Here is a 45,342-nt window from a genome sequence, read left to right as displayed (position 1 = left end):
GGGGAGCGCGTCGGGGGCGAGCGCGCCGCCGCAGACCGGGCAGGCGAGGGCGGGCAGCACCGTCGATCCGGGTCGGGCGGCCGGATCGAACGCGCTCACTCCGCGCCGGGCGCGCGCGCCCGCATGGCGGTGACCGCCGCGTTCAGCGTCGCGATGGTCGGCACCGCGAACAGCGCCCCGGCGAGCCCGGCCACCTCGAGCCCGGTCGCGACTCCGAGCACCACGGCGAGCGGATGCACCTTCACGGCGGTCCCGAGGATGAGCGGCTGCAGCACGTGCCCCTCGAGCAGGTGCACCAGGATCACGACGCCGACCATCACCAGCGCGGCGACGGGCCCGCTGAACAGCAGAGCGACCAGTGCGGCGAGCGCACCGGTCACGATCGCGCCGAGGATCGGGACGAACGAGCCGAGGAACACCACGATCGCGATCGGCACGACGAGCGGCAGCTGCAGCGCGAGCGCGCCGATGCCGATGCCGACGGCGTTGATCCCGGCGACGCCGAGCTGCGCGATCACGAACTGGCTGAGGGTCCGCCAGCCGGCGGCGCCGCCGCGCTCCATCGCGGGGCGCGCGCGGCGGGGGAGGAGGCGGAGGAACCAGTGCCAGATCCGGCGGCCGTCGAGGAGCAGGAAGATCAGCGAGAACAGGGTGAGGAGGGTTCCGGCGAAGACCTCGGCCAGCTGGGAGCCGACGGCGAGGGCCCCGGACGCGATCGTCGACGCCTGCGCGTCGGCCCAGTCGACCGCGCGCTGCGCCCAGTCCGAGAGCTGGACGTCCGAGAACGACAGCGGCGGGCTCCGCAGCCACGCCTCGACGCCGTCGACCGCGTCGAGAGCGCGCTGCCCCACTCCGCTGAAGCCGGAGCGCGACTGCACGATCACCAGCCCGACGAGGCCGGTCAGCAGGAGGAGCATCAGGACGATCGAGACCAGGACCGCGAGCGGGCGGGGGAGCCGCAGGCGCTCGAGCCGGTTCCGCAGCGGGGTGAGGAGCGCGGTGAGCAGCAGCGCGATCAGCACCGGCACGACGATCACGGGCAGCAGCGAGACGAGGCGCACGAGGAGGTAGAGGAGCCCGGCGACGGCGAGGAAGCGCCACGACCAGGCGGCGGCGATCCGCATCCCGGTCGAGACGTCGCCCGAGGCGTCGTCCGGCGAGTCCGAGGGGGCCGGAGCCGTGACCGCAGCCGGGGGAGCGGCGGCCGCAGGCGGACTCGCCGCCGTGCCGTGCCGCTCGTCGCGCGCTCGCCGTCCCCGCATGACCCCTCCGATCCTCTCGCAGTGTACGGCGGAGCGGCCGTCCGGGACCGGGAGGGAGCCCGGGGGCGCCCCGCCTGGAGGGATCCGGGCGCCGGATGTGCCGGCAGCGGCTCGTCCGGAGGGCGGAACGCGCCGGATCGCGCCGTCTCCGCCCCGTTCCCCGTCTCGGCCGCGGGAGGCCGGTCCGCGCCGGTAGCGTTGTGCGGGTCGATGCCGAGCGAGGAGGGCGACGGATGCTGGAGGCGGTTCTCGCGATCGCCGCGTGGTGCGCGGGCGCGGTGCTCGTCGTCAGCGGCGCCCTGAAGCTCGGCCGCACGGAGCGGTTCCGGGCGAGCCTCGAGGCGCTCGGGGTCCCCCTCCTCCTCCGGCGCCGCGGCTGGTTCGCGGCCGCCTTCCCCGTCGTCGAGATCGCGCTGGGCGCCGCGGTGGTGCTGGCGCCCGCTCCGGCGCACCGTGCCGCCCTCGTGCCGGTGGCGCTCCTCGACGCCGTGTTCCTCGTCGTCGCCGTCCGCGCGGTCCGCGCGACGGAGGACGTCGACTGCGAGTGCTTCGGCGGGCTGGGCTCGGCACGGATGACCGGACACACCGTCGCGAGGAACGCGGTGCTGCTCGCGCTCGCGGTCGCCGGGGCCCTCGGCGGGCTCGCTCCGGCCGCGCTGCTCGGCGGCGGCGGTGCCTCGGCGGCGGCGTCCGGGCTCGCCGCCGCTCTCGCCGCGGTCTCGCTCGTGCTGGTGCGCGACCGCCGTGCGGCGTCGACGGCCGCTCGCGTCCGGGCGGCCGCCCGCCTGTCCGCAGCCGACAGGGAGTCCGCGCCGGGGCGCGCGCCCGAGGGCGACCTCTCGGCCGCCGACCTCGCGTTCGTCACAGTGGCCGGCGAGCTCCTGACGCTCGAGGAGCTGTCCCGCCCGGCGACGCACCTCGTCTTCTTCTCGCCCTCGTGCGCCGCCTGCCACGCGCTCGTCGAGCGCTTCCGCTGGTGGCCCCACGGCCTGCGCCCGGGCGAGGAGCTGCTGCCCGTCCTCCTCGGCAGCCGCGAGGACTTCGCGGTGCACGCCGTCTACGGGCCGCTCGTCGACCACGCCCTCTACGATCCGGAGGGCCGCGTCGCCGCCGCCCTCGGCCGAGCGGGGACGCCGGGCCACGTGCTGCTCACGCCCGAGCGTCCGCTCGGCGACGGCTGGACCTCGGGAGCCGCGTCGATCGAGGCACGCGTGCTCCGGCCCGGATTCCTCGCCGAGCTGCAGGCGGCCGGCCCGGACCCGGCTCCGGCGGCCGGCGGCGCGGTACCGGCGGGGTGACGACGGCCGGCGGGCGGAGCGGTGCCGCCGGGCTGTCGACGACCGACCGACGGCGGCCGGGCTCAGCGGCGCTCGAACTCGCCGGACATCGAGCCGTGCACGGGGTGGGCGGGATCGTCACCCACGGCGCGGGCGGGATCGTCGATCTCCACGGCGCGGGACGGGGGCTCCTCGTCGCTCGCGTCGAGGCCGAAGCCGTCCTCGAGCAGCTCCTGGGCGATGCGGCTCGACAGGCCGCTCCTCTCGCCCGGTCCGGGGTCGCTCTCCGGGTCGACGGGGGCGGCGAACGCCTGCTCGAGTCCGGACGCCGGCATCCCGGCGTCGTCGATCGAGTCGGCTCGCCCGTCGAAGGGTCCTCGTGCAGGTCTCGGCATGCGCCCGAGCGTAGAGGACGGGCCCCCGGAGGTCGACGCTCCGTCGCGCACTGCCGGGCCGCCCGCGCGCCGGGTCAGTCGTGCAGCGACCAGGAGTGGGGAGCGACCTGGACGCCGCCGACGGTCGCCGTCTCGTCGGCGATGTTCAGCGCGAGCCGCGCGGTGCGTCCCTCCGGGCCCTCCGCCACGAGCATCACGGCGGTGTTGGAGAGGTCGACCGTGCGGGTGCTCGCGCCGACCAGCCACGGGTTCCGTCGGCGGAACGCGACGACCTCCTGGTGGGCCCGGTAGGCCTCCCCGCCCGGCCACTCGGCGGGCTCGGCCGGGAACTCCGGGCGGATCGCGTCGTCGCCGCCGATCCGCTCCTCCTTGACGCCGCGCAGGCCCCGCTCGTCGCCGGAGTAGATGCTCGGCACGCCGGCGACGAAGCCGAGGATCGCCGTGGCGTGGCCGTGGTGGCGCTCGTCGCTGACGGCGCTGGCGATCCGGGTCACGTCGTGGTTGCCGACGAAGGTCAGGGGCAGGAACTCGCGGACGAAGTCGTCGTGGCGCTTCAGGGACCAGGCCAGCTCGAAGAGGTTCGCCTCCTCGAGGGAGTTGCGGACGGCCTTCCAGAGCTCGTACTGCGTGACCGAGTCGAGCCCCGACTCCCGCACGTAGCCGGTGTAGTCGCCGTGGATGACCTCGCCGACGAACCACGCGTCGGGGAAGCGCTGCCGCACCGGGTCGATCGCCGCGTGCCAGGCCGCCGGCGCGACCGCGTACGCCGCGTCGAGCCGCCAGCCGTCGATGCCCCGCTCGAGCCAGTGCGCGAGCACGGAGGACACGTGCTCCGCGACCTCGGGGTTCCCGTTGTCGAGCTCGACCAGGGCGTCGTGCCCCTCGAACACGTCGACGCGGAGGCCGTCGACCTCCTGCGACCGCTCGCTGCGGGAGAAGCGCGCCGCCTCGGGGGAGCCCTCGCCGGCCGCGACGGCGGCACGCCACCAGGGGTGCTCCCGTCCCACGTGGTTGAAGACCCCGTCGAGCAGCACCCGGATCCCGCGCTCGCGGCACGCGGCGATCAGCGCGTCGAGGTCTGCCTCGTCGCCGAGGCGGGGATCGACCCGGAAGTGGTCGACCGTGTCGTAGCCGTGGGTGGAGGAGGCGAAGACCGGCCCCAGCAGCAGCCCGTTGCAGCCCAGCGCCAGCAGGTCGTCGAGCCAGGGGAGCAGGGCGCGGAGGCGGTGCTGCGGCTCGTCGTCCGGGCCCGGACCCTCCGAGGCGCTCGCCTCGGCGCCCGTGAAGCCGAGCGGGTAGACGTGCCACCAGATCGCCGTCGAGATCCAACCGTCCGTCTGAGCCATCGTGGCCGTCCTCTCGGCCCGCTCGGGCGCGGGCCGCCGTCACTGTAGCGAGGCGGGCTGGACCGGAGCCGCGCCCGCTCACGAGCCGGGCCGCAGGGCGGCGATCCAGGCCAGCACGGCGAGGCCCGCCCGCACGGAGGCGGGTGCCGTGACGGTGCAGACGAGCAGCGCGAGAGCCGCGCAGGCGAGCCCGGCCACCGCGCTCCTCCGCTCGCCCGCCCACCGCAGCGCCCGCACGGACGCGATCACCGCGGCGACCGCCACGGCGACGGCGGGGAGGGCCCAGAGCGGATGCACGGAGGACGCGAGCGCGAGCAGGCCCAGCGCGAGCGCGGCGAGGCCGGGCTCGTACGGCCGGCGAGCGGGAGGGTGCCGCCGGGGCGGCCGGGGGAGGGCCGCGTCGGCCGGAGCGGATGGAGGGAGGAGTGCCGTCGTCGTCATGAGCCGATCCTCGTCAGGCGGCGGACTCTGCGGAGTGGCGATCGGCGGATCGGTGGACGAGAGGCGCCGAGCGCCTCCTGTGGAGGGACCGACCGGCGCGATCGGCGTCGTTCCGGGCGTCTCGAGGCCGGAATCGCCGGAGATCCGGGGCGGGGCTGGTAGGTTACCGACGGTCCGACCGGTTGAGGACGTCCGTCCCCGGCCGAGGACGATCCATCGAAACCAGCTGTTCCGACAGCGAGAACGTCCTGGGAGGACACTCCATGGCTGACAAGTCGCTCAACCGCACCGAGCTCGTCGCGAAGATCGCCGCCGACTCCGGCCAGAGCCAGGCCGCCGTCAACGGCGTCCTCGACTCGCTCTTCACCACCCTCGCCGACTCCGTGTCGAACGACGTGAAGGTCACCATCCCCGGCTGGATCGCCGTCGAGCGCACCTCCCGCGCCGCGCGCACCGGCCGCAACCCGCAGACCGGCGAGACCATCCAGATCGCCGCCGGCCACTCGGTCAAGGTCTCCGCGGGCACCAAGCTCAAGGCCGCCGCGAAGTAGTCGCGCCCTCCGACACGGCCCCGGCACTGCGCCGGGGCCGTCGTCGTCCGCGGACGCGGCTGCCGATCAGCCGCGGAACGTAGGCTGGACCGGTGAATCGAACCGTCCGGATCGTCGGCCCTGCGCTCGTGCTCGTCGCCGCAGCGCTCGTCGCCCTCCTCGCGGCCCTGGCCTTCGGCGGGGGAGCCGCGGCTCCGCTGCTGAACGATCCCGGCCCCGTGGTCCGCTACGGCCTCCCGATCGCCAAGCTGGCCGTCAATCTCGGCGCCGCGGGGATGATCGGCTCGCTCGTGCTGACGCTGTTCGCGCTGAGCCCCCGCGCCGCTGCCGCCCGCGACGCCCGATCCTCGTCCCGCGCCTCGACCGCTCACGCCTCCTCGCGCGCCGGTCAGTCCTCCTCGCGCGCCGGTCAGTCCTCCTCGCGCGGCGGCCAGTCCTCCTCCCGCGCCGGATCGACGCGCACCGCGGTCGCCCCCGCGAGCCCCGCGCCCGCCGAGGCCGCGCCCGAGCCGCGCACCGAGTTCTCGATCGCCCTCGACGTCGCCGCCGCCAGCGCCGCCTTCTTCGCCGCGGCCAGCGCGGTGACCGGGTTCCTCACCTTCCTCAACGTCACGCAGACGCCCCTGAGCCTCGACCGCGACTTCGGCACCAAGCTCAGCTACTTCATCGGCAGCATCGAGGTCGGCCAGGCCTGGCTCATCACGACGCTGCTCGCGGCCGTCGTCACCGTCCTCTGCTTCGCCGTCCGCAACCAGACCGCGCTCGTCTTCGTCACGGGCCTGGCCCTGCTCACGCTGCTGCCGATGGCGCAGCAGGGGCACTCGGCGGGAGCGAGCGGGCACGACGCCGCCGTCACAGCGCTGGGCCTGCACCTCGTCTTCGCGGCGATCTGGCTGGGCGGCCTCATCACCGTCATCGCCCTGCGGCCCCTGCTCGGCGGCTCCCGCCTGCTGCCCGTGATCGAGCGCTACTCCAGCCTCGCGCTCGTGAGCTTCGTCGTGGTCGCGGCGTCCGGCTACGTCAGCGCCGAGCTCCGGCTCGCCACCCTCGACAACCTGCTGACCGGCTACGGGATCCTCGTGCTGGTCAAGGTCGCGGCGCTGGTCGCGCTGGGCCTGTTCGGCGTGCTGCAGCGCCGCTATCTCATCGAGCGGATGCGGAAGGCCGGCGGTGTCGGCGGCCGCAGCTTCTGGTGGCTGGTCGGCGCCGAGATCGCCTTCATGGGGATCGCCTCCGGAGTCGCCGCGGCGCTCGCGCGCACCGCGACCCCGGTCGACCAGATCGCCGCCAGCCAGCTCACGGATCCGACCCCGGCTCAGCTGCTGACGGGCGAGCCCCTGCCGCCGCCCGCGAGCGCGATGAACTTCCTCACGCTCTGGAACATCGACCTGGTCTGGCTCCTGGTCTGCTCCTTCGCCATCGCGTTCTACGTCGCCGGAGTGGTGCGCCTGCACCGCCGGGGTGACCGCTGGCCCCTGCACCGCACGATCCTCTGGATCGCGGGCATGCTCCTCCTGGCCTACATCACGAACGGCGGGGTGAACGCATACGAGAAGTACCTGTTCAGCGCCCACATGCTCTCGCACATGGTCCTCACCATGGCGGTGCCGCTGCTGCTCGTCCCGGCGGCACCGGTCACGCTCATCGCCCGCGCCGCCGCCCGCCGCACCGACGGCTCCCGCGGTGCCCGCGAGTGGGTGCTGCTCGCCGTGCACTCGCGCTTCGCCACCGCGATCTCGCACCCGATCGTCGCCGCGCTGCTGTTCGTCGGGTCGCTCTGGGGCTTCTACTACTCCCCGCTGTTCCGCTGGGCCACCACGGACCACATCGGCCACGAGTGGATGATCGTCCACTTCCTGATCACCGGCTACCTCTTCGTCAGCGTCCTGATCGGAGTGGACCCGAGCGTGCACCGCGTGCCCTACGCGATGCGCCTCCTGCTGCTGCTGGGCACCATGGCGTTCCACGCCTTCTTCGGCCTCGCACTGATGACGGGGGAGGGGCTGCTCCTCGCCGACTGGTACGGAGCGATGGGCTGGGGCACCTCCGCGCTCGCCGATCAGCAGGCGGCCGGCGGCATCGCGTGGAGCATCGGCGAGATCCCCACCCTCGCGCTCGCGATCGTCGTCGCGATGATGTGGAGCCGCTCCGACGCCCGCGAGACCAAGCGCCGCGACCGCCAGGCCGACCGCACCGGAGAGGCCGAGCTCACGGCCTACAACGACCGCCTGGCCGCCCTCCAGAAGCGCGGCTGATCCGCGCCGGGCCCCGGGGTCCCGGCGGCCCGCGGGTACAGTGGAGCGGTGACTCAGCCGACCCTCTCCGACGAGCAGCAGCGGGTCTTCGACCTCATCGAGAACACGCGCGAGCACCTGTTCGTCACGGGTCGCGCGGGCACGGGCAAGTCCACCCTGCTCAACCACCTGAGCTGGAACACCGACAAGCAGATCGTCATCTGCGCCCCCACCGGCGTCGCGGCGCTGAACGTCGGCGGCCAGACCATCCACTCGCTCTTCCGACTGCCGATCGGCGTCATCGCCGACTCCGACCTCGACCAGCCGCCCGAGCTGCGCAAGCTCCTCAACACCATCGACACGCTCGTCATCGACGAGATCTCCATGGTCAACGCCGACCTGCTCGACGGGATCGACCGCAGCCTCCGGCAGGCGCGGCAGCGCCGCTCCGAGCCGTTCGGGGGCGTGCAGGTCGTCCTCTTCGGCGACCCGTTCCAGCTCGCACCCGTGCCCGGCGATCCGGAGGAGCGCGCCTACTTCGCCGACCGCTACCGCTCGCTGTGGTTCTTCGACGCCCTCGTCTGGCAGGAGGCGCCGCTGCGGATCGTCGAGCTCGGCCGGATCCACCGGCAGAGCGACGAGCGCTTCAAGTGGATGCTCAACGCGGTCCGCTTCGGCATGGTGACGAAGGAGATCGCCGACGTGCTGAACGCGGCGGGCGCGCGGACGCCTCCGGCCGACGACGCGATCACGCTCGCGACCCGCAACGACACGGTCAACCGCATCAACCAGGCGGCGCTCGCGCGGCTGAAGGGCCCGCTGAAGACCGCGTCGGCCGAGATCAGCGGCGACTTCGGCGGGCGCGCCTATCCGGCGGACCAGAACCTCGAGCTCAAGATCGGCGCGCACGTGATGTTCCTGCGCAACGACTCCGAGCAGCGCTGGGTGAACGGCACGATCGGCCGTGTGACGAAGGTCGCGGGAACGGTGTGGGTCGAGGTGGACGGCGAGGTCCACGAGGTCGAGCCCGCGACCTGGGAGCGCTACCGCTACTCCTACTCCGCCGCGACGAAGAAGCTCACCCGCGAGATCGTCGCCGAGTTCGCACAGTTCCCGCTCCGCCTGGCGTGGGCGGTCACGATCCACAAGTCGCAGGGCAAGACCTACGACTCCGCCGTGGTCGACCTCGGGCAGCGCGCCTTCGCCCCCGGGCAGACCTACGTGGCGCTCAGCCGCATCACGAGCCTCGAGGGGCTCTACCTGACGCGGCCGCTCCGGCCGAGCGACATCATCGTCGACAAGGACGTGCTGCGCTTCATGTCCGAACGGCGAGCCGAGCCGGCCGCCGTCGCGGAGGCGTCCGCGGACTGACGCCCCGCGGAGGACGTGGGAGCAGGGGCCTCAGGCCGCCGCGCAGGTCCGGGCGAGATCGCGGAACAGCTCCGTCGTCAGCCGGTACGCCTCCGCGACCTCCGCGATGACCCGCTCGCGCTCCTCCTCGTCCCAGCCCGCGGCGTCGAGCTGCTCGCGATAGGTGGCGCGGAAGGCCGACGGTGCGGCGATCTCGCCGAAGAGGAAGAAGCCGACGCCGTTGGTCTCGAAGCCGAACCGCCGCTGCAGCAGCCCGCGGACGATCGCGCAGCCGGAGAGGTCGCCGAGGTAGCGCGTGTAGTGGTGGGCGACGAAGCCGCCGCTCCAGCCCGAGGCCACGGTGCGGATCCGGTCGACGTAGGCGCTGGTCGAGGGCAGCGGGCGGATGCGCTCCCGCCAGTCCTCGCCGACGAGGAAGCGCAGGTCCTCCGCGATCGCGGGGAGCCGGGTGAGCTTGGCCGAGAGGAAGGGCTCCGCGACGGGATCGCCGGCCATGTCCTCCGCCACGGCCTCGAGGGCCTCGTAGACGAAGTAGTGCTGCGAGATGAGCGCGATGTAGTCGTCGCGGCTGCCGGAGCCGGTCATCAGCGAGGTCATGAAGGCGGCGCCCTCGTCGTCCGCGCCGGACTGCCCGATGCGCAGGCGCAGGGCCTCGGAGAACGGGATGACGTTCGACACGGTGGCCTCCCTCGGCGACTGAGGTCTGCCTTACCTTAGCCGAGCGGGGCCGCCGGGACCAGAGGGCGTCAGTGCCCGTGTCCGCGGTCGACGACGGAGTGCATCATCCCGCCCATGTCGCCCGAGCCGCCCGAGGAGGCGGCCATGGCGGGGGTGGCGAGGGCGGAGACGGTGAGCGCGCCGGCCAGGAGTCCGACGAGAGCTCGCGACGGCGAGACGGCCTTCTCCTCGACGCGCGGAGAGCGGAGCGAGACGGCCACCACGGCGACCGCGATCAGCTGGAGGGCCGCGGCGGCCAGCGCGGGGAGGGGCTCGGCGAGTGCGCCGAGGGCCAGAGCGAGGGCGAACGCCGCCAGGGAGGCGACCGCGACGACCAGCGCGGAGCGCGGCACGACGATCCGGCCGCGCGCCAGGACGAGGACCGCCCAGAGGATCTCGACGGCACCGAGCACTCCGATCACCGGGGCCTGCACGCCCTCGCCGCCGGCGGCGAGCGAGAGATGGACGAGCCCGGCGCCGAGTCCGGCGAAAGCGGCGTTGCAGCGGGCCACGGTGGTCATGGCGGCTCCTTCGCTGGATCGGGGAAGAAGAGGAGGCCCCGGATCGACACACCGCATCGTGTCGTCCGGGGCCGTTCAGTCCGTCCGCCGCGGAAAACGGCGGGCCCACGGCGGACGGAGTAGAGGGGGGCGGCGGGTGCCGCCCGGGTCAGGCGGTCGCGGCGGTGCGCGTCCTCGCCGTCTTCTCGGTGCCGAGTCCGACTCCCAGGAGCACCAGCGCGCTGGCCAGGTGCAGGAAGTGGTCGGCGGTGTTCAGCGCCAGCACGTTCAGGGCGGTGTCGACCAGGAAGAAGCCGACGATGCCGAGCAGCAGGTACACCGCTCCGACGGTCACGTTGACGGTCTTCGCCGCGGCGACGGTCGACAGGCCCGCGATCAGCAGCGCGCCTCCGATGAGCAGGTGGGCGATGTTGTGCAGCGGGTTCACCTCGAAGATGCCGAGCAGGAGCCCGCCTTCGGTCGAGAGGAACTGCACGCCTCCGGTCACGACGAAGCCGAGGAGCCCGACGACGACGTAGACGGCTCCGAAGAGAGTCGCCAGCAGTCGATTGGGGGATCTGCGCATGGTCTCTTACCTCCTTCGAGCAGCGCCTCTGCGCTGTACTCCCTCTCTTCGTAACCCGGCGCCTGCCGGTTTGGGAACGGGGTGGACTCCGCCGGTCACGGTCAGGACACGAATCGCGATCGCGCGCTCAGCGGCCCTCTCCGGCCCGACGGAGCCCCCGTACAGTGGTGCCGTTCGCAGACGACGGGGGAGTCGCACGGCATGGGATCTCGCAGACGGACGCGGACGGGGCTGCTCGTCGTCCCGGTCCTCGTGCTCGCACTGGCCGGCTGCACGCCCGCCGCCGCCTCGCGCGTGGCGGAGGCGCCCGCGCAGGCGGCGTCGGAGGAGCTCGCTTCCGCCCTGTCGGGGTTCCTCGACGAGACGGTCGGCGTCGCCGGCGCGACCGGAGCGGTCGCCGGGGTCTGGTCGCCGTGGGGCGGCAGCTGGGAGGGCGCGGTCGGCTGGGAGTCGGACGAGCGCACCACCGCCCTCACCACCGACGCGCACCTGCGGCTCGGCACCGGCGGCACCGAGGCGATGACCTGCGACGTGGTCCTCGCCCTCGCCGACTCCGGCCGGGTCGACCTCGACGCCGACGTCGGCGAGACGCTGCGCTCCCTGCCCGGCATCGACGGGCTCACCCTGCGCGAGCTCTGCGCGCACACCTCCGGCCTGGCCGACTTCCGCTCGGCGCTCTGGCCGACCGTGCTCCAGAACCCCCCGCGGCAGTGGCCGACGCTCGAGCTGCTCGCCGCGGCCCAGGTGCGCGGTGCCTCGGCCGAGCCCGGAGCGGCGTGGTCCGACTCCGCCACCGGTCCGCTGCTCGCCGGCATCGTCGCCGCGCAGGTGACCGGTCGGAGCATCGGGGAGCTCTACGACCAGTACGTGGTGCCGCGGTACGGGCTGCGGAGCACGGAGCTGCCCGGCGCCTCCGAGGTCGACCTGCCCGCTCCGTCCCCCCGCGGCTATGCGGTCGCGCTCGACCCGGCGACCGGGGAGAAGCGCTGCGACGTGCGCCTCGACGTCACCGCCGCGTCCCCGTCCGCCCTCGGCGCCGCCGGCGGAGCACTGACCGATCTGGAGGACCTCCGGCGGCTGGCGACGGGTCTCGCGGCCGATCCCGCGGACGACGCCATGTGGCGGGACCCGGTCGTCCAGGGCCAGGGCCGCGCCGACTACCTCCGCGCCGGGCTCGGCGGGCACGAGGCGGGACCCCTCCGCGGCTTCTCGGGCCTCGCGCCCGGCTTCGTCACCGCGGCGTACTCCGACCCGGTCTCGGGCCTGACCGTGGCCGTCTCGATCAACAGCTCGACGCCCGGCGGGGACTTCGCCGCGACGGTCGCCCGCACCCTGGCCGCCATCGCGGTCGAGCAGGGAGCCGCGGCGGGAGCCGAGGGCCTGCCCCAGCTCCCGTGGACGGCCGACGGCGAGCGCGGCGCCGTGCAGGGGACCCCGACGCGCTGCTGATCCGGCGGCGCCCTACTCTGGTGCCATGCCGATCACTCCCGACACCAAGGACTGGACCTGGGTCCTCGAGCGCCCGTGCCTCGAATGCGGTTTCGACGCCTCGCTCGTCGACGCCGACGAGGTCGCCGAGCTCATCCGCGAGAACGCCGCCGCCTGGCCCTACGTGCTCGACCGCGACGACGCGGCGGGCCGGCCCGACGACGAGACCTGGTCGCCGCTCGAGTACGCCGCGCACGTGCGTGACGTGCACCGCATCTACCGCACCCGTGTGCAGCTGATGCTCGCCGGCGACGACCCGCTCTACCCCAACTGGGACCAGGACGTCACCGCCGTGGAGGAGCGCTACGACCAGCAGGACCCCGCGACGGTCGGCCGCGAGCTGGTCGAGGCGGCTGAGCGCATCGCCGAGGTGTTCGACTCCGTCGCCGGTGCCCAGTGGCAGCGCCGAGGCCGCCGCAGCGACGGCGCGGCGTTCACGGTCGACACGATCGCCCGCTACTACCTGCACGACGTCCAGCACCACCTGCACGACGTGCAGGGCTGAGCTCAGGTGTCGATGAGCTGGGGATTGAGGAACGAGAGCGTCCGCGCGTAGGCGAGCGCCGCGGAGGCGGGGCTGACCGCGTCGCGCAGGTTGCCGTTCGCGAAGTGACGCTGCGTGTCCGGGTAGGTGTGCGCCGTGACCGGCGTCCCCGACTCCTTCAGCCGCCCGACGAACGACTCCGGGTCGTCGCCCGCGGGCCACTCGTCGCTCTGCGCGTAGTGCAGGAGGGTGGGGCACGGGACCAGCACGTGCTCCTCCCCACCGAGGGTGGCGTAGTACGCGACCACCGCGTCCACGAGCCCGGTGCCCGCGGCGAGCAGCCCGAGGCGGCCGCCGAAGCCGAAGCCGATGACGGCGCTGCGCGGCGCCCCGGCCGCGACTCCGGTGCCGACCGCCTCGGCGACGGCGGCGAGGGTGCGGTCCTGCGCGGCCATCGCGGCGAGGTCGCGCGCGTCCTCCGGGGCGAGCGTGGCCCAGCCGTCGTAGAGGTCGGGCACGAGCACGTGGTAGCCGTGCTTCGCCACGGCCTCGGCGAACGGCTCCAGCCACGGCAGGCGCCCGAACACGTCGTGCAGCACGACCACCACGGGCCGGCCGGGGTGCCCGTACTCGAGGGCGACGCCCGGCGACGGGATCTGGACGAGCTCTGTCACCCCTCCACCCTGCCCTCTGCGTCCCGCGATCCCGCGCGCTGCCGCGGATCCGCCCGGCGTGTCGCGTCGAAACGCCGCGCGGGCGCCTCACCGCTCCGCGCGGCCGTGCGGCTTCAGCGGCAGGACGACCTGCTCGCGCAAGTGCTCGTAGACGACCGAGGTGCGCACGTCGGCGACCTCGCGGCGCTGCGTCAGCTCGTCGATGACGAAGGCGTAGAGGTCCTGGTTGTCGCGGACGGCGACGTGGATGATGAAGTCCTCCGAGCCGGAGGTGACGAACACGCCGACCGTCTCGTCGAGGCCGGCGACCCAGTCGCGGAAGGCCTCGATGATCTCGCGCGACGGCGGACGGATGCGGACCGCGATCAGCGCCTGCACGCCGCGCCCGAGGGCCGCGAAGTCGAGAGTGAGCGTCGCGCCGGTGATCACGCCGCGGCGCCGGAGGCTCCTCGTGCGGTCGAGGGCGGTGGTCGGCGAGACGTGCACGGCGGCTGCGAGGTCACGGTTCGTGATCCGTGCCTCCGACTGCAGGACCTGCAGGATCCGGACGTCGAGTTCGTCGAGTGCCGCTCCTGGGCCGTTCTGCTGGTCGTTCATACGGAGATCCTGCCGAAGGGGAGCCCTCCTGCCTACTGTTCGTGACGTCACTGCGCACGAACCGAGGAGCATCATGACCATCCCCGCCCCCGACGCCGTCGGCTTCCACCCCGACGAGATCGACACCGCCGCGCCCACCCGCTCGGCCCGCCTCAAGTGGGTGGTCGTCGTCGACGAGTCCCTCCCCGCTGGCCGCGCCGTGAACGCCGCGATCTGCGTGGGCGCCGCGACGGCCGCGCACGTCGCGGGGCTGCTCGGACCGAGCCCCGCCGACGCGTCCGGATCGCTGCATCCCGGTCTGCCGTGGGCCGGCTGCACGGTCCTCGCCGCCGACGCGGCGACCCTGCTCGCGATCCGCGCGAAGGCCGAGGCGCACGACGGGACGTTCGTCGCCGACATGCCCGCGTCGGCGCAGGCCACCCGGGTGTACGACGAGTACCGGGAGGCGGTGGCGGCGAGCGGCTCCGACGAGCTGCAGTACCTCGCGGTCAGCCTGGTGGGGCCGAGGAACCGGATCGACAGGATCGTCGGGCGGCTGCCGCTGCTGGGCTGACGGACACCGCGGGGCTGCCGGACGCCGCTGCAGCGCCGGAGGAGGAGCCGCTCGCATCGGGCCGGAGGATCGGCCGCAGACGAGGGGAGGAGGAGAGCGAGTGACGGGAATCGAACCCGCGCCATCTGCTTGGGAAGCAGAAGTTCTACCATTGAACTACACTCGCGCGGCGCCGCTCGGGCGCACCAGGACATCGTAGCAAGGCCCGGAGCCGGCCCACGCCCCGGGGTCGCACCACGCCCTAGGATCGCAGCGTGCTCCTCTCCGACCGCGACATCTCGCTCGAACTCGCCTCCGGCCGCGTGGGGCTCGCCCCGCACGATCCGTCGATGCTGCAGCCGTCGTCCGTCGATGTGCGCCTCGACCGCTTCTTCCGGCTGTTCGACAACCACCGCTACCCGTACATCGATCCGGCCGAGGACCAACCCGAGCTGACCCGCCTGGTCGAGACGCCGCAGGGCGAGCCGTTCATCCTCCACCCGGGAGAGTTCGTGCTCGGCTCGACCTACGAGGAGGTGTCGCTGCCGGACGACATCGCGGCGCGCCTCGAGGGCAAGAGCTCGCTCGGACGGCTCGGACTGCTGACCCACTCGACCGCCGGGTTCATCGATCCGGGCTTCACCGGCCACGTCACCCTCGAGCTCAGCAACGTCGCGACGCTCCCCATCACGCTCTGGCCGGGGATGAAGATCGGCCAGATGTGCTTCTTCCGCCTCAGCTCGCCCGCCGAGAAGCCCTACGGCTCGGCGGAGTACAGCTCGCGGTACCAGGGCCAGCGCGGTCCGACCGCGTCGCGGTCGGCGCTCAACTTCCACCGCACGGACGTCTACACCGACTGACTCCGGCGCAGGGATCAGGGCGCGGGGGTCAGCCCAGCAGGCGGGGGAGCTGCAGCACGAGCCAGGGGGAGAACGCCCAGGGGGTCGAGCGGACGGCGGCGAGCGTCGCCTCGGCGTCGACCCACTCGTAGTCCATGACCTCGTCGAGGCGCGGATCGAGGGCGTCGCGGCTCGACAGCGTCGCCGTGTAGACGGGGCAGATCTCGTTCTCGACGACGCCGGACGCGTCGACCGCGCGGTAGCGGAAGTCCGGCAGGGCGACCTCCAGCGTGGCCAGCCGGGCGCCGAGCTCGCGCTCGGCCCGGCGGACGACGGCGTCCTCGATCCGCTCGCCCGGGGCGGGGTGCCCGCAGAAGGAGTTGGTCCAGACGCCCGGCCAGGTGCGCTTCTCGAGTGCGCGGCGGGTCACCAGAAGCGCGCCGTCCGGGGAGAAGACGTGGCAGGAGAACGCGAGGTGCAGGGGAGTGGCCGTGTCGTGCACGGTCGCCTTGTCGGCGACCCCCACGGCGTTCCCGGCCTCGTCGAGGAGGACCACCTGCTCGATCCGGTCCGTCTGCACAGTGGCGGCTGGCGAAGTCATACCCGCAAGTCAAGCACGCCGCAACACATCAGCCGGCTTATCGTCCTGGTTCTCCCCTTTGTTAGCCTTCCCACGTGGATACGCGCGACCCCGTGGTTCTGTCCCGGTTGAGGCAGGAGCACGTCGATGCCGTCCTGGACAGGTTCTTCTCGTTGGCGAGGTCCCGGGCGGTGCGTCTCGGACCCCGCTACCTGACCCTGTGGCAGACGCTGGAGGCCAACACCCGCGGCGGCAAGCGCTTCCGCCCGCTGATGGTGATCTCCGCGTACGAGGCCCACGGCGGCCAGGATCCGGAGGCCGCTGCCCATCTCGGCGCGGCGTTCGAGCTGCTGCACACCGCGCTGATCGTGCACGACGACGTGATCGACCGCGACTTCGTGCGCCGCGGCGGCCCGAACGTCTCGGGCAGCTACCGCGACGAGGCGACGACCGCGGGCCTCTCCATCCCGATCGCCGAGCACCGCGGGACCTCGGTGGCCGTGATCGCCGGGGACCTCGCCCTCACCGGCGCCCACCGCCTCGTCGAGGGCGTCGGCGCCTCCGACGGCGTGCGGGCCCGCCTGCTCACCCTGCTCGACGAGGCCGTCTTCGCCTCCGCCGCGGGCGAGCTGGCCGATGTGGACTTCTCCCTCATGCCGGGCATGCCCTCGGTCGACGAGGTGCTCGAGATGGAGCGCCTCAAGACGGCCGTCTACTCGTTCGAGGCGCCGCTGCAGGCCGGAGCGATCCTCGCGGGGGCCTCGGACGCCGCGGTGGACGCGCTCGGCGAGTTCGGCCGCTGGATCGGCATCGCCTATCAGATCGTCGACGACCTGCTCGGGGTCTTCGGCTCGGAGGGGCAGACCGGCAAGACCACGCTGGGCGACCTCCGCGAGGGCAAGCGCACCGTCCTCATCGCCCACGCGGCCGGCACGGACTGCTGGCCCGACATCGAGGCGCTGATCGGCGACGAGCACCTCGCGCCCGAGACCGCGGAGAAGGTGCGCGGCATCCTCGAGGAGTGCGGCGCCCGCAGCTACGCCGAGGGGCTCGCGAACCAGTTCGCCGATCGCGCCTGGGCGGCTCTGGAGACGCCCGCGGTGTCGGAGGCCTTCCGCAACGAGGTCCGCCCGCTCGTGGCCAGCGTGGTCGGGCGCACCCGATGAGCGCTGTCCGCCACGCGCGGATGCGCGCGACGATGCGCTCCGCCCGGCCGAGCCCCCGTACGGTGGCACGATGAGCCGCCAGAGCGAACTGTACGACCGCGTCGCGCACGAGTCGTCCGCGCAGGTGATCCGCCGCTACTCCACCTCCTTCGGGCTGGCCACTCGCCTGCTCGCGCCGGGCGTCCGCGAGCGGGTGGAGGACGTCTACGCCCTCGTGCGCGTCGCCGACGAGATCGTCGACGGCGTCGCCGCGGAGGCCCGTCTCGACCGGGCCGCGGTGGAGGAGTCCCTCGACGCCTTCGAGGCCGAGACCGAGCGCGCGCTCGCCTCCGGCTACAGCTCCAACCTCGTGATCCACGCCTTCGCGCGGACCGCGCGGGCGACCGGATTCGGCACCGAGCTCACCCGGCCGTTCTTCGCGTCGATGCGCGCCGACCTCCGCGAGACCGAGCACACCCCCGAGTCCTTCGAGGCCTACGTCTACGGCTCCGCCGAGGTCGTCGGGCTGATGTGCCTGCACGTGTTCCTCGCGGCGCCGGACGCGGGGCTCGTCTCCGAGGCCGCCCGCGCGCGGCTCGTGGCCGGAGCGCGCCGCCTGGGCGCCGCGTTCCAGAAGGTCAACTTCCTCCGCGATCTCGCCGCCGACGTCGACGGTCTCGGCCGCAGCTACTTCCCCGGAGTCGACCCGCGGGCGTTCTCCGAGCGCGACAAGGCCTCGCTGCTCGCCGACCTCGACGACGATCTCGCCGAAGCCGCCGCCATCGTGCCCGAGCTCCCGCGCTCGAGCCGGCGCGCGGTCCTGCTCGCCCACTCCCTCTTCGCCGCCCTGGCCGACCGGATCCGCGCGACGCCCGCCGAGGAGCTCCTCCGCGCCCGCGTCAGCGTGCCCACGGCCGCCAAGGCGGCGCTCGCGGCGAAGGCGGCCGTGTCGACGCTGGGCCCGCGCCTGGGCCCCGGCCCCGTCCGCGCGACCCGCTCGAGGACCGGCCCGCACCGCGCCGTCGTCATCGGCGGGGGGATCGGCGGACTCGCCTCCGCCGCGCTGCTCGCGCGCGACGGCTACGACGTGACCCTCCTGGAGGCGCGCGAGGCCGTCGGCGGCCGCGCCGGCTCGTGGGAGCACGAGGGCTTCCGCTTCGACACCGGTCCCTCCTGGTATCTGATGCCCGAGGTGTTCGACCACTTCTTCCGCCTGATGGGCACCAGCGCCGAGGAGCGCCTCGACCTCGTCACGCTCGACCCCGGCTACCGGGTCTACAGCGAGGGCGTCGACGAGCCGATCGACGTGCTCGCCGACCTCGAGTCGAACCTCGCGCTCTTCGAGAGCATCGAGCCCGGAGCGGGCGAGCGGATGCGCGCGTACCTCGACTCCGCGCGCGACACCTACGAGATGGCCAAGCGCCGCTTCCTCTACACGAGCTTCTCGTCCTTCCTCCCGCTGCTGCGCCGCGACGTGCTCAGCCGGACCGGGAGGCTCGGCCGCCTGCTGCTCACTCCGCTCGACACGTTCGCGGCGACGGCGGTCACCGACAACCGGCTGCGCCAGATCCTCGGCTACCCGGCCGTCTTCCTCGGCTCCTCGCCGTTCGCCGCGCCGAGCATGTACCACCTGATGAGCCACCTCGACCTCGCCGACGGCGTGCTTTACCCGATGGGCGGATTCACGAAGCTGATCGAGGCGGTCGCCGACGTCGCCGAGGAGGCCGGCGTCACCGTCCGCACGTCCTCGCCCGCGACGCGGATCCTCACCGCCCGCTCGCCCCGCGGCCGACGCCGCGGCGCCGAGGTCGTCGGAGTCGAGTTCACGGGCCCCGACGGCACGGAGCGGATCCCCGCCGACCTGGTCGTCAACGCCTCCGACCTCTTCACCACCGAGCAGTCGCTCCTCCCCGAGGAGCTGCGGACCTACCCGCCCGCCTACTGGGAGAAGCGCGAGCCCGGCCCGAGCGCCGTCCTCGTCCTCCTGGGCGTGCGCGGGGAGCTGCCCGAGCTCGAGCACCACACCCTGCTCTTCACGAAGGACTGGCGCGACAACTTCGACAAGATCTTCGGCGAGCACCCGACCGTCCCCGATCCCGCGTCGATCTACGTCTGCCGCCCGAGCGCGACCGACGCGAGCACGGCTCCGGAGGGGCACGAGAACCTGTTCGTGCTCGTGCCGATCCCGGCCGACACCTCGATCGGCCACGGCGGAGTCGACGGCGCGGGCGACGCGCGCGTCGAGGCCATCGCCGACCAGGCCATCGCGCAGATCGCGTCCTGGACCGGCGCGGCCGACCTGGCCGAGCGGATCGTCGTCCGCCGCACCATCGGCCCGGCCGACTTCGAGAGCGACCTCGGCGCCTGGCGCGGCTCGATGCTCGGACCGGCCCACGTCCTCTCGCAGAGCGCCTTCTTCCGCGCCGGGAACGTCAGCAGGCACGTCGACGGCCTGCTCTTCGCCGGCAGCTCCACGATCCCCGGCATCGGCCTGCCGATGTGCATCATCAGCGCCGAGGTCATGCTCAAGCGCGTGCGCGGCGACGTGTCGACCGAGCCGCTGCCCGTGCGGGTGGCGCCGTCCGCTCCGGTCGCGCCCGTCGCCGTGGGGGAGTAGGCGTGGGGATCCTCTACCTGCTCGCGCTCCTCGTCTCGATCACCGGGATGATCGTGCTCGACCGCCGCTTCCGGCTGTTCTTCTGGGCGGACGCGCTACGCGCGGCGATCGTGCTGCCCGTGGGAGTCGCGTTCTTCCTGGTCTGGGACCTCGTGGGGATCGGCCTGGGCGTCTTCTTCCGCGGAGAGACCTCCTACATGACCGGCCTCCAGATCGCGCCGGAGCTCCCGGTCGAGGAGGTCCTCTTCCTCACCCTGCTCTGCTACCTGACGATGGATGTGCACGGCTTCCTCTCGCAGCGCGTCTCCCGGCGAGCGGAGGCGCGCGCGTGACCTACCTCCTCCTCAACGCCGTGTTCCTCGCGGCGGTGCTGGTGCTGCTGCTGTTCGCGCTGCGCCGACGCGTCCTGCGCCTGCCCGCCGTCCTCGGCACCCTCGCCGTGCTGCTGGTGATGACCGCCGTGTTCGACAACATCATGATCGGAGTGGGCCTGCTGGTCGCCTACGACGACGACCTGATCTCGGGCATCCGGATCGGTGTCGCTCCGATCGAGGACTTCGCCTACGCGATCGCCGCGGCCCTCGCCCTCCCGGCGCTCTGGGTGCTCCTGCCCTCGCGTCGTCGGAGCGAGCCGTGAACCGGCTGCGCGCGCTGTTCGTCTCGAGCCGCCCGCTGAGCTGGGTCAACACCGCCTACCCGTTCGCGGCGGCGTACCTGCTGACCACCCGCGAGATCGACCTCGCCTTCGTGCTCGGCACGATCTACTTCCTCATCCCCTACAACCTCGCGATGTACGGGATCAACGACGTCTTCGACTACGAGTCCGACCTGCGGAACCCCCGCAAGGGCGGCGTCGAGGGCGCCGTGCTCGACCGGAGCGAGCACCGCGCGACGCTGATCGCGGCGGTGGCCACGAACGTGCCGTTCCTGGTGGCGCTCGTGCTGCTCGGGTCACCGGTCTCGTGGCTGGTCCTCGCGATCAGCGTCTTCGCCGTGGTCGCCTACAGTGCGCCGGGGCTCCGCTTCAAGGAGCGCCCGTTCGTCGACTCGCTGACCTCGGCGACCCACTTCGTCAGCCCGGCCGTCTACGGGATCGCCCTCGCGGGCACCGTGGTCACCGGACCTCTGGTGGCGCTGCTCGTGGCGTTCTTCCTCTGGGGGATCGCGAGCCACGCCTTCGGCGCGGTGCAGGACATCCTGGCCGACCGCGCGGGCGGCATCGGCTCGATCGCGACCGTGATCGGAGCGAAGGCGACCACGCGCTTCGCCATCGCCGCCTACGTCGCGAGCGGCCTGCTCCTGCTCCTGCTGCCCTGGCCGGGGACCCTCGCGGCGATCCTCGCGGTGCCGTACGCGGTGAGCATCTGGCCGTACCGGTCGCTCGAGGACGCCGAGGCGGAGCGGGCGAACGCGGGCTGGAAGCGCTTCCTCGCGCTGAACTTCCTGACCGGCTTCCTCGTCACGCTCCTGCTGATCGTGTTCTGGATCGCCACGGTCTGATGTGCGGCCGGCGGCGCGCGGCGAGGGGCCTCGCCAGCGTCTCCGCGGTCCGGGCCTCGTCAGTCCCGGCGGGCGGGCGGAGCGAGCCGCGGCTCCGGCACGACGGGGGAGGTGGCCGGCGGGCGGCGCACCGGCAGGAGCAGCACCAGCCCCACGGCGAGGACGAGGACGAGCCCGAGGATGCCCCAGTACTGCACGTTCGCCTCGCCGCTGCCCGAGACGGCCGCGGCGATCGAGACGGCGGCTGCGAAGGCGGCGGGCGCGAGGAACGAGGCCGCCCGCCCGGTGGTCGCGTAGAGGCCGAAGATCTCGCCCTCGCGTCCCTCCGGGATGAGGCGGGCGAGGTAGCTGCGGCTCGCCGACTGCGCCGGGCCGACGAACAGGCACAGCAGCAGGCCGAAGATCCAGAACACCGTGCGCCCCCCGTCGTGCAGGACGAAGACGGCGGTGCCGCAGACGACCAGGCCGATGAGCGAGGCGACGATCACGGCCTTGGGGCCGATGCGGTCGTCGAGCGCGCCGACCGAGATGGTCGCCACTCCGGCCACGACGTTCGCGGCGATGGCGAACAGGATCACCTCGCCGGCGTCGAAGCCGAAGGTGCCCTGCGCCAGCACGCCGCCGAAGGTGAAGACCCCGGTGAGTCCGTCGCGGAACACCGCGCTGGCGATGAGGAAGGCCACGGTGCTGCGGCTCTCGCGCCAGAGGGCGGCGACCTGCGCGAAGAGCGCGCGGTAGGAGGCGATCACCCCGACGCGCTCCGCCCGGCTCGCGCGCGCCGGCGTCTCCGGCACCGCGACCAGCACCGGGAGGGCGAAGACGGCGAACCACACGCCGGCGACCAGGATCGAGACGCGCACGTCGAGGCCGTCGTCACCCGTCACTCCGAAGAGCCCGACCTCGGGCGAGATGAAGCCGAAGTACACGAGCAGCAGCAGGACGATCCCGCCCACGTAGCCCATGCCCCAGCCGAAGCCGGAGACGCGGCCGATGGTCGCCCGGGTCGAGACCTGGAGGAGCATCGCGTTGTAGTTGACGCTCGCGAACTCGAAGAAGACCGTGCCGACCGCGAGCAGTCCGAGTCCCAGCCAGAGGAGGGCCGGGTCGGGGCGCACGAGGAACATCAGCAGGATGCAGAGGACGACGACGGAGGAGTGGATCCCCAGCCAGAGCCGGCGGCGCCCGCCGAGGTCGGCCCGGCGGCCGGTGATCGGCGCGATGACGGCGACGACCACGCCGGCGGCGGCGAGGGACCAGCCGAGCGCGGCCGAGACTCCGCTCGAAGTGCCGAAGAGCCCGTCGGTGGTCAGGTAGACGGTGAAGACGAAGGTGGTCACCACCGCGTTGAAGGCCGAGCCGCCCCAGTCCCACAGGCCCCAGGCGAGGACGGGCCAGCGGCCGGTGCGCGTCGTCATGGGCCCACCGTAGGGGGAGGAGGTGAACGGCCGGAAGCGGCGGGACCCGTGAGTCTGAGAGTTGAGCCGATGCGACTCAACTTCTCGCGTCCGGACTTGACGCGAGACGACGGATGCGTAAACTTGAGCGTGCGGGGCTCAACTCCCGCAGAGGATTCCGCACCACCCGTCAACTGACCGGCAGCCGCCCGCGCGACGCCGATCGCGAAGGAGAACAACGCATATGTCCCGTGCCGTAGGCATCGACCTGGGAACCACCAACTCTGTCGTGGCCGTCCTCGAGGGAGGCGAGCCCACCGTCATCGCCAACGCCGAGGGCTTCCGCACCACGCCGTCCGTCGTGGCGTTCACCAAGGACGGGGAGGTGCTCGTCGGCGAGACCGCGAAGCGCCAGGCCGTCACCAACGTCGACCGCACCATCGCGTCGGTCAAGCGCCACATGGGCACCGACTGGACCTTCGGCGTGGAGGACAAGAAGTACACCCCGCAGGAGATCTCGGCCCGCATCCTGGGCAAGCTCAAGCGCGACGCGGAGCAGTACCTGGGCGACAAGGTGACCGACGCGGTCATCACCGTCCCGGCCTACTTCAACGACGCCGAGCGCCAGGCGACCAAGGACGCCGGCGAGATCGCCGGCCTCAACGTCCTGCGCATCATCAACGAGCCCACCGCGGCCGCGCTGGCCTACGGCCTCGACAAGGGCAAGGAGGACGAGCTCATCCTCGTCTTCGACCTCGGCGGCGGAACGTTCGACGTCTCCCTCCTCGAGGTGGGCAAGGACGACGACTTCTCGACCATCCAGGTCCGCGCGACCTCGGGCGACAACCGCCTCGGCGGCGACGACTGGGACCAGCGCGTCGTCGACCACCTGGTCAAGCGCTTCAAGGACTCGACCGGCGTCGACGTCTCGAAGGACAAGATCGCTCGCCAGCGCCTCAAGGAGGCCGCGGAGCAGGCGAAGAAGGAGCTCTCCTCGAGCACCTCGACCAGCATCCAGCTGCCCTACCTCTCGCTCACCGAGAACGGCCCGGCGAACCTCGACGAGACGCTCACCCGCGCCAAGTTCGAGGAGCTCACCAGCGACCTGATCGAGCGCACCCGCAAGCCCTTTACCGACGTCATCGCCGAGGCGGGCGTCAAGGTCGAGGACATCGCTCACGTGGTCCTCGTCGGCGGCTCGACCCGCATGCCGGCCGTGGCCGAGCTCGTCAAGAAGCTCACCGGCGGCAAGGAGCCCAACAAGGGCGTCAACCCGGACGAGGTCGTCGCCGTCGGCGCCGCGCTGCAGGCCGGCGTCCTCAAGGGCGAGCGCAAGGACGTCCTCCTGATCGACGTGACCCCGCTCTCGCTGGGCATCGAGACCAAGGGCGGGATCATGACCAAGCTGATCGAGCGCAACACCGCGATCCCGACCAAGAGGTCCGAGACCTTCACCACGGCCGACGACAACCAGCCGTCCGTCGCGATCCAGGTCTTCCAGGGCGAGCGCGAATTCACCCGCGACAACAAGAACCTGGGCACGTTCGAGCTGACCGGCATCGCGCCGGCCCCGCGCGGCATCCCGCAGGTCGAGGTCACCTTCGACATCGACGCCAACGGCATCGTCCACGTGTCCGCGAAGGACAAGGGCACCGGCAAGGAGCAGTCGATGACGATCACGGGCGGCTCGTCGCTGCCCAAGGACGACATCGACCGCATGGTCCGCGAGGCCGAGGAGCACGCCGCCGAGGACAAGGCCCGCCGCGAGGCCGCCGAGATCCGCAACAACGCCGAGACCCTGGCGTACTCGATCGACAAGCTGATCAAGGACAACGAGGACAAGCTGCCCGAGGACGTCAAGTCCGAGGTGCAGGGAGACGTCGACGCGCTGAAGACCGCGCTCGCCGGCGACGACGACGCGGCCGTCAAGACCGCGTTCGACGCCCTCAACGCCTCGCAGACCAAGATCGGCCAGGCGATCTACTCCCAGGACCAGGCCGCGCAGAGCGCCCCCGCGGACGCTCCGGCCGACGGTGACAAGAAGGACGACGAGGACATCGTCGACGCCGAGGTCATCGACGAGGACGAGCCGAAGGACACGAAGTAGCCATGGCAGCCGAGAACGAGCCCCAGGACCTCCCCGAGGAGCAGCCGGCCACCGGCGGCGAGGCGGGAGCGGAGGCGGCGCAGGACGCCCAGGACCAGGAGGGCCTCATCGAGGCCGAGGGGCCCGACGTCGAGACCAGCCTCTCGGACGCCGACCTCTCGTTCCTCTCGGGACAGTCCAGCGCCGAGACGCTCGCAGCCGAGCACCTCGCCGACCTCCAGCGGGTGACCGCCGAGTACGCGAACTACCGCAAGCGCACCGAGGCGAACCGCCAGGTCGACAAGGAGCGGGCGATCGGCGACGCGGTGAAGGTCATCCTCCCCGTGCTCGACGACCTCGACCGCGCCGAGAAGCACGGCGACCTCGCCGAGGGCGGGCCCTTCACGGCCATCGCGCAGAAGCTGCGCGGCGGAGTGGAGAAGCTCGGCCTGGTGAAGACCGGCGCCGTGGGCGACCTGTTCGACCCGAACATCCACGAGGCGATCTTCCAGCAGCCCACGCCCGGCGCCGAGACCTCCACGGTCGCGGACGTCGTCGAGGCGGGCTACTACCTCGGAGGCTCGCTGCTGCGGGCCGCCAAGGTGGTCGTGGCAGTCCCCGCCGACTGACCCCGCCACCGGCACCACCACCGCGGAGGACCCCGCCCCGCTCGGCAGCACGCTGCCGGACCGGGGCGGGGTCCCTCGCCGCATTCGACACAGGAAGAGGCACATGGCCAGCCAGGATTGGTTCGACAAGGACTTCTACAAGGTCCTCGGCGTGTCCAAGGACGTCTCCGCCGCGGACCTGAAGAAGACCTACCGCAAGCTCGCCCGCCAGTTCCACCCCGACTCCAACCCGGGGGACGCGAAGGCCGAGGCGCGCTTCAAGGAGATCAGCGAGGCGTACACCGTGCTCTCGGACGCCGAGCAGCGCAAGGAGTACGACCAGATCCGCGCCATGGGCGGCGGAGCGCGCTTCACCGCGGGCGGCCAGCCCGGAGGGTTCGACGACGTCTTCGGCGGCATGTTCGGCCAGGGCGGGCGTACCTCCTACAGCACCCAGCAGGGCCCGCCGCCCGGCTTCGAGGACATCCTCGGCGGCATGTTCGGCGGCGGAGGCAGCCGTTTCGACCAGCCCAGCGGCGGCTACCGCGGCTTCGGCGGCCCGCAGAAGGGCGCCGACGTCACCGCCAGCACCACCATCGACTTCCGCACCGCGACCCGGGGTGACACCGTCCAGCTGCAGACCGGCGACGGGCGCACCCTCTCGGTGCGCATCCCGGCCGGCGTGGCCGACGACCAGAAGATCCGCGTCCGCGGCAAGGGCCGCCCCAGCCCGGACGGCGGCGATCCCGGCGACCTGGTGCTCACCGTCTCGGTCCGCAAGCATCCGGTGTTCGAGCGCGACGGGCTGAACCTGCGCGTGACGGTCCCCGTGACCTTCGTCGAGGCCGTCTTCGGCGCGACGATCGAGGTGCCGACCCTCGGCGGCGAGCCCGTCAGGCTCCGGGTCGCCGCAGGCACCCCGAGCGGCCGCGTCCTGCGCGTCAAGGGCCGCGGCGTCACGACCCCCAAGGGCACGGGCGACCTGCTCGCCGTCCTGCAGGTCGCCGTCCCGAGCCACCTGTCCGCCGCCGCCCGTGAGGCCCTCGAGGCCTACGCCGCCGCCGAGCCGGACGAGGACCCGCGCGAGGACATCCTGGAGAAGGCCCGCTACTAGCACCGGATCGGCGCGACCGGTCGGAGGAGGAGACATGGACGAGAACACGCCCGTCTTCGCGATCGCCGTCGCCGCCGAGCTGGCGGGGATGCACCCGCAGACGCTCCGGCAGTACGACCGGCTCGGGCTCGTGAGCCCGACCCGCACCGCGGGCAAGTCGCGCCGCTACTCGATGCGCGACGTGGTGCAGCTGCGCGAGGTCGCCCGGCTCTCCTCCGAGGGCGTCTCGCTCGAGGGCATCGCGCGCATCCTGCAGCTCGAGAACCAGGTGCAGTCGCTCTCGCAGCGGGTGCGCGAGCTGGAGTCGGCCCTCGCCGACGAGCTCCTGAACCGGCCGGGCCGCCGCGTGTTCGCCGCCGGACTCGAGGGGGACGTGGTCACTCTGCGCCACGGCACGCGCGCGCAGCGCCGGACCGAGCTGGTCGTATGGCGCCCCGCGCCACGATCAGGGGTCACCGACGACGCCGCGCCCTGAACGAGGGGTAGCCTGACCGGGCGCCGCCCCGTCACCGCGGCGCCCGTCGCTCCGCTCGGGGCGGAGAGCAGGAGGACCGCCGTGGACAACGACAGCAGCACCCCGCGCGACGAGCGCGACGCCCGCCGGGAGCAGGCCGCCCAGGAGCAGGCCCCCCAGGAGCAGGCGTCGGACGCCTCGCGACAGGAGCAGGCCCCGGACGCCACGCGCGCGTCCCGCAGGACGCCCGTCGTCCCCGACAACGGGTTCTCCCGCGAGTCCTACGCGATCCACGCCGCCCGCAGCGACCTCCCCCTCTTCTCGGAGGCGCTGAACGTCGGCCGCGACGACTCCGGCTGGCTGTCGTCGCTCTCGAGCACCCTCGCCGGACCCACCGGGCCGGTCGGCTCCCCGGACTCGGCCGCTGAGACGGCGCAGGCCGCGCTCGACCGCCGCACTCGCCGTCGGAGCGACGAGTCCGACTCCTGAGCCGCGGCTCCGGCTAGTCGCGCAGGCGCGTCGCGGCCATCCGGGCGTCGACCAGGCGGCCGCCGCTGAGGCGGGCGAGGATCACGGAGCCGAACGGCAGCGCGCGCACGAGGGGCAGGCCCTCGACCCGCTCCTCGTCCGTGTAGCCGAGGAGGACGTACATCCCGACCACGGCGATCGCGGCGATCGTCGCGACCCGCGCCGGGATCTGGTCCATCGTGCCGCCTCCGCCGTCGATCGGCTCGGCGAGCGTGACGCACATGAGGAAGATCGACGCGTAGGCCGCCAGGTGCACGTGGGAGCGCCTCCACGGGCGCGCGAGCGCGGCGATCGGCAGGATCCAGAGGGCGTACCAGGGGTGGATGGCGGTCGACGCCGTCACGAACGCGAGCAGCGCACCGGACAGGCGGGCGAGCGGATCGATGGAGCGCCGCGACAGCATGAGGCGCGCAGCGATCAGGCCGGCGAGCCCGAGCGCGAGGATCTTGACCACGGCGATCGCCGCGGCGGGGTCGTGACCGGTGAACTCGACGGCGCGGGAGACCGAGACCGTGACGAACGACATCGGCGCGTACCAGTGCAGGATCGAGCCGGGCACGACCATCGCCGCGACCCAGCCGACCCCGACGCCCGCGAGCAGCCCGACGGCGACCACGAGGCCGAGCGCTCCGGCGCCCGTCCAGAGCCAGCCGCGGGTGCGCTCGCGCCACGTCGCGTCGTGGCGCAGCCACAGGAGCGCGAGCACGGGGAGCGCGATCACGGCGATCGGCTTGATCGCGATCGCTCCGGCCATCAGCACGACGGCGGCGATGCGCCGGTCGGTCTGGGCGTAGTAGAGCGACGCGAGGATGAGCGCCAGCATCACGGAGTCGTTGTGGCCGGCGACGACGAAGAGCACGAGGGTCAGCGGGTTGGCGACGATCGTCCAGGCGGTGAGCGGGACCGAGAGGCCGCGCAGGCGCGCCAGGCGGAGCGCGTAGACAGCCATGACGGCCACGCCCGCGACCGACACGGCGCGGAGCATCGCGATCGAGAGCTCCGGTGCGCCGTAGCCCGCGAACTGCACGGCGGTGCGCTCGATCAGGAGGTAGAGGGGCCCGTAGGGCGTGGGCGTGTCGGCCCAGAGCGGGTCGACGCCGAGGTCGAACCAGCCCGGGAGCGTCGCGACGCCGTGGGTGTAGGGGTCGATGCCCTGGGTCATCAGGCGACCCTGCGCCACGTAGGAGAACATGTCGTGGCTGAACAGCGGCACCGTCACGAGGAGCGGAGCGGTCCAGGCGAGGGCCGCCACCACGATGGTGCGGACGGAGCCGGGGCCCGCCGCGAGCGCGACCGTGCGCAGGCGGAGCCACGCGATCAGCAGCAGCATCCCGCCGCCCACGACGAGGGCGCCGCTGGACTCGGTGAGCCAGCCCGTGGCGCGGATCGAGGCGACGAGAGGCCAGTCGCGGATGGGCGAGCCGGCGGGCAGGTAGCCCACGCCGAGCGAGCCGAGGAGGATCGCGATCGAGCCCAGCAGGCCCGTCGCCAGCGGTGCGGCCTCCATGAAGCGGAGCCGCGGTCGGCGCTGCCGTCCCGATGCCCGGGCCGTGTCCGGCCGCTCGATCGTCCCCCGTGAAGCCATCGGAGCCACGCTAAAGGATGGGACTCCGAAGTGCATGGACGGCCGGTGAACGGTTGATCAGTCGGCGCTCAGGTTGTACAAGCACCCGCACGCGCACCGATCAGGGCAGGCGCGGCACCGGGGCCGGCTCCGCGAAGCGCAGCTGGTTGCCGAACGGATCGATCACGTCGAGCGCGAAGCCGAACGGCGTGCGGGTGATCCGCGGGTTGAGGTAGGGGTACGCCTTCGCGTCGAGCTCGGCGTGCAGCTCGCGGACACCGCGGAGGGCGACGTGCACCGCGGCGCCGGGACTGCCGTCGCGGTGGTGCTCGCTGAGGTGCAGGCGGAGCCCCGAGCGCGACACCTGCAGGTAGAGGGGGGCGTCCAGCGCGGCGCGGTGCTCCCAGTCCACCTCGAAGCCGAGGTAGTCGACGTAGAACTCGCCCGCCTTGGCGACCGAGAAGATCCGCAGGATCGGCACGGCCGCCTCCAGTCGCACCGGCTCGAGCCGGTCCGGCTCCTCCGCGCTCGACCGGTCCCGTGCACGCCGTCTCGTCTCCACGCCACGAGGCTAGCCGCCCCGCGGTCGGCCCGGCGCCGGAGGGTCAGTCGACGAGATCGAGACCGCGCAGCAGCCGGAGGGTCTCGACCCCGGCGGGCGGGCAGCGGCCCGCATCGGAGCCGTCGACCCAGTGCAGCGAGTCGATCTCGCCGCTCGGGCGCGCCTCCCGGTCGAGCTCGGCGGCGAAGACGCTCATGTGGACCTCCCGCCCCTCCGGCTCGCCGTGCGCCTGGGTCCGGACGGTGAACAGGGGCACGAGGCCGAGGGCGACGGCGCCGAGCTCCTCGCGGGCCTCGCGGGCCGCCGCCTCGATCCCGCTCTCGCCCTCGTCGACCTTGCCGCCGGGGAGGTAGAGGACGTCGCGGCCCCGTGCCGTGACCATCAGGACCTGCCGGTCGCGGAGGACGGCGACGGCGGACACGATGATCGGCGGGAGGGTGCTCATCCGCTCATCATGCCCGTCGCGGGCGGACCGTCGCGGCGCCCCCGCGGCTACCATGGGGGCACACCAGAAGGACGCGCGCAGCCGGCGCGCGCCGGGGCCCCGTGCGCCCGAACAGCTGAGGAGCAACCCGTGGCAGAACCCACCACCCTCGACAAAGTCATCACCCTCGCGCAGCACAGGGGATTCGTCTTCCCCTCGGGTGAGATCTACGGGGGCACCCGCTCCGCGTGGGACTACGGGCCGCTCGGCGTGGAGTTCAAGGAGAACATCAAGCGCCAGTGGTGGAAGACCTTCGTGCAGGGCCGGGGCGACGTCGTCGGCCTGGACTCCGCGGTCATCCTGCCCACGGCGATCTGGCACGCCTCGGGACACGTCGGCGTCTTCTCGGACCCGCTGACCGAGTCGCTGATCACCCACAAGCGCTACCGCGCCGACCACCTCTTCGAGAAGTACGAGGAGGTCAACGGCCACCCGCCCGTGAACGGCCTCGCCGACATCCCGGACCCGGAGCACCCCGACAAGGTCGGCCAGTGGACCGAGATCAAGCAGTTCTCGGGCCTGATGAAGACCTACCTCGGCGTCGTCGACGACGAGTCGGGGCTGCACTACCTGCGTCCCGAGACCGCCCAGGGCATCTTCACCAACTTCGCGAACGTGCTGCAGAGCGCCCGTCGCAAGCCGCCCTTCGGCATCGGTCAGATCGGCAAGGCGTTCCGCAACGAGATCACCCCCGGCAACTTCATCTTCCGCACCCGCGAGTTCGAGCAGATGGAGCTCGAGTTCTTCGTCGAGCCCGGCACGGACGAGGAGTGGCAGGAGACCTGGATGCAGCTCGCCTGGGACTGGTTCGTCGGGCTCGGGATGAACCCCGAGAACATCCGGCAGTACGAGCACCCGAAGGACAAGCTCTCCCACTACTCCAAGCGCACCGTCGACATCGAGTACCGCTTCAGCTTCGCCTCGGGCGAGTGGGGCGAGCTGATGGGAGTCGCGAACCGCACCGACTACGACCTCAAGACGCACATCGAGCACTCGGGCAAGGACCTCTCGTTCTTCGACCAGAACAAGAACGAGCGCTACGTGCCGTTCGTGATCGAGCCGTCGTTCGGTCTCACCCGCGCGCTCATGGCGTTCCTCGTCGACGCCTACGAGGAGCAGGAGCTGCCGCCGAACGCCAAGGGCAAGGTCGAGACGCGGACCGTGCTGCACCTCGACCCGCGCCTGGCGCCGGTGAAGGTGGCCGTGCTGCCGCTCTCGCGCAACGAGGCACTCTCGCCGCTCGCGCGCCGCGTCGCCGACCAGCTGCGCCAGCTCTGGAACGTCGACTTCGACGACTCCGGAGCGATCGGCCGCCGCTACCGCCGCCAGGACGAGATCGGCACCCCGTACTGCGTGACCGTCGACTTCGACTCGCTCGAGGACGACGCCGTGACCGTCCGCGACCGCGACACGATGAAGCAGGAGCGCATCCCGCTCGAGCAGCTCGAGTCGTACCTCTTCACCGGGCTCCGCGGGGCCTGACACTCCTCCCGGGACGCCGCCGACCGGACGGGTCGGCGGCGTCCCGCCCGGCGCGGACCAGCCGGCCCTGCGGTCAGCGCTCGCGGGCGAGCAGGGCGAAGACGAGGGTCGAGGTCCACTCGCCCTTGCAGAACTCGTCCTCCCGGTGGTGCGCCTCGAGGCGCATCCCGAGGCGCTCGCAGAGGCGGGCGGAGGCGGTGTTCCGAGCGTCGAGCTGCGCGATCACGCGGTGGGCGCCGAGGGTGTCGAACGCGAGGTCGAGCAGCGCCCGGGCGGCCTCGGTCGCGTAGCCGCGCCCCTGCGCCTCCGGGTGCAGCACCCAGCCGATCTCGACCGCCTCCTGCTCGACGGACGTCGCGATGAGCGTGAGGTCGCCGATCATCCGCCCGGCGAGGACGCCCTCCCGGGGGACGATCGCCAGCACGGCCACGTCGCCGTCAGCGGCGAGCCGTGTCGAGGGGAGGCGGCGCTGCAGGTGCGCCCGCGACTCCTCGGGGGTGCGCACCGGCCAGCGGAGGAACCGGACGGCGTCGGCGTCGCCCTGGTATCGCGCGTGGTCCTCGGCGTCCTCCGGTCCGAGGGGACGCAGGAGCAGGCGCGCGGTGAGTAGCGGCGCGGAGCGCAGCGGTTCCGCGTCGAAGGGGAGCCGGAGGCTCACGCGGTGGCGGCGTCAGAGTCGGGGCGCGCGGCGGCGGGCTCGGCCGGGACCTCGATGCCGAAGAGCGCCTCGAGCCCGGTGAGGTACGCCTCCTGCGCTCCGGCGCGCGCGTAGTCGCGGGCGCGGACGCTCGGGGTGTGCAGCAGCACGCCGGCGAGGTGGCGGAGCGCCTGCTCGGTGCGGCCGTCCTCGTCGCCGCGCGAGCGGGCCCGCTCGATCTCGGCGTCGAGCGCGTCGAACACGTGGGCGCGCAGGGCGACGACGGCCGGAGTGAGGCTCTTCTCGTCGGCGACGTCCGAGAACTTCCGGGCCGCCTTGTCGACGAGCGCGCGCGCCTGCTGCGACGCGTCGAGCACGTCGAGAGGCGCGTGCAGGCTGATCGTCTCGAGGTCGAGGAGCTCGACGCCGGCGACCGAGGTGACGTCGGAGGCGACGTTGCGCGGCAGGCCCAGGTCGATCACGAGCTGGCGCTCGCGGGAGAAGCCCTGGAGGCGCCCGGCGGCGAGCAGAGCGGCGTCGAGCACCGGCTCCTGGGTCGTGGTGCAGGTGATGACGATGTCGGCCGAGACCGCCTCGAGCGCGAGATCGGCGGCGGCGATGGGCCGGAGCGAGCGGCGGGCGGCGAAGCCCTCGGCGCGGCCGGAGGGGGAGTGCACGGCGATGTCCACCACTCCGCGGTCGCGCAGGGCCGCGACGGTCGCCCGCGCGTAGCTGCCGGTGCCGACGAGGAGGACGCGGGCGGCCCGCCAGTCGGTGACGCGGCTCGCGGCCAGGTCGAGCGCGAGGCGCACGATCGAGCGGCCGGCGCTGCCGAGGCCGGTGCGGTTCTTGATGCCGCGCGAGGTCTGCGAGGCGCGCTGGAACAGCCGCTCGAGCTCGGAGGAGGTGGTGCCGAGGCGGCGCGCCTCCTCGAGGGACCGGCGGACCTGGCCCGCGATCTCGCCCTCGCCGACCACGACGGACTCGAGCCCGCTGGAGACGGCGAAGAGGTGCTCGGCCACCCGGTCGCCCGAGACGACGTCGACGCTCCCGCGCAGCTCGTCCTGCTCGACGCCGGTCGCGGCGCTGACGGCGGCGGTGGCGGCCTCGACGGCGACGGCCTGCGCGGCGGTCAGCGGCTCCTCGATGTCGAGGTAGGCCTCGAAGCGGTTGCAGGTCGCGACGACGACGGCTCCGGAGACGAAGTCGATCCCCTCGGAGAGGGCCGCGGTCACGGCGGAGGAGTCGACGGAGAGCTTCTCGAGGAGATCGAAGCTGGCGTTCTTGTGCGACGCCGTCAGACACAGAAGCACCACGTCAGTCTACCCGCGCTCTGCGGGGCGGGGTCCCCGGACTGGGGAGGAATGCACGGATGCGCCTGGAATAATGCCGCGGTGACCTCCCCCACCGACGGCCTGCTCGATCCGCTGCACCCCCTCTCCGCCGGCCGCACGGCCGACTCGCTGCTCCTGCGCGCCTACCGCTCCGAGCGGGGCGAGAGGACGCCCGTCTGGTTCATGCGACAGGCCGGCCGCAGCCTCCCGGAGTACCGGGCCCTGCGCACCGACACGAAGATGCTCGACGCCTGCCTCGACCCGGCGCTGGCGAGCGAGATCACCCTGCAGCCGGTGCGGCGCCACGGAGTGGACGCGGCCATCTTCTTCAGCGACATCGTGATCCCGCTGCGGCTCGCGGGCGTCGGCGTCGACATCGTCCCGGGTCGCGGTCCGGTGCTCGAGAAGCCGGTGCGCACGGCCGCCGACGTCGCCGAGCTCGCCTCGATCGAACCGTCCGTCCTCGACGAGACGCTCGAGCCCATCCGCGAGGGAGTGCGCCGCACCGTCGCGGGCCTCGGCGACACACCGCTCATCGGCTTCGCCGGCGCTCCCTTCACCCTGGCCGCCTACCTGGTGGAGGGCGGCCCGTCCAAGGACCACCTGCGCGCGCGGACGATGATGCACGCCGACCCCGCCGCCTGGGCTCAGCTGATGGAGTGGACCGCCGAGGTCACCGGCCGCTTCCTCCGCGCGCAGGTGCTCGCCGGGGCCAGCGCCGCGCAGCTCTTCGACTCCTGGGCCGGGGCGCTCTCGCTCTCGGACTACACGACCCACGTCGCTCCCGCCTCCGCGCGCGCCCTCGTCCACGTGCGCGACCTCGCATTCGACCACGGGGAGACGCGCCGCAACGTCCCGATCGTGCACTTCGGCGTCGGCACCGGCGAGCTGCTCGGAGCGATGCACGGCATCGGCGCCGACGTGGTGGGCGTCGACTACCGGATACCGCTCGACGAGGCCAACCACCGCCTCGGCGGCTTCGTGCCGGTGCAGGGCAACGTCGACCCGGCGCTGCTGACCGCGCCGTGGGAGGTCCTCGAGGCCCACGTCGACGACGTGCTCCGCCGAGGCCTGAGCGCCCCCGCGCATGTGCTCAACCTCGGCCACGGCGTGCCGCCCGAGACCGACCCCGACGTGCTCACGCGCCTCGTCGCGTTCGTGCACGCCTGGCGGCCGTGAGCGAGGAGCGCCCCCGCGACGCGGCGTCGTACGACGTCGCGATCGTCGGCGGCGGAGTGGCGGGGCTCGCCGCCGCCGCGGAGTGCCTGAGCATCGGCCTGCGCGTCGTGGTGCTCGAGGCGGGGGAGCGGGTCGGCGGCTCCGTCTCTCCGCTCGTCCTGGCCGGAGCCGCGCTCGACGCGGGCGCCGAGAGCTTCGCCACCCGCGGCGGCCACGTCGAGCGGGCGCTCGCCGCGCTGACCCTCGACGGCGTCCCGCTCGCCGAGTCGATCGTCGAGCCGCGGACGCACGGCTCGTGGCTGCACCTCTCGGGCGGCCGCTCCGTGCCGTCGCCCCGGGCCGGCATCCTCGGCATCCCCGGCACGCCGCTCGCCCCCGACGTCGTGCGGGCGATCGGCCGCCGCGGCGCCTGGCGCGCCTGGCTCGACACCCTGATGCCGGTGCTGCGCATCGGCCGCGCCCACTCCCTCGCCGAGCTGGTGCGCACCCGGATGGGCGAGCGCGTGCTCGAGGACCTGGTCGCGCCGGTCGTCTCCGGCGTCTACTCGAGCCGGCCGGACGACATCGACGTCGACCTCGCCGCACCCGGACTGAACGGCGCGCTCACCCGCGCGGGCTCCCTCGCCCGGGCAGTGGCCGCCCTCCGCGCGAACCTCCCGGCCGGAGTCGCGGTCCGCGGGCTCGAGGGCGGGATGCACCGCCTGGTCGCCGCGCTGGTCCAGCGGATCGACTACCTCTCCGGCGAGATCCGCACCGGCGCCTCCGTGCAGCGGCTCGAGGGCTCCGACGGGGACTTCGTCCTGACCCTCGCCGACGGCGCTCTGAGCGCCCGAGCGGTGATCGTCTCGACCCCGGAGCGCGACGCCCGGGCGCTGCTCGCCGGCCTCGCCCCCGCCGTCGCGGAGCGCGCCGACGAGGCGCCCCACGACTCCGTCGAGCTGGTGACCCTCGTCCTCGACGACGCCCGCCTGGACACAGCCCCCCGCGGCTCCGGCGTGCTCGTGGCGCCCACCGCCACCGACGTCACGGCCAAGGCGATCACGCACGCGACCGCGAAGTGGGACTGGCTGGCCGCCTCCCTCCCTCCCGGGCGCCACGTGCTGCGCCTCTCCTACGGGCGCCCGGGCGAGCGCCCGCCGCTCGAGGGGCGCACCGATGCCGAGGCGGCCGCGATCGCCCTGCTCGACGCCTCGACGCTGCTCGGACTCGCCCTCGATCCGGCGTCGCTCGTCGACTCCGCCCGGGTACGCTGGGCCAACGTCCGGCCCGCCGCGGCGCTGGGCCGCCGTGCGCACCTGGAGGCGTTCCGCGAGGCGCTCCTCCCGATCGAGGGAGTCGCCGTGACCGGCACCTGGATCGCGGGCACGGGCCTCGCCTCGGTGCTCCCGCACGCCGCCGAGACGGCCGCCCTTATCCGGCGCCGACTGGTGCGTCAAGGAGTCGGGCTGCCGAGCGACGCCCGCGACGCCGACGGCTACTCTTAGGCCCAGGCATCCGCGCGAGTGCGCGGCGTGCCCCGGCACGAGTGGTCACCGACCGCGTGGACGATCGCGAGAGCGACCCAGGACGAGGAGTAGGCGTGAAGGGCAAGATTCTTTTCGTGGCAGGAGCCGCAGCCGGGTACGTGCTGGGAGCACGCGCCGGCCGCAAGCGGTACGAGCAGATCGCCTCGGCGGCAGGCCGCTTCTGGCGGACCCAGCCGGTGCAGGACGTCGCGGGCGCCGTCGGCGGTGCCGCGAAGACCCAGCTGAGCAGCGTCTCGGACAAGGCGTACGAGGTCGTGCGCTCGGTGGTCGTCAAGGCCGTGTCCGGCGGCAGGAAGGCCCAGGGAGCGAGCGACGCGGAGGCGTCGGCCGCCGGCCGCAAGGCGGCCTCGAAGGTCGACGAGGCCGCGGCGTCGGCCGGCTCCGGCGGGTCGACGACGTCCACCTCCACCAGCAGGGCCTAGTGCTCATCCCCCCGGCCGTGCCAGGCGCGCGCCGGCCGGCACGTCCCACCCTCGAGGAGCTCCCGTGGTGAACGAACGCAATCCCAAGAACGCCCGATCACTGGGAGAGCTGGTCAGCGACCTGCCCGGCCTCGTGATCGAGCTCGTCAAGGCCGAGGTCGCCTCGCTGAAGAACGAGCTGGCGGGCAAGGCGAAGAGCGCGGGTCTGGCCGTCGGCCTGTTCGCGGTCGCGGCCTTCCTCCTCCTGACCGCGTGGGCGACGCTGGTCGCCTTCGCGATCATCGGCATCGCCTCCTGGCTTCCGGCCTGGCTGTCGGCGCTGATCGTGACGGTCTTCTTCCTCCTGGTGGCCGTGATCCTCGCCCTCGTCGGCGTGCGCACCATCAAGAAGGCCGTGCCGCCGGTGCCGCAGGACTCGATCAACAGCATCAAGAAGGACGTCCAGGCGTTCAAGGGAGTGGGCAGCTATGACAACTGAGCGATCCGTCAGCAGCACCACGCCCCGCTTCGTCGACCCGGCGGAGCTGAAGCCCGGCCAGCTGAAGGCCGACATCGAGCGCGCTCGCTCCGAGCTGGCCGCGACCCTCGACGCGATCGAGTACAAGGTCAACGTGCCGCGCAAGGTGCGCACGGCCCAGCGGACGATCGAGCGCAAGCTCCAGGTGGTGCGCCGCCAGAACCCCTCCGCGCTGATCGCCGGAGCGGTCGGCGCCGCCGCCGCCGTGGGCCTCGTCGTCTGGGGCGTCGCGAAGCAGATCATCGAGGACTGAGCGCCGGAGGGCCCGGGGCGCTAGCGTCCCGGGCCCTCCGGCGCCAGAGCCCCCGCCGCTTTTGTGCATCGGCACGAGCGGAGGGATGATGGATCAATGACCGATCAGACCGCCGGCACGGCGGGTCCCGTTCAGTCCGCCCCCGACACGAGCGCCGCCGCTCCGGCGCCGCAGCCCCCCGCCGATCAGGATCACTCCGATCAGGCCCTGGGGTACACGCTCTGGGCGGTTCTCCGCAGGGATCCCGCACGTCCGTTCACCCTCTCCAGCGACGCCGTGGATCCCGCGGTGAAGCAGTACGAGCACCTCGTCGCCCAGCTCGAGGGCGAGGGCGTGACCGTCCGCGGCACCTACGACGTCTCGGCCCTGCGCGCCGACGCCGACATCATGCTGTGGCTCACGGGCCCGGCGCCCGAGGAGCTGCAGCGGGCCTGCCGCGAGCTGCGGCGCACGGAGCTGCTGGTCGGCCTCCTGCCGACGTGGAACGCGATGGGCGTGCACCGCGACGCCGAGTTCAGCTCGAACCACCTCCCCGCCTACATGCGCGGGAAGGCGCCGGCCCGCTGGCTCACGGTCTACCCCTTCGTCCGCTCCTACGAGTGGTACATCCTCCCCGAGGAGGAGCGCCGCGCGATGCTCGCCCAGCACGGGCGCCAGGGCTCGCGGTTCCGCTCCGTCCTGACCAACACGGTCGCCTCGTTCTCACTCGGCGACTACGAGTGGATCCTCGCCCTCGAGGACGAGGAGCTCGTCAACCTCGTCGACCTCATGCGCGACCTGCGCGCCACCGAGGCCCGCCGCCACGTGCGCGAGGAAGTCCCCTTCTACACAGGACGGCGCATCGACGCCGACCAGATCGCCGAGGTGCTCCGATGAGCGACACGACCAGTGAGCCGATCCTCGTCCGCGGGGCCACCCCCGCGGCGGCGTCCGGCCCCGAGCACGTCGAGGTCCCCGTGGCGTACGACGCGATCCTCCTCGCCGGCTTCGGCGGCCCCGAGGGTCAGGACGACGTCATCCCGTTCCTCCGCAACGTCACCCGCGGCCGCGGCATCCCGGAGGAGCGCCTCGAGGAAGTCGCCCACCACTACCGCCACTTCGGCGGCGTCAGCCCGATCAACGCGCAGAACCGCGCGTTGAAGAAGGCGCTCGAGGCCGAGCTCGCGAACCGCGGCATCGACCTCCCCGTGCTCTGGGGCAACCGCAACTGGGCGCCCTACATGAGCGAGGCCGTCGCCGAGGCGAAGGAGCGCGGGTTCACCAACCTGCTCGCCATCGCCACCAGCGCGTACTCCTCCTTCTCGTCCTGCAGGCAGTACCGCGAGGACTACGCCGCGGCGCTCGACGCGACCGGCCTCGAGGGCGAGCTGCGGATCGACAAGGTGCGCCAGTTCTTCGACCACCCCGGCTTCGTCATGCCGTTCGTCAAGGCCGTCCACGACGGGCTCGACGAGCTGCGCGAGCGGATGCCCGACCTCGATGTCACGTCCGAGGTGGAGGTGCTGTTCTCGACGCACTCGATCCCCATGGCCGACGCCGAGCGCAGCGGACCCCACGAGCGCCACGACGACGGCACCGTCGTCGACGTGCACGGGTTCGGACCGGGCGGCGCCTACGAGGCGCAGCACCTCGCCGTCGCCGAGGTCGTCATGGCCGCCGCCACGGACGAGGACGTGCCCTGGCAGCTGGTCTACCAGTCGCGCTCCGGCCCGCCCACCCAGCCCTGGCTCGAGCCGGACATCAACGACGCCATCGCTGAGCTGCCGGCCCGCGGCCGCCGCGCGCTGCTGATCGTCCCGCTCGGCTTCGTGTCCGACCACATGGAGGTCATGTGGGACCTCGACAACGAGGCCCTCGAGACCTCGGAGGAGCACGGACTCGTCGCGCTCCGCGTCGCGACCCCCGGCACGGACCCGGTCTACGTCTCCGGCCTGATCGACCTGGTCCTCGAGCGCGTCAACGGCGTGCCGACGGAGGACCGGCTCTCGATGACGGCGCTCGGCCCCTGGTACGACGTCTGCCGCCCCGGCTGCTGCGAGAACGTGCGAGCGGGGTTCAAGCCCGCACTGGCGGGAGTCGCACCGTGATGAGGAGTCGTCTGTCGTGAGCATCAGAGTCGGCACCCGCGCGAGCGCGCTCGCGGTGGCGCAGACCCGGATGACGGCCGATCTGATGTCGGCCGCCGCGGGGGTCCCCGTGGAGCTGGTGCGCATCGAGTCGGACGGCGACCGCATGCGCGGCTCGCTCGCCTCCCTCGGCGGCACCGGCGTGTTCGTCAGCGCTCTGCGCGACGCGCTGCTCGCCGGGCGCTGCGATGCGATCGTGCACTCGCTGAAGGACCTGCCCACCGCTCCGGTGGAGGGCCTGCTGCTCGGAGCGGTCCCCGAGCGGGAGGACCCGCGCGACGCGCTCTGCGCGCGCGACGGGCTCACCCTGGCGACCCTGCCGGTCGGAGCCCGCGTGGGCACGGGCTCGCCCCGTCGGCGCGCGGCGCTGCTGGCCGCCCGTCCGGACCTCGAGATCGTGGACATCCGCGGCAACATCGACACCAGGCTCCGGAGGGTGCTGCCCGGCAGCGACTCGCCGCTGGACGCGATCGTGCTCGCCCTGTCCGGCCTGCGCCGCCTCGGCCGGGTCGACGCGATCACCGAGGTGCTCGGCTTCGACGTCTCCCCGCACGCCCCCGGTCAGGGAGCGCTGGCCATCGAGGTGCGCGACGAGGAGCCGTCGGAGGAGCTTCGCGCCGCTCTCGCAGCGGTCGAGCACGTGCCGACCCGCGCGGCGATCACGGCCGAGCGGTCGCTCCTCGCCTCCCTCGAGGCCGGGTGCGCCGCTCCGATCGGGGCCTCCGCGGTCGTCGAGGAGGACCGCGTCGTCCTGCACGGCGTGGTCTTCGCCGTCGACGGCGCGGCGTCCCTCGCACGGGAGGTCGCGGAGCCGGTCGATAACGGTTCGGTCGGCGGTGGTCGACACCGGGCGGATCCGCAGTATGGTGGTCGCGAACTGCCCGTCGTCGAAGCCGCGTTCCGTTGCGGCTCTCTGCTCGCTGACGCGCTTCTCGGTGCGGGTGCCGCCGAACTCGCACCCCTGGGAGCCCCTTCGTGATCGTCCCCGCCGCCTACTCCCAGTGGGAGAAGCCGTTGCAGGGGTGGCGCATCCTCGTCCCCCGCGGAGGCCCGTGGGGGGACGGTGTCGCCGCCGCTCTCCGAGCCAAGGGAGCCTCGCCCGTCGTCGCTCCGATGATCAACTTCGCGCCGACCGACGACTTCCCCGCGCTCGAGCAGGCCCTCGCCGACCTCGAGGCCGGCGCCTTCGACTGGATGACCGTCACGAGCGCCACCACGGTCGATGTCCTCTCCCTCCTGCGCACCACCGTGCCCGCGAGCACCAAGGTGGCGGCGGTCGGCGAGACCACGGCGGCCGCGCTCGTCGCCGCCGGGTACTCCGTCGACCTCGTCCCCTCCGAGGACAACTCCGCCCGCGGCCTCCTGGCCGAGTGGGAGGAGGCCACCGGCGGCCGACACCCCCTGCGCGTGCTGACGCTGCGGTCCGAGATCGCCAAGCCGCTGCTCACCGAGGGCCTCACCCGCATCGGGCACGACGTGCGCTCCGTGGTCGCCTACCGCACGGTCGGCGTCCCGGTGGAGGAGCGCGTCGTGGCGGATGTCGCCGGCGGAGCCGTGCACGCGATCCTCGTCACCTCGGGCAGCGTGGCGGAGCAGGTCCAGAAGCAGCTCGGCCCGGTGCCCGAGTCGATCCTCGTCGCCGCGATCGGCCCGCAGACCGCGAAGGACGCCCGCGCCTTCGGCCTGCGCGTCGACGTCGTCGCCGACGAGCGCTCGGCCTCCTCCCTCATCGACGCGGTCGCCGCCGTCGCCACGGAGCGCGCTCCCCGCTGAGCCGCCTCCCCGGCGCGACGTCGGCCGGGAGGGGCGGGCCTCGCCCCGCAGGCCAGGGATCCGCCTCTCGGCTGATGTCGTGCGTCCGGAGCACCTCCACGGGGTGAGGCGTCCGCGCTCCCGGGAGGTGCTCGGCGGGGCGGGATTACGCTGGAGGACATGACTGCCATCCGCCCGCGCCGCCTCCGCACGACCCCCGCACTCCGCCGTCTCGTCCAGGAGACGCGCATCCACCCGGCGCAGCTGATCCTGCCCCTCTTCGTGGCCGAGGGGACCACCGAGGCCCAACCGATCGGGTCGATGCCGGGGGTGATGCACCACTCGCTGGACAGCGTCCGCGGTGCGGTGACGGAGGCGGCCGAGGCGGGGATCGGCGGTGTGATGCTGTTCGGCGTGCCGACCACGCGCGACGCGGTCGGCTCCGGTGCGACCGACCCCGACGGCGTGCTCAACGCCGCGACGCGGGTCGTCGTGGAGGAGGTCGGCGACGCGCTGGTCGTGCAGACCGACCTGTGCCTGGACGAGTTCACCGACCACGGCCACTGCGGTGTCCTCGACGACCGCGGGCGCGTCGACAACGACGCCACGCTCCTCCGCTACGAGGAGATGGCGCTCGCCCAGGCCGAGGCCGGCTCCCACCTGCTCGGGCTCTCGGGGATGATGGACGGCCAGGTCGGAGCGATCCGCGCCGCTCTCGACGGCGCCGGGCACCTGGACACCGCGATCCTCGCGTACTCGGCGAAGTACGCCTCCAGCTTCTACGGTCCGTTCCGCGAGGCCGTGCAGTCCACGCTCGAGGGCGATCGCCGCACCTACCAGCAGGACCCGGCGAACCGCCGCGAGGGCCTGCGCGAGGCGACCCTCGACCTCGCCGAGGGCGCCGACGTGGTGATGGTGAAGCCGGCCATGAGCTACCTCGACGTGCTCTCGGACGTCGCATCCGTCTCGGACGTGCCGGTCTGGGCGTACCAGGTGTCGGGGGAGTACGCGATGATCGAGGCCGCCGCCGCGAACGGCTGGATCTCGCGCGAGCCGGCGATCCTGGAGTCGGTCACGGGGATCCTCCGCGCGGGGGCCGACGCGGTTCTCACCTACTGGGCCGTCGAGATCGCTCGCGACCTGCTGAAGTAACCGCCTCCTCCTCCCGGGAGCGAGCCTCGGCATCTCGTCCGAAAGCGCTCCTCCGGCGCGAGGGCGCCGGGCGGCGCGCGTACCCTGGAGGGGTGACCACCTCGGCGAACGACACCCTGTACGAGCGTGCCCGGCACGCGATCCCCGGAGGCGTCAACTCGCCCGTCAGAGCGTTCCGCTCGGTCGGCGGGACCCCGCGCTTCATGGTCTCGGCCGCCGGCCCGTACATCACGGACGCGGACGGGCGCGAGTACGTCGACCTCGTCTGCTCCTGGGGCCCCGCCGTCCTCGGGCACGCGCACCCCGAGGTCGTCGCGGCGGTGCAGGAGGCGGCCGCCCGCGGTCTCTCGTTCGGCGCGTCCACTCCCGCCGAGACCGACCTCGCCGAGCTGGTCGAGGCGCGGATCACGGCCGGGGGAGTCTCGCCGATCGAGAAGCTCCGCCTGGTCTCCACCGGCACCGAGGCGACGATGACGGCGATCCGCCTCGCCCGCGGCGTCACCGGCCGCGACCTGCTGATCAAGTTCTCCGGCCACTACCACGGCCACTCCGACGGGCTGCTCGCCGATGCCGGCTCCGGTCTCGCGACCCTCTCGCTGCCCGCCTCCGCCGGCGTCACGGCCGCGACCGCGGCCCAGACGATCGTGCTGCCGTACAACGACCTCGAGGCGGTGCGCGCGGTCCTGGCCGAGCGTGGCGCCGACATCGCGGCGGTCATCACCGAGGCCGCGGCCGCCAACATGGGCGTGGTCGCTCCGGACCCGGGCTTCAACGCGGCCCTCGCCGAGCTCGTGCACGCGAACGGATCGCTGCTGATCATGGACGAGGTGCTGACCGGCTTCCGCGTGAGCGCCGGCGGCTGGTGGGGGCTCGAGAACCGCGGCGCCGAGGCTCCGTACCGGGCCGACCTCTACACCTTCGGCAAGGTCATCGGCGGAGGGATGCCGGTCGCGGCTCTCGGCGGCCGTGCGGACGTCATGGATCACCTGGCGCCGCTCGGGCCGGTGTACCAGGCGGGCACCCTCTCCGGGAACCCGGTCGCGGTGGCCGCGGGCATCCGGACGCTGCAGCTGGCCGACGACGCGGTCTACGCCTCGCTGGACGCCACGGCGCTGACTCTCCAGCGCGAGGTGTCGGCGGCGCTGACGGCCGAGGGCGTCGCGCACACGGTGCAGACGGCCGGGAGCCTCTTCAGCTTCATGTTCACGGACCTGGGCCGGCCGGTGCGCGACTACGCTGAGGTCCAGGCGCAGGAGTCGTTCCGCTACCCGGCGTTCTTCCACGCGATGCTCGATGCGGGCGTCTCGCTGCCGCCGTCGGTGTACGAGGCCTGGTTCGTCTCGGCCGCGCACGACGACGCGGCGATCGGGCGCATCGTGGACGCGCTGCCGGCGGCGGCGAAGGCCGCGGCGGCCGCTCGGGCGTAGGCTCCCGGGCCACCCGCGGATCAGGCGGGGGCCCGCCGCACCGGAGCTCCGGGCGGCGGACGTTCCGCGCGCCCGGCCGCCGGCGTGCGGCGACCGGACAGGGGCCCTCAGCCCCGGCGCGAGACCGACTTCGGCAGCACGAACACCAGCGCGAAGGCGGCGACCGCCATCAGGGTGCTGAGGAGCATCGCGGGAGCCGCGGCGTCGAGGAAGCCCGAGGCGACCGTGTCCGGACCCGTGATGACGAGGCTCCCGAACAGCACGCTGCCGATGACCGCGATGCCCACGGCCGAGCCGATGCGCTGGATCGCCGAGATCACGCCGCTCGCCGCGCCCGCGTCCTGCGGGTCGACGGTCGAGACGATGAACTGCACGTTCGGGGCGATGAAGAAGCCGTTGCCGAGGCCCGCGATCAGCAGCGGCGGCAGGAGCTGCCAGTTGCTGATCGAGTCCGGGGTCGCGGTCAGCAGCACCAGCCAGACCCAGCCGAGCCCGACGGCGAGGAGTCCGCTGCCCATCACCAGGACGTTGCGGCCCAGGCGCGCGGTCATCCGGTTGCTCTGCGAGGAGCTGATGATGCTGCCGATCGCGAAGGGGATCGACACCAGGCCCGACTCGAGCGCGGTGTGGCCGAGGCCCGACTGCCAGAGCAGCGAGATGGTGAAGAAGATGCTCGTGAAGGCCGCGAAGTAGACCAGCGCGAGGATCACGCCTCCGGTGAAGGCCGGATGGCGGAACAGCGACGGCGGCACCAGGGGAGCGCGGCCGCGGCGGACATGGAGGACCTCCCAGGCGCCGAACGCGGCGAGGAGCAGGACTCCGCCGGCGATCGAGAGGAAGGTCCACAGCGGCCAGCCCTCGTCCTCGCCCTGGATGAGCGGGACGAGCAGGGCGACCAGGCCGCCGGAGACGAGCACGAGGCCGAGCCAGTCGACGCCTCCGCTCGGGGCGCGGTCGCCGGCCTCGAGGTCGCGACGGGCGGGGAGGAGGACCGCGGCGGCGATCAGGGTCGCGACGCCGATGGGCAGGTTCACCCAGAAGACCAGGCGCCAGCCGTTCTCGTCGCCGAAGGCCTGGATGATCAGGCCGCCGATGATCGGGCCGAGCGCCGACGAGACGCCGAGGACCGCGCCCATGACCGCGAACGCCTTGCCGCGCGAGGGACCGCGGAACAGGAGCTGGATGTAGGCGTTGACCGCCGGGACGAAGACGCCGCCCGCCAGGCCCTGCACGATGCGGGCGATGACGAGCTGGGTGTCGTCCGCGGCCAGTCCGCACGCGAAGCTGGCGACGGTGAAGAGGGCGATGCCGCTGACGAAGACCCACTTGTGCCCGAAGCGGTCGCCGAGGCGGCCGGCGGGGATGAGGGCGAGGCCGAACGCGAGGGCGTAGCCGGAGATGATCCAGGAGAGCGTCGACTCGGAGGCGTCGAGCGTGGTGCGGATGGTGGGCAGCGCCACGTTCACGATGGTCGTGTCGAGCAGGGCGATGAACATGCCCGCGAGCAGGACGATCAGCGAGCGCCAGGCGCGCTTGTCGGGGGCGGGAGGGGCGCCGGTCGATCGGGCGGTCGACGTCTCGGTCATCGCAGGAGTGCCTTTCGAG

47 protein-coding genes and 1 tRNA gene are annotated in these 45,342 nt (G+C 73.0%); 30 read left to right on the top strand and 18 right to left on the bottom strand.

The features are described from left to right. Positions 1-95 precede the first annotated feature (95 nt). Entirely contained in the window at positions 96-1,262 is a 1,167-nt protein-coding gene (locus C5C50_RS12515; protein WP_104226121.1) for an AI-2E family transporter, read from the bottom strand. A gap of 233 nt (positions 1,263-1,495) precedes the next feature. Here C5C50_RS12515 and C5C50_RS17365 point away from each other — a divergent pair, with 233 nt between their 5' ends. Further along, positions 1,496-2,560 carry a MauE/DoxX family redox-associated membrane protein gene (locus tag C5C50_RS17365; RefSeq protein WP_104273564.1) on the top strand — a complete coding sequence of 355 codons (1,065 nt, stop codon included), beginning with the start codon at positions 1,496-1,498 and terminating at the stop codon, positions 2,558-2,560. Positions 2,561-2,622: 62 nt separating this feature from the next. On the opposite strand, the gene C5C50_RS17360 is transcribed toward C5C50_RS17365, so the two are convergent. The 3 genes from C5C50_RS17360 to C5C50_RS12495 form a co-directional block, all read right to left on the bottom strand. After that, a complete protein-coding gene (locus C5C50_RS17360; protein WP_146076888.1) occupies positions 2,623-2,934 on the bottom strand; it encodes a hypothetical protein in 312 nt (103 codons plus the stop codon). 74 nt (positions 2,935-3,008) lie between these two features. After that, on the bottom strand, positions 3,009-4,280 hold the full coding sequence (locus C5C50_RS12500; RefSeq protein WP_104273563.1) for an alpha-amylase family glycosyl hydrolase: 1,272 nt from the start codon (positions 4,278-4,280) through the stop codon (positions 3,009-3,011). 78 nt (positions 4,281-4,358) lie between these two features. Continuing rightward, positions 4,359-4,721, bottom strand: a complete 363-nt coding sequence (locus C5C50_RS12495) for a hypothetical protein (protein ID WP_104222909.1) — start codon at positions 4,719-4,721, stop codon at positions 4,359-4,361. 263 nt (positions 4,722-4,984) lie between these two features. Here C5C50_RS12495 and C5C50_RS12490 point away from each other — a divergent pair, with 263 nt between their 5' ends. The 3 genes from C5C50_RS12490 to C5C50_RS12480 all read left to right on the top strand — a co-directional run bounded on the left by C5C50_RS12490 (position 4,985) and on the right by C5C50_RS12480 (position 8,877). Further along, the gene (locus tag C5C50_RS12490; protein WP_056037903.1) at positions 4,985-5,272 is read left to right on the top strand and encodes an HU family DNA-binding protein; all 288 of its coding nucleotides are present in this window, start codon (positions 4,985-4,987) and stop codon (positions 5,270-5,272) included. A 92-nt stretch (positions 5,273-5,364) separates the two neighbouring features. Then, a complete protein-coding gene (locus tag C5C50_RS12485) occupies positions 5,365-7,527 on the top strand; it encodes a bifunctional copper resistance protein CopD/cytochrome c oxidase assembly protein (RefSeq protein WP_258067749.1) in 2,163 nt (720 codons plus the stop codon). Between the two features lie 48 nt (positions 7,528-7,575). Next, the gene (locus C5C50_RS12480; RefSeq protein ID WP_104222908.1) at positions 7,576-8,877 is read left to right on the top strand and encodes an ATP-dependent RecD-like DNA helicase; all 1,302 of its coding nucleotides are present in this window, start codon (positions 7,576-7,578) and stop codon (positions 8,875-8,877) included. 30 nt (positions 8,878-8,907) lie between these two features. On the opposite strand, the gene C5C50_RS12475 is transcribed toward C5C50_RS12480, so the two are convergent. From C5C50_RS12475 to C5C50_RS12465, 3 genes are all read right to left on the bottom strand, one after another. Beyond that, positions 8,908-9,555, bottom strand: a complete 648-nt coding sequence (locus C5C50_RS12475; RefSeq protein ID WP_104226125.1) for a heme oxygenase (biliverdin-producing) — start codon at positions 9,553-9,555, stop codon at positions 8,908-8,910. A 68-nt stretch (positions 9,556-9,623) separates the two neighbouring features. Further along, positions 9,624-10,115 (bottom strand): hypothetical protein, encoded by a 492-nt coding sequence (locus C5C50_RS12470; protein ID WP_104246936.1) that lies wholly within the window; start codon positions 10,113-10,115, stop codon positions 9,624-9,626. A gap of 148 nt (positions 10,116-10,263) precedes the next feature. Continuing rightward, positions 10,264-10,680 (bottom strand): DUF4383 domain-containing protein, encoded by a 417-nt coding sequence (locus C5C50_RS12465; protein WP_104246935.1) that lies wholly within the window; start codon positions 10,678-10,680, stop codon positions 10,264-10,266. Positions 10,681-10,881: 201 nt separating this feature from the next. On the opposite strand from C5C50_RS12465, the gene C5C50_RS12460 reads away from it, so the two are divergent. Both C5C50_RS12460 and C5C50_RS12455 read left to right on the top strand, forming a co-directional pair. Next, positions 10,882-12,129, top strand: coding sequence for a serine hydrolase (locus C5C50_RS12460; RefSeq protein ID WP_104233075.1), 1,248 nt, complete (start codon positions 10,882-10,884; stop codon positions 12,127-12,129). Between the two features lie 25 nt (positions 12,130-12,154). After that, positions 12,155-12,673 carry a DinB family protein gene (locus tag C5C50_RS12455; protein WP_104222903.1) on the top strand — a complete coding sequence of 173 codons (519 nt, stop codon included), beginning with the start codon at positions 12,155-12,157 and terminating at the stop codon, positions 12,671-12,673. Between the two features lie 2 nt (positions 12,674-12,675). Here the strand turns inward: C5C50_RS12455 and C5C50_RS12450 are convergent, their stop codons facing one another. Both C5C50_RS12450 and C5C50_RS12445 read right to left on the bottom strand, forming a co-directional pair. Further along, positions 12,676-13,326: a dienelactone hydrolase family protein gene (locus C5C50_RS12450; RefSeq protein ID WP_104233076.1), complete on the bottom strand. Its 651-nt coding sequence runs from the start codon at positions 13,324-13,326 to the stop codon at positions 12,676-12,678. An 87-nt stretch (positions 13,327-13,413) separates the two neighbouring features. Beyond that, the gene (locus tag C5C50_RS12445; RefSeq protein ID WP_104273562.1) at positions 13,414-13,923 is read right to left on the bottom strand and encodes an Lrp/AsnC family transcriptional regulator; all 510 of its coding nucleotides are present in this window, start codon (positions 13,921-13,923) and stop codon (positions 13,414-13,416) included. 73 nt (positions 13,924-13,996) lie between these two features. Here C5C50_RS12445 and C5C50_RS12440 point away from each other — a divergent pair, with 73 nt between their 5' ends. Beyond that, positions 13,997-14,476, top strand: coding sequence for a DUF2000 domain-containing protein (locus tag C5C50_RS12440; protein ID WP_104222899.1), 480 nt, complete (start codon positions 13,997-13,999; stop codon positions 14,474-14,476). 95 nt (positions 14,477-14,571) lie between these two features. Here C5C50_RS12440 and C5C50_RS12435 read toward each other — a convergent pair. Then, positions 14,572-14,642: transfer RNA gene (locus tag C5C50_RS12435), tRNA-Gly, on the bottom strand. Between the two features lie 88 nt (positions 14,643-14,730). Here C5C50_RS12435 and dcd point away from each other — a divergent pair. Then, positions 14,731-15,315 (top strand): dCTP deaminase, encoded by a 585-nt coding sequence (gene dcd / locus C5C50_RS12430; protein ID WP_104222898.1) that lies wholly within the window; start codon positions 14,731-14,733, stop codon positions 15,313-15,315. A gap of 28 nt (positions 15,316-15,343) precedes the next feature. On the opposite strand, the gene idi is transcribed toward dcd, so the two are convergent. Then, on the bottom strand, positions 15,344-15,895 hold the full coding sequence (idi, locus tag C5C50_RS12425; RefSeq protein ID WP_104222897.1) for an isopentenyl-diphosphate Delta-isomerase: 552 nt from the start codon (positions 15,893-15,895) through the stop codon (positions 15,344-15,346). Positions 15,896-16,065: 170 nt separating this feature from the next. Here idi and C5C50_RS12420 point away from each other — a divergent pair, with 170 nt between their 5' ends. The 5 genes from C5C50_RS12420 (at position 16,066) to C5C50_RS12405 (ending at position 21,136) form a co-directional block, all read left to right on the top strand. After that, on the top strand, positions 16,066-17,040 hold the full coding sequence (locus C5C50_RS12420; protein WP_244229492.1) for a polyprenyl synthetase family protein: 975 nt from the start codon (positions 16,066-16,068) through the stop codon (positions 17,038-17,040). A gap of 70 nt (positions 17,041-17,110) precedes the next feature. Continuing rightward, complete coding sequence (crtI, locus tag C5C50_RS12415) at positions 17,111-19,636, top strand: phytoene desaturase family protein (protein ID WP_104273561.1); 2,526 nt, start codon at positions 17,111-17,113, stop codon at positions 19,634-19,636. A gap of 2 nt (positions 19,637-19,638) precedes the next feature. Continuing rightward, positions 19,639-19,968, top strand: a complete 330-nt coding sequence (locus C5C50_RS12410; protein WP_104246929.1) for a lycopene cyclase domain-containing protein — start codon at positions 19,639-19,641, stop codon at positions 19,966-19,968. Continuing rightward, a complete protein-coding gene (locus C5C50_RS17040; protein ID WP_181133931.1) occupies positions 19,965-20,273 on the top strand; it encodes a lycopene cyclase domain-containing protein in 309 nt (102 codons plus the stop codon). Before C5C50_RS12410 ends, C5C50_RS17040 begins: the two co-directional genes overlap by 4 nt. Continuing rightward, positions 20,270-21,136, top strand: coding sequence for a prenyltransferase (locus C5C50_RS12405; RefSeq protein WP_181133930.1), 867 nt, complete (start codon positions 20,270-20,272; stop codon positions 21,134-21,136). Before C5C50_RS17040 ends, C5C50_RS12405 begins: the two co-directional genes overlap by 4 nt. 59 nt (positions 21,137-21,195) lie before the next feature. Here C5C50_RS12405 and C5C50_RS12400 read toward each other — a convergent pair whose 3' ends face one another. Then, positions 21,196-22,551 (bottom strand): MFS transporter, encoded by a 1,356-nt coding sequence (locus C5C50_RS12400; protein ID WP_104273559.1) that lies wholly within the window; start codon positions 22,549-22,551, stop codon positions 21,196-21,198. A gap of 223 nt (positions 22,552-22,774) precedes the next feature. On the opposite strand from C5C50_RS12400, the gene dnaK reads away from it, so the two are divergent. The 5 genes from dnaK to C5C50_RS12375 all read left to right on the top strand — a co-directional run bounded on the left by dnaK (position 22,775) and on the right by C5C50_RS12375 (position 27,281). Further along, a complete protein-coding gene (gene dnaK, locus C5C50_RS12395; protein ID WP_104222890.1) occupies positions 22,775-24,637 on the top strand; it encodes a molecular chaperone DnaK in 1,863 nt (620 codons plus the stop codon). Positions 24,638-24,639: 2 nt separating this feature from the next. Beyond that, positions 24,640-25,245: a nucleotide exchange factor GrpE gene (locus tag C5C50_RS12390; protein ID WP_104222889.1), complete on the top strand. Its 606-nt coding sequence runs from the start codon at positions 24,640-24,642 to the stop codon at positions 25,243-25,245. A 103-nt stretch (positions 25,246-25,348) separates the two neighbouring features. Further along, the gene (locus tag C5C50_RS12385) at positions 25,349-26,338 is read left to right on the top strand and encodes a DnaJ C-terminal domain-containing protein (protein WP_104273558.1); all 990 of its coding nucleotides are present in this window, start codon (positions 25,349-25,351) and stop codon (positions 26,336-26,338) included. 34 nt (positions 26,339-26,372) lie between these two features. After that, positions 26,373-26,813, top strand: a complete 441-nt coding sequence (locus tag C5C50_RS12380) for a heat shock protein transcriptional repressor HspR (RefSeq protein ID WP_104273557.1) — start codon at positions 26,373-26,375, stop codon at positions 26,811-26,813. Positions 26,814-26,894: 81 nt separating this feature from the next. Further along, the gene (locus C5C50_RS12375) at positions 26,895-27,281 is read left to right on the top strand and encodes a hypothetical protein (protein ID WP_104273556.1); all 387 of its coding nucleotides are present in this window, start codon (positions 26,895-26,897) and stop codon (positions 27,279-27,281) included. A 13-nt stretch (positions 27,282-27,294) separates the two neighbouring features. On the opposite strand, the gene mptB is transcribed toward C5C50_RS12375, so the two are convergent. The 3 genes from mptB to C5C50_RS12360 all read right to left on the bottom strand — a co-directional run bounded on the left by mptB (position 27,295) and on the right by C5C50_RS12360 (position 29,891). Next, complete coding sequence (gene mptB / locus C5C50_RS12370) at positions 27,295-28,905, bottom strand: polyprenol phosphomannose-dependent alpha 1,6 mannosyltransferase MptB (protein WP_146085894.1); 1,611 nt, start codon at positions 28,903-28,905, stop codon at positions 27,295-27,297. Positions 28,906-29,005: 100 nt separating this feature from the next. After that, complete coding sequence (locus C5C50_RS12365; protein ID WP_208543318.1) at positions 29,006-29,446, bottom strand: glyoxalase superfamily protein; 441 nt, start codon at positions 29,444-29,446, stop codon at positions 29,006-29,008. Positions 29,447-29,489: 43 nt separating this feature from the next. Further along, positions 29,490-29,891: an NUDIX domain-containing protein gene (locus tag C5C50_RS12360; RefSeq protein WP_104273554.1), complete on the bottom strand. Its 402-nt coding sequence runs from the start codon at positions 29,889-29,891 to the stop codon at positions 29,490-29,492. A gap of 129 nt (positions 29,892-30,020) precedes the next feature. Here C5C50_RS12360 and C5C50_RS12355 point away from each other — a divergent pair, with 129 nt between their 5' ends. Then, a complete protein-coding gene (locus C5C50_RS12355; protein WP_104226140.1) occupies positions 30,021-31,412 on the top strand; it encodes a glycine--tRNA ligase in 1,392 nt (463 codons plus the stop codon). Between the two features lie 73 nt (positions 31,413-31,485). Here the strand turns inward: C5C50_RS12355 and C5C50_RS12350 are convergent, their stop codons facing one another. Both C5C50_RS12350 and C5C50_RS12345 read right to left on the bottom strand, forming a co-directional pair. Continuing rightward, on the bottom strand, positions 31,486-32,070 hold the full coding sequence (locus C5C50_RS12350) for a GNAT family N-acetyltransferase (RefSeq protein WP_104273553.1): 585 nt from the start codon (positions 32,068-32,070) through the stop codon (positions 31,486-31,488). After that, positions 32,067-33,362 (bottom strand): glutamyl-tRNA reductase, encoded by a 1,296-nt coding sequence (locus tag C5C50_RS12345; RefSeq protein ID WP_104222952.1) that lies wholly within the window; start codon positions 33,360-33,362, stop codon positions 32,067-32,069. Before C5C50_RS12345 ends, C5C50_RS12350 begins: the two co-directional genes overlap by 4 nt. A gap of 51 nt (positions 33,363-33,413) precedes the next feature. On the opposite strand from C5C50_RS12345, the gene hemE reads away from it, so the two are divergent. The 11 genes from hemE to hemL all read left to right on the top strand — a co-directional run bounded on the left by hemE (position 33,414) and on the right by hemL (position 43,737). Then, on the top strand, positions 33,414-34,562 hold the full coding sequence (gene hemE, locus C5C50_RS12340; protein WP_104273552.1) for a uroporphyrinogen decarboxylase: 1,149 nt from the start codon (positions 33,414-33,416) through the stop codon (positions 34,560-34,562). Beyond that, complete coding sequence (locus C5C50_RS12335) at positions 34,559-36,046, top strand: NAD(P)/FAD-dependent oxidoreductase (protein WP_258067748.1); 1,488 nt, start codon at positions 34,559-34,561, stop codon at positions 36,044-36,046. The genes hemE and C5C50_RS12335 overlap by 4 nt, the downstream gene beginning before the upstream one ends. 116 nt (positions 36,047-36,162) lie before the next feature. Then, a complete protein-coding gene (locus C5C50_RS17350; RefSeq protein ID WP_146085893.1) occupies positions 36,163-36,510 on the top strand; it encodes a hypothetical protein in 348 nt (115 codons plus the stop codon). A gap of 67 nt (positions 36,511-36,577) precedes the next feature. Then, a complete protein-coding gene (locus C5C50_RS12325; protein ID WP_258062864.1) occupies positions 36,578-36,988 on the top strand; it encodes a phage holin family protein in 411 nt (136 codons plus the stop codon). After that, entirely contained in the window at positions 36,978-37,280 is a 303-nt protein-coding gene (locus tag C5C50_RS12320) for a DUF3618 domain-containing protein (RefSeq protein WP_104222879.1), read from the top strand. Before C5C50_RS12325 ends, C5C50_RS12320 begins: the two co-directional genes overlap by 11 nt. Positions 37,281-37,376: 96 nt before the next feature. After that, entirely contained in the window at positions 37,377-38,156 is a 780-nt protein-coding gene (gene hemQ, locus C5C50_RS12315) for a hydrogen peroxide-dependent heme synthase (protein ID WP_104273550.1), read from the top strand. Beyond that, on the top strand, positions 38,153-39,367 hold the full coding sequence (locus C5C50_RS12310) for a ferrochelatase (RefSeq protein WP_104273549.1): 1,215 nt from the start codon (positions 38,153-38,155) through the stop codon (positions 39,365-39,367). Before hemQ ends, C5C50_RS12310 begins: the two co-directional genes overlap by 4 nt. A 16-nt stretch (positions 39,368-39,383) precedes the next feature. After that, a complete protein-coding gene (hemC, locus tag C5C50_RS12305; RefSeq protein WP_104273548.1) occupies positions 39,384-40,385 on the top strand; it encodes a hydroxymethylbilane synthase in 1,002 nt (333 codons plus the stop codon). Continuing rightward, a complete protein-coding gene (locus C5C50_RS12300) occupies positions 40,385-41,179 on the top strand; it encodes a uroporphyrinogen-III synthase (RefSeq protein ID WP_104222950.1) in 795 nt (264 codons plus the stop codon). Before hemC ends, C5C50_RS12300 begins: the two co-directional genes overlap by 1 nt. A gap of 159 nt (positions 41,180-41,338) precedes the next feature. Further along, entirely contained in the window at positions 41,339-42,310 is a 972-nt protein-coding gene (gene hemB / locus C5C50_RS12295) for a porphobilinogen synthase (RefSeq protein ID WP_104273547.1), read from the top strand. A gap of 92 nt (positions 42,311-42,402) precedes the next feature. Then, positions 42,403-43,737 carry a glutamate-1-semialdehyde 2,1-aminomutase gene (hemL, locus tag C5C50_RS12290; protein WP_104246920.1) on the top strand — a complete coding sequence of 445 codons (1,335 nt, stop codon included), beginning with the start codon at positions 42,403-42,405 and terminating at the stop codon, positions 43,735-43,737. A gap of 107 nt (positions 43,738-43,844) precedes the next feature. Here the strand turns inward: hemL and C5C50_RS12285 are convergent. Then, a partial coding sequence (locus tag C5C50_RS12285; protein ID WP_374954505.1) for an MFS transporter occupies positions 43,845-45,342 on the bottom strand: 1,498 nt, incomplete at its 5' end.

It is taken from the genome of Rathayibacter sp. AY1D9 (genome assembly GCF_002932395.1).
GTDB lineage: Bacteria > Actinomycetota > Actinomycetes > Actinomycetales > Microbacteriaceae > Rathayibacter.
This window is presented reverse-complemented; position numbering and strand designations above follow the sequence as displayed.

Coding starts and splice junctions, on each gene's coding strand:
- C5C50_RS12495 (WP_104222909.1), bottom strand. CDS start 4,721: ATGACGACGACGGCACTCCTCCCTCCATCCGCTCCGGCCGACGCGGCC.
- hemB (WP_104273547.1), top strand. CDS start 41,339: ATGACTGCCATCCGCCCGCGCCGCCTCCGCACGACCCCCGCACTCCGC.
- C5C50_RS17365 (WP_104273564.1), top strand. CDS start 1,496: ATGCTGGAGGCGGTTCTCGCGATCGCCGCGTGGTGCGCGGGCGCGGTG.
- C5C50_RS12390 (WP_104222889.1), top strand. CDS start 24,640: ATGGCAGCCGAGAACGAGCCCCAGGACCTCCCCGAGGAGCAGCCGGCC.
- C5C50_RS12310 (WP_104273549.1), top strand. CDS start 38,153: ATGAGCGACACGACCAGTGAGCCGATCCTCGTCCGCGGGGCCACCCCC.
- hemQ (WP_104273550.1), top strand. CDS start 37,377: ATGACCGATCAGACCGCCGGCACGGCGGGTCCCGTTCAGTCCGCCCCC.
- idi (WP_104222897.1), bottom strand. CDS start 15,895: ATGACTTCGCCAGCCGCCACTGTGCAGACGGACCGGATCGAGCAGGTG.
- C5C50_RS12445 (WP_104273562.1), bottom strand. CDS start 13,923: ATGAACGACCAGCAGAACGGCCCAGGAGCGGCACTCGACGAACTCGAC.
- C5C50_RS12440 (WP_104222899.1), top strand. CDS start 13,997: ATGACCATCCCCGCCCCCGACGCCGTCGGCTTCCACCCCGACGAGATC.
- C5C50_RS12320 (WP_104222879.1), top strand. CDS start 36,978: ATGACAACTGAGCGATCCGTCAGCAGCACCACGCCCCGCTTCGTCGAC.
- C5C50_RS12400 (WP_104273559.1), bottom strand. CDS start 22,551: ATGACGACGCGCACCGGCCGCTGGCCCGTCCTCGCCTGGGGCCTGTGG.
- C5C50_RS12460 (WP_104233075.1), top strand. CDS start 10,882: ATGGGATCTCGCAGACGGACGCGGACGGGGCTGCTCGTCGTCCCGGTC.
- C5C50_RS12465 (WP_104246935.1), bottom strand. CDS start 10,680: ATGCGCAGATCCCCCAATCGACTGCTGGCGACTCTCTTCGGAGCCGTC.
- C5C50_RS12490 (WP_056037903.1), top strand. CDS start 4,985: ATGGCTGACAAGTCGCTCAACCGCACCGAGCTCGTCGCGAAGATCGCC.
- C5C50_RS17360 (WP_146076888.1), bottom strand. CDS start 2,934: ATGCCGAGACCTGCACGAGGACCCTTCGACGGGCGAGCCGACTCGATC.
- C5C50_RS12380 (WP_104273557.1), top strand. CDS start 26,373: ATGGACGAGAACACGCCCGTCTTCGCGATCGCCGTCGCCGCCGAGCTG.
- C5C50_RS12455 (WP_104222903.1), top strand. CDS start 12,155: ATGCCGATCACTCCCGACACCAAGGACTGGACCTGGGTCCTCGAGCGC.
- dnaK (WP_104222890.1), top strand. CDS start 22,775: ATGTCCCGTGCCGTAGGCATCGACCTGGGAACCACCAACTCTGTCGTG.
- mptB (WP_146085894.1), bottom strand. CDS start 28,905: ATGGCTTCACGGGGGACGATCGAGCGGCCGGACACGGCCCGGGCATCG.
- C5C50_RS12470 (WP_104246936.1), bottom strand. CDS start 10,115: ATGACCACCGTGGCCCGCTGCAACGCCGCTTTCGCCGGACTCGGCGCC.
- crtI (WP_104273561.1), top strand. CDS start 17,111: ATGAGCCGCCAGAGCGAACTGTACGACCGCGTCGCGCACGAGTCGTCC.
- C5C50_RS12515 (WP_104226121.1), bottom strand. CDS start 1,262: ATGCGGGGACGGCGAGCGCGCGACGAGCGGCACGGCACGGCGGCGAGT.
- C5C50_RS12360 (WP_104273554.1), bottom strand. CDS start 29,891: ATGAGCACCCTCCCGCCGATCATCGTGTCCGCCGTCGCCGTCCTCCGC.
- C5C50_RS12500 (WP_104273563.1), bottom strand. CDS start 4,280: ATGGCTCAGACGGACGGTTGGATCTCGACGGCGATCTGGTGGCACGTC.
- hemE (WP_104273552.1), top strand. CDS start 33,414: ATGCACGGATGCGCCTGGAATAATGCCGCGGTGACCTCCCCCACCGAC.
- C5C50_RS12385 (WP_104273558.1), top strand. CDS start 25,349: ATGGCCAGCCAGGATTGGTTCGACAAGGACTTCTACAAGGTCCTCGGC.